The sequence below is a fragment of the Lysobacter sp. yr284 genome, from assembly GCF_900107375.1.
Classification (GTDB): domain Bacteria; phylum Pseudomonadota; class Gammaproteobacteria; order Xanthomonadales; family Xanthomonadaceae; genus Lysobacter.
Genome location: NZ_FNPT01000026.1, coordinates 1 through 57404, shown reverse-complemented (window position 1 = coordinate 57404; position 57404 = coordinate 1). Strand labels below are relative to the sequence as shown.

The 57404-nt window shown below is 71.2% G+C and carries 46 protein-coding genes and 1 pseudogene (1 of these 47 running past the window's edge); 37 read left to right on the top strand and 10 right to left on the bottom strand.

Annotated features, from left to right (window positions below; all coding sequences use genetic code 11):
- From BLV01_RS22890 to BLV01_RS22885, 3 genes are all read left to right on the top strand, one after another.
- Window positions 1-4758, top strand: the 3' end of a protein-coding gene (locus BLV01_RS22890; RefSeq protein WP_217633576.1) for a LysM peptidoglycan-binding domain-containing protein. It extends 9876 nt beyond the left edge of the window; only the last 4758 of its 14634 coding nucleotides appear in the window; its start codon lies off the left edge, out of view; its stop codon occupies window positions 4756-4758.
- A 101-nt stretch (window positions 4759-4859) separates the two neighbouring features.
- Window positions 4860-5156, top strand: a complete 297-nt coding sequence (locus BLV01_RS25930; RefSeq protein WP_139179111.1) for a hypothetical protein — start codon at window positions 4860-4862, stop codon at window positions 5154-5156.
- Between the two features lie 575 nt (window positions 5157-5731).
- Window positions 5732-6130, top strand: coding sequence for a hypothetical protein (locus BLV01_RS22885; protein ID WP_091805657.1), 399 nt, complete (start codon window positions 5732-5734; stop codon window positions 6128-6130).
- Between the two features lie 34 nt (window positions 6131-6164).
- Here BLV01_RS22885 and BLV01_RS22880 read toward each other — a convergent pair whose 3' ends face one another.
- Complete coding sequence (locus BLV01_RS22880) at window positions 6165-6962, bottom strand: SDR family NAD(P)-dependent oxidoreductase (protein WP_091805654.1); 798 nt, start codon at window positions 6960-6962, stop codon at window positions 6165-6167.
- Between the two features lie 396 nt (window positions 6963-7358).
- Between BLV01_RS22880 and BLV01_RS22875 the strand changes: the two genes are divergently transcribed.
- From BLV01_RS22875 to BLV01_RS22845, 7 genes are all read left to right on the top strand, one after another.
- On the top strand, window positions 7359-7955 hold the full coding sequence (locus BLV01_RS22875; RefSeq protein WP_091805651.1) for a hypothetical protein: 597 nt from the start codon (window positions 7359-7361) through the stop codon (window positions 7953-7955).
- Window positions 7956-9848, top strand: a complete 1893-nt coding sequence (locus BLV01_RS22870; RefSeq protein ID WP_091805646.1) for an XVIPCD domain-containing protein — start codon at window positions 7956-7958, stop codon at window positions 9846-9848. It begins immediately after the preceding gene.
- 88 nt (window positions 9849-9936) lie between these two features.
- Entirely contained in the window at window positions 9937-11004 is a 1068-nt protein-coding gene (locus tag BLV01_RS22865; RefSeq protein WP_091805643.1) for a two-component system sensor histidine kinase NtrB, read from the top strand.
- Complete coding sequence (gene ntrC / locus BLV01_RS22860) at window positions 11001-12404, top strand: nitrogen regulation protein NR(I) (protein WP_091805640.1); 1404 nt, start codon at window positions 11001-11003, stop codon at window positions 12402-12404. Before BLV01_RS22865 ends, ntrC begins: the two co-directional genes overlap by 4 nt.
- Window positions 12405-12877: 473 nt before the next feature.
- On the top strand, window positions 12878-13453 hold the full coding sequence (locus tag BLV01_RS22855; RefSeq protein WP_091805637.1) for a superoxide dismutase family protein: 576 nt from the start codon (window positions 12878-12880) through the stop codon (window positions 13451-13453).
- Between the two features lie 132 nt (window positions 13454-13585).
- Complete coding sequence (locus BLV01_RS22850; protein ID WP_091805634.1) at window positions 13586-14068, top strand: GNAT family N-acetyltransferase; 483 nt, start codon at window positions 13586-13588, stop codon at window positions 14066-14068.
- A 33-nt stretch (window positions 14069-14101) separates the two neighbouring features.
- A complete protein-coding gene (locus BLV01_RS22845; protein WP_091805631.1) occupies window positions 14102-15415 on the top strand; it encodes a DUF4034 domain-containing protein in 1314 nt (437 codons plus the stop codon).
- Window positions 15416-15466: 51 nt separating this feature from the next.
- Here the strand turns inward: BLV01_RS22845 and BLV01_RS22840 are convergent, their stop codons facing one another.
- Entirely contained in the window at window positions 15467-16384 is a 918-nt protein-coding gene (locus BLV01_RS22840; protein ID WP_091805628.1) for a hypothetical protein, read from the bottom strand.
- 127 nt (window positions 16385-16511) lie between these two features.
- On the opposite strand from BLV01_RS22840, the gene BLV01_RS22835 reads away from it, so the two are divergent.
- Window positions 16512-17789 (top strand): acetyl-CoA C-acetyltransferase, encoded by a 1278-nt coding sequence (locus tag BLV01_RS22835; protein ID WP_091805668.1) that lies wholly within the window; start codon window positions 16512-16514, stop codon window positions 17787-17789.
- A gap of 414 nt (window positions 17790-18203) precedes the next feature.
- Window positions 18204-18935 carry a hypothetical protein gene (locus BLV01_RS22830; protein ID WP_091805625.1) on the top strand — a complete coding sequence of 244 codons (732 nt, stop codon included), beginning with the start codon at window positions 18204-18206 and terminating at the stop codon, window positions 18933-18935.
- Between the two features lie 117 nt (window positions 18936-19052).
- Here the strand turns inward: BLV01_RS22830 and BLV01_RS22825 are convergent, their stop codons facing one another.
- The gene (locus BLV01_RS22825; protein ID WP_091805622.1) at window positions 19053-20321 is read right to left on the bottom strand and encodes an XVIPCD domain-containing protein; all 1269 of its coding nucleotides are present in this window, start codon (window positions 20319-20321) and stop codon (window positions 19053-19055) included.
- A 24-nt stretch (window positions 20322-20345) separates the two neighbouring features.
- Window positions 20346-21089: a hypothetical protein gene (locus tag BLV01_RS22820; protein WP_139179108.1), complete on the bottom strand. Its 744-nt coding sequence runs from the start codon at window positions 21087-21089 to the stop codon at window positions 20346-20348.
- A 478-nt stretch (window positions 21090-21567) separates the two neighbouring features.
- Here BLV01_RS22820 and BLV01_RS22815 point away from each other — a divergent pair, with 478 nt between their 5' ends.
- Both BLV01_RS22815 and BLV01_RS22810 read left to right on the top strand, forming a co-directional pair.
- Window positions 21568-23151: a CocE/NonD family hydrolase gene (locus BLV01_RS22815; protein ID WP_091805616.1), complete on the top strand. Its 1584-nt coding sequence runs from the start codon at window positions 21568-21570 to the stop codon at window positions 23149-23151.
- A 245-nt stretch (window positions 23152-23396) separates the two neighbouring features.
- Window positions 23397-23957, top strand: coding sequence for a hypothetical protein (locus BLV01_RS22810; RefSeq protein ID WP_091805613.1), 561 nt, complete (start codon window positions 23397-23399; stop codon window positions 23955-23957).
- A gap of 99 nt (window positions 23958-24056) precedes the next feature.
- Here the strand turns inward: BLV01_RS22810 and BLV01_RS22805 are convergent, their stop codons facing one another.
- The 3 genes from BLV01_RS22805 to BLV01_RS22795 form a co-directional block, all read right to left on the bottom strand.
- Window positions 24057-25307, bottom strand: coding sequence for a heme biosynthesis HemY N-terminal domain-containing protein (locus tag BLV01_RS22805; RefSeq protein WP_091805610.1), 1251 nt, complete (start codon window positions 25305-25307; stop codon window positions 24057-24059).
- 43 nt (window positions 25308-25350) lie between these two features.
- A complete protein-coding gene (locus BLV01_RS22800) occupies window positions 25351-26352 on the bottom strand; it encodes a uroporphyrinogen-III C-methyltransferase (RefSeq protein ID WP_091805607.1) in 1002 nt (333 codons plus the stop codon).
- 91 nt (window positions 26353-26443) lie between these two features.
- Window positions 26444-27145 carry a uroporphyrinogen-III synthase gene (locus BLV01_RS22795; RefSeq protein WP_254782740.1) on the bottom strand — a complete coding sequence of 234 codons (702 nt, stop codon included), beginning with the start codon at window positions 27143-27145 and terminating at the stop codon, window positions 26444-26446.
- Between the two features lie 277 nt (window positions 27146-27422).
- On the opposite strand from BLV01_RS22795, the gene BLV01_RS22790 reads away from it, so the two are divergent.
- From BLV01_RS22790 to BLV01_RS22770, 5 genes are all read left to right on the top strand, one after another.
- Complete coding sequence (locus BLV01_RS22790) at window positions 27423-27881, top strand: YiiD C-terminal domain-containing protein (protein ID WP_091805601.1); 459 nt, start codon at window positions 27423-27425, stop codon at window positions 27879-27881.
- Between the two features lie 75 nt (window positions 27882-27956).
- Window positions 27957-28379, top strand: a complete 423-nt coding sequence (locus tag BLV01_RS22785; protein ID WP_254782739.1) for a hypothetical protein — start codon at window positions 27957-27959, stop codon at window positions 28377-28379.
- 187 nt (window positions 28380-28566) lie between these two features.
- A complete protein-coding gene (locus BLV01_RS22780) occupies window positions 28567-29004 on the top strand; it encodes a rhodanese-like domain-containing protein (protein WP_078998131.1) in 438 nt (145 codons plus the stop codon).
- 414 nt (window positions 29005-29418) lie between these two features.
- Complete coding sequence (gene secB, locus BLV01_RS22775) at window positions 29419-29928, top strand: protein-export chaperone SecB (protein WP_091805598.1); 510 nt, start codon at window positions 29419-29421, stop codon at window positions 29926-29928.
- Window positions 29929-29959: 31 nt separating this feature from the next.
- Window positions 29960-30997 (top strand): NAD(P)H-dependent glycerol-3-phosphate dehydrogenase, encoded by a 1038-nt coding sequence (locus BLV01_RS22770; protein WP_091805595.1) that lies wholly within the window; start codon window positions 29960-29962, stop codon window positions 30995-30997.
- A gap of 198 nt (window positions 30998-31195) precedes the next feature.
- On the opposite strand, the gene BLV01_RS22765 is transcribed toward BLV01_RS22770, so the two are convergent.
- Window positions 31196-31846, bottom strand: coding sequence for a porin (locus BLV01_RS22765; RefSeq protein ID WP_091805592.1), 651 nt, complete (start codon window positions 31844-31846; stop codon window positions 31196-31198).
- Between the two features lie 349 nt (window positions 31847-32195).
- On the opposite strand from BLV01_RS22765, the gene BLV01_RS22760 reads away from it, so the two are divergent.
- The 12 genes from BLV01_RS22760 (at window position 32196) to BLV01_RS22705 (ending at window position 47637) form a co-directional block, all read left to right on the top strand.
- Complete coding sequence (locus tag BLV01_RS22760; protein ID WP_091805589.1) at window positions 32196-32951, top strand: 2OG-Fe(II) oxygenase; 756 nt, start codon at window positions 32196-32198, stop codon at window positions 32949-32951.
- Between the two features lie 331 nt (window positions 32952-33282).
- Window positions 33283-34068 carry a peptidoglycan-binding domain-containing protein gene (locus BLV01_RS22755; protein WP_091805586.1) on the top strand — a complete coding sequence of 262 codons (786 nt, stop codon included), beginning with the start codon at window positions 33283-33285 and terminating at the stop codon, window positions 34066-34068.
- 190 nt (window positions 34069-34258) lie between these two features.
- Window positions 34259-36553 carry a TonB-dependent receptor gene (locus tag BLV01_RS22750; protein WP_175486218.1) on the top strand — a complete coding sequence of 765 codons (2295 nt, stop codon included), beginning with the start codon at window positions 34259-34261 and terminating at the stop codon, window positions 36551-36553.
- Complete coding sequence (locus BLV01_RS22745; RefSeq protein WP_091805579.1) at window positions 36550-37308, top strand: ABC transporter ATP-binding protein; 759 nt, start codon at window positions 36550-36552, stop codon at window positions 37306-37308. Before BLV01_RS22750 ends, BLV01_RS22745 begins: the two co-directional genes overlap by 4 nt.
- Complete coding sequence (locus BLV01_RS22740; protein WP_091805576.1) at window positions 37305-38708, top strand: DUF3526 domain-containing protein; 1404 nt, start codon at window positions 37305-37307, stop codon at window positions 38706-38708. The genes BLV01_RS22745 and BLV01_RS22740 overlap by 4 nt, the downstream gene beginning before the upstream one ends.
- Window positions 38705-40237 carry a DUF3526 domain-containing protein gene (locus tag BLV01_RS22735; protein WP_091805573.1) on the top strand — a complete coding sequence of 511 codons (1533 nt, stop codon included), beginning with the start codon at window positions 38705-38707 and terminating at the stop codon, window positions 40235-40237. The genes BLV01_RS22740 and BLV01_RS22735 overlap by 4 nt, the downstream gene beginning before the upstream one ends.
- Before the next feature lie 2 nt (window positions 40238-40239).
- The gene (locus BLV01_RS22730; protein ID WP_139179102.1) at window positions 40240-42186 is read left to right on the top strand and encodes a TonB-dependent siderophore receptor; all 1947 of its coding nucleotides are present in this window, start codon (window positions 40240-40242) and stop codon (window positions 42184-42186) included.
- 22 nt (window positions 42187-42208) lie between these two features.
- Complete coding sequence (locus tag BLV01_RS22725; RefSeq protein WP_175486217.1) at window positions 42209-43153, top strand: GHMP family kinase ATP-binding protein; 945 nt, start codon at window positions 42209-42211, stop codon at window positions 43151-43153.
- Entirely contained in the window at window positions 43150-44217 is a 1068-nt protein-coding gene (locus BLV01_RS22720) for a pyridoxal-phosphate dependent enzyme (RefSeq protein WP_217633575.1), read from the top strand. The genes BLV01_RS22725 and BLV01_RS22720 overlap by 4 nt, the downstream gene beginning before the upstream one ends.
- A gap of 26 nt (window positions 44218-44243) precedes the next feature.
- Window positions 44244-45521 (top strand): ATP-grasp domain-containing protein, encoded by a 1278-nt coding sequence (locus BLV01_RS22715; RefSeq protein ID WP_091805563.1) that lies wholly within the window; start codon window positions 44244-44246, stop codon window positions 45519-45521.
- Window positions 45522-45562: 41 nt separating this feature from the next.
- Window positions 45563-46402, top strand: a complete 840-nt coding sequence (locus tag BLV01_RS22710) for a Rossmann-like domain-containing protein (protein ID WP_091805561.1) — start codon at window positions 45563-45565, stop codon at window positions 46400-46402.
- A gap of 8 nt (window positions 46403-46410) precedes the next feature.
- Window positions 46411-47637 (top strand): MFS transporter, encoded by a 1227-nt coding sequence (locus tag BLV01_RS22705; RefSeq protein ID WP_091805559.1) that lies wholly within the window; start codon window positions 46411-46413, stop codon window positions 47635-47637.
- A 167-nt stretch (window positions 47638-47804) separates the two neighbouring features.
- On the opposite strand, the gene BLV01_RS22700 is transcribed toward BLV01_RS22705, so the two are convergent.
- On the bottom strand, window positions 47805-48713 hold the full coding sequence (locus BLV01_RS22700) for a LysR family transcriptional regulator (protein WP_091805556.1): 909 nt from the start codon (window positions 48711-48713) through the stop codon (window positions 47805-47807).
- A gap of 95 nt (window positions 48714-48808) precedes the next feature.
- Here BLV01_RS22700 and BLV01_RS22695 point away from each other — a divergent pair, with 95 nt between their 5' ends.
- The 3 genes from BLV01_RS22695 (at window position 48809) to BLV01_RS22685 (ending at window position 51544) form a co-directional block, all read left to right on the top strand.
- Window positions 48809-49258 (top strand): VOC family protein, encoded by a 450-nt coding sequence (locus tag BLV01_RS22695; RefSeq protein ID WP_091805553.1) that lies wholly within the window; start codon window positions 48809-48811, stop codon window positions 49256-49258.
- An 83-nt stretch (window positions 49259-49341) separates the two neighbouring features.
- The gene (locus BLV01_RS22690; RefSeq protein WP_091805548.1) at window positions 49342-50403 is read left to right on the top strand and encodes an L-dopachrome tautomerase-related protein; all 1062 of its coding nucleotides are present in this window, start codon (window positions 49342-49344) and stop codon (window positions 50401-50403) included.
- A 49-nt stretch (window positions 50404-50452) separates the two neighbouring features.
- Window positions 50453-51544, top strand: a complete 1092-nt coding sequence (locus BLV01_RS22685; RefSeq protein ID WP_091805545.1) for an alkene reductase — start codon at window positions 50453-50455, stop codon at window positions 51542-51544.
- 24 nt (window positions 51545-51568) lie between these two features.
- On the opposite strand, the gene BLV01_RS22680 is transcribed toward BLV01_RS22685, so the two are convergent.
- The gene (locus BLV01_RS22680; RefSeq protein WP_091805542.1) at window positions 51569-52048 is read right to left on the bottom strand and encodes a tRNA (cytidine(34)-2'-O)-methyltransferase; all 480 of its coding nucleotides are present in this window, start codon (window positions 52046-52048) and stop codon (window positions 51569-51571) included.
- A gap of 139 nt (window positions 52049-52187) precedes the next feature.
- Between BLV01_RS22680 and BLV01_RS22675 the strand changes: the two genes are divergently transcribed.
- The 3 genes and pseudogenes from BLV01_RS22675 (at window position 52188) to BLV01_RS22665 (ending at window position 56833) form a co-directional block, all read left to right on the top strand.
- On the top strand, window positions 52188-55049 hold the full coding sequence (locus tag BLV01_RS22675; RefSeq protein WP_091805539.1) for a M16 family metallopeptidase: 2862 nt from the start codon (window positions 52188-52190) through the stop codon (window positions 55047-55049).
- Between the two features lie 188 nt (window positions 55050-55237).
- A pseudogene (locus tag BLV01_RS22670) lies at window positions 55238-55540 on the top strand (DUF4156 domain-containing protein); the annotation flags it as partial.
- Between the two features lie 270 nt (window positions 55541-55810).
- Entirely contained in the window at window positions 55811-56833 is a 1023-nt protein-coding gene (locus tag BLV01_RS22665) for a 3-oxoacyl-ACP synthase III (RefSeq protein ID WP_091805535.1), read from the top strand.
- Window positions 56834-57404 lie beyond the last annotated feature (571 nt).

Below are 57404 nucleotides of genomic sequence, written 5' to 3'. Positions count from 1 at the left end.
AACTTTCAGGAAGTGGTGGTGCTGCGCGGCGCGGACGGCAAGTTCCACTGGGACAGCGTGAGCCTCGACAAGGGCATCACCTACGAGTACTTCTACGACGCGTTCCGCACCCTCGCCGACGCGCGCAACCCCGGCGCCGGCCTGAGCCTGGTGCGCAACACCGGCTATTTCTGGCCCGATCTCGACCGCCCGGCCAACGAAGTGCGCTGGGAGTTCGGCACCATCCAGCCCTCGGCCAACCTGATCCACCGCTACCAGAGCTACAACGCCTTCGGCGAGATCGCCAGCGAGACCGACGGCAACGGCAACACCACCGACCTGCGCTACAACACCCTCGGCAAGATGGTGAAGAAGCTCGATCCGCTGGCGGAGATCACCTACGCCAACGGCTTCAAGACCTCGGTGCGCAACTCGGTGGAGTACGTCTACGACCGGGTCGGCAACATCGTCGCCTACTACGACGCCAACCGGAACCTGACCACCCAGGCCTGGAACTACGGCAGCGCCAAGCCGACCCTGGTCGGCGAATGGCATGCCGACGGCGGCGCCAAGCGCTACGGCTACGACGTGCACGGCAACCAGCGCGCGGTCACCGACGAGATCGGCCGCACCACCACCTACGCGTACGACGCCGGCAACCGCCTGATCTCGGTGAAGCGTCCGAAGGCCGCGAACGAGGCCCAGGCGCTGGAGGAAACCTACCAGTACGACGAACTCGACCGGCGCATCCTGCACAGCGTCTCCAACCTGGGCCAGAACACCACCGACTTCGACATCGAAGGCGAAGTCAGCCGCGTGGTCAGCGCGGAAGGGCGCACCACCCGCTACTCGGCCACCTGGGACGCGCAGGCCAACGGCGGCAAGGGCGCCTGGCGCAAGGTGACGGTGCTGGCCAACGCCAAGAGCGCGACCGACCTGGTCGACGCCAGCGGCCGCAGGCTGTCGCACGTGGACTTCGGCAACAACGCCTTCGTCTACGACTACAACCTCGCCGGCCTGCTCGCCAAGTCCGGCAACACGGTGTACGAGTACTACGGCAACGGCCTGATCAAGAGCCAGACCGACCTGGTCAGCGGCATCCGCGGCTATTACGAGTACGACAAAAACGGCAACCGCACCTTCGAGGGCTTCACCACCCGCGGCGGCACCTGGGCGTTCCAGCAGTCCGAGGCCAAGTACGACTCGCTCAACCGCCTGACGAAGATCATCGACCCGCGCTACGTCATCGAGTACGAGTACGACGCGCAGGGCAACCGCATCCACATGCTGTCCACGTACAACGACCCGGTGTCGGGCGTGCGGTCCAAGCAGGACTACTGGTACCGCTACGACAACATGAACCGGTTCGTCGTGACCATGGGCACGCTGGGCGAGAAGAACGAAGTCCGCGGGGCCAACGAGTACGACACCAGCGTGCAGGTCAACGAAGGCGTCGGCGACGGCGTGCTGCTAGCCTACGACCAGGCCAACCAGCGCGTGATGGCCCACTACGGCCGCGACGGCCATACCGAGCGCTACGCCTACGACGTTCGCGGCTACCTCACCGACACCACCATCGACGGCACGCTGCGCGCGCGCCGCGTCAACGACCTGGCCGGCCGCGTCGGCGATTACTACGAGTACGACGCCAGCGGCGCGCTCAAGAGCAGCACCACCCGCTACTGGGACAACGACAGCCTGCTGATGCAGGAGCACGACAACCAGGCCAACAAGGGCACGATCACCTACCGCGACGGCGACGGCACGGTCACCTCGACCGAGACCTACGGCGAAGCCACCACCGTCACCACCACCTACACCTACCGCTGGTTCGACAGCGCAAAGCAGAGCGAGATCAGGGTCCAGGCCAGCAACGGCAGCGTGCAGGGCCCCTGGGCGCCGGGCTTCTCGGTGTTCGAGTACGACGACCTGGGCCGGATCAAGACCGCGCGCGACGTCAAGGGCGGACGCGCGTTCTCCTACGAGACCGACGGCGAAGGCCGCATCCTGCAGCGCGACGAACTGCTGGGCGTGCGCGACAACGGCGACGGCACGTTCTCCTCGGGCACCCAGAACCGCTTCCACAGCTATTACTTCTTCGACGACCGCCAGGTCGGCAATGCCGGCAACGACGGCATCGACCGCATCGACTACGCCAAGGAACTGGCCCAGAACCAGGTCAAGCCCGGCGCCCAGAACGACGATCGCCACAAGCGCTACGCCCCGGTCTCCGGCGCCGACTTCGACCAGAACTACCTGCCGATCAACAGCCTCTACCCGACCGCCGCGCCGGGCAGCTACATCGTCAAGGCCGGCGACACCCTGCAGACCATCGCCGCCGCCCTGTGGGGCGACTCGGCGATGTGGTACCTGCTGGCCGACGCCAACAACCTCGCCCCGACCCAGGCCCTGATTCCGAACACCGTGCTCACGGTGCCGAACAAGGTCGCCAACATCCACAACAACGCCAGCACGTTCAAGCCGTACGACGCCGGCTCGGCGATGGGCAACACCAGCCCGACGGTGCCGGAACCTCCGCCGCCGCCGGCGGCTAAGAAGGGGTGTGGTGGGTTCGTCAAGATATTGGCGGTGGTGGTGGCGGTGGTGGTTTCCATCTACACCGCCGGCGTGGCCTCCGGTGCGGGTTGGGGCTTCGTGGGGGCGATGTCGCAAGGTGCGGCGGTCATGGCGGGCGGCGCCAGCCTGAGTCTGACTGCGGGGACCATCATTGGTTCGGCTGCTTTAGGCGGTGCGGTTGGGTCGATCGCCAGCCAGGCTGTGTTGATCGCGGGCGGCATGCAGGACGGTTTCAACTGGAAACAGGTGGGACTGGGCGCAGCGGGCGCGGCGATCACCGCCGGCATCGGCAACCTCGATGTGATCTCGAAGATCAGCAACGGCTTGGGCAAGGCCGTCGTTACCGCCGGTGCCAACAACGTCGCCAACCAAGCGTTGAACATCCTGACCGGCGAACAGAATGGCTTCGATTGGAAGGGCCTGGCGATTTCTGCGGTAGCGGCCGGTGTGTCGTACGGCGTGGGTGAAGGTATCGGACGTGGTCAGTACGGTGGCAAGGATGCCTGGAAGGACGCCCTGGCCACAGGCGCGTTCCGTCAGGACGTGGGGCTGTCGGCGATTCGCGGGTTCGCTCAGAACATGGCGGGAGGCATCGTCAGCGCGGCGGCTCGCGGCAATTTGAACAGTACGACGTTGAGCGAGCTCGGCGCCAATGCGATTGGCTCCACCATCGGCAATGCGATCGTGGATGGAGCCGTCAATCGTGTCGTGGGGCCGGTGCAGCCCGAAAGTCTGCAACTGGAGCCGATGCCCCTGACGGTGGATATCGGCGATGGCCGCGGAGCCGAGAACGTGCGTATGGACCGGCCGCCGGCGGAGTCCCAGTCCGAGCAGTTCCTGCGATGGGCGGCGGCGCGCGGAGCTCCGGGCATGGATCCGGGCCAGAGCTTTTCGTCCTACTACCACACTTACAAGACCCTGACCGACAGATACAAAAGCATGTGGGAACCTCGGATCGAGGTTCGTGCCAATAATGAGTGGGGCAACCGGTACTTCGTGGAGCAATGGTTCTCGGCGCGCGAAACCGGGCGCGAAGCACCTACGTCGGCGATCGTGTCCGATCTGAACGCCTATCGGTCGCAGCATGCGCTGCAGGCGCAGAACGCCTACGGACAGTGGTTGAATTCGACTTACACCGGTCCACGCGTATCTAGCGTCGGCGAGCGGTATCTGCATATCACTGACGAGGAGTGGCGTGAGTTCCGCTGGGAGAACTCCAAGCAGTTCCTGAAGTACATGGGGGCGACCTGGGCGGCCGGCGCCCTCGGCGCAGCGGGAACTATCGTTCCGGCGTTCGGAGCCTTCATGGGCGGAGTCGGCATAGGCTCGGGGGCGCGAGACATCTACAACGGAAATTATATTTCCGGAGGGTTGCAGATTCTCGGCGGGGTGCTCGGTGTGGGAGCGGCGGCAATCGAGATTCGCGGCGCCGCTTCCATGAAGGATTTGTTCTGGGCGCCGTTGGGTCCGCGCGGGCAGGCGGGCTCTTCGGGATTGATGGCTGGTGACGATCTGTCCAACGTCACTCAAGTCGGTGCAACAACGCGCGCCGAAGCATTTGCGGTGCCGGGGCTGGACGCTGCCGCTCGCTTGCGGGATACGGCCGGAAAAGCGATCAGTCTTGAAACGCCCGACGAGATAAACATGCTGCTGTACGGCGTGCTCCCCGGGGAGGGATTGCCGGGTGCGGCAGGGGTCGCGATCGCGCGGCGTCCTACGTTCTCGGAAATCATCGATGTTTCAAAAAAGCACGGCGTGGAATTTGCGGTGACGTATACCCTTGGGCCTGGGAAGAATGGCGGCGGCGGCTTCTATACACTCTATTCGGGTACGGCCAAGTCCGTATCGGTCGGGCCTCGATCGAAAGATGTGATGCTGATCATGCACACTCATCCAGGCGGGGCGCGGATGGCGAGCGGCCGGAACTGGCGCAGCATTTACGATCGGAAAGAGGTCGGCAATCCGACTCCCCAGGACATCGCCATGGGGCGGGTGTACAGATCCGGCGACCAGTTCTCGCTCGATGGATTCATCGCAGCTGGGTCTCCACAGCGTTCTTCGATCATTGTGCCTGCCAACGCCCCGCCGTTCCGCTTTAATCAGACGTCGACCAATATGGACTACGGTGCTGTCAATAACAGCAGGATTGTATACAAGCCCGGTCGAAGCTATATGTTCACGGATGGCAGCGGCGCGCGTTGACGGGTTTTTCTATCTTGAGGGTTTTGGCGATGTCGGCACACGATGAGTTCTCTACTTTTTCTCAGTTCGAAGTCTGGGGGCTGGTAGATCAGGATCGGACAATGTCCGCTGCGAAGTGGATGGTGGAAAAGCTGGAAGTGCCGATTACTGTTCCACAGGCCTTTCGCGAAATGGCGCAGGACATTTCGCAAGGGCGATACGTCAAGGTATTCGCGCCGGTGGGATGGGGGGCGTTGCCGGAGCTGCTTGAAGATTTGCCCGATTTCGTGGTGCCTGGGTCGGCCGTTTTTGTGGAGTGGGACTGCAATCCTAATTCCGGCACCGAGTATTGCGAGAAGCACCGCCTCTATCATCGGCCGGGGGCCTGTCCGCTCGATACGGATGAGTTTATTCGATGAGGTTTGGGTGTCGAGCTTGTCGAGTTAAGGGTGGTCTGCTTTGACTGCGGTATCGCTTGCGCTTCTTGTGGGTGCTTTGTTGGCGTCATCGCGTTTCTGAGCCCGCATTGGAGTTTCCGTAGTTGTGTTTCAGCGCCGATCCCAGCATCGTCGCGGCGGCGCAGGCGGTCGGGCGCGATTCCTCCATCGATTTCGACCGCTACGCGAACGACACTGAAGCGGTCTGTGTGTGGCCAACAACTCGGTGAATCCGGTCGAGCAGCTCCGAGCCGTTGGCCAGCTCGGCCTTTCCGGGGCGCGGCCGCGATGGCGGAGGCGGACCGGCGGCAGCGTCGGTTCCAGCGAAACCGGGTCGGCGAGTGCCTGTGGCCAGCCAGTGTTCGCAGCATCGAGATTGCGGGCCGTGGGATCGTTACGCATGCCGGGGCAAGCCGGCCGCGACGTCCGACACGATCCGTCTGCGACCGCCGGCGCGCCCCGCGATTCGCGTGGGTCATCGCGATAGTCGCCGTCGCCGGCGCGTGTTCCAGTGCCCGTGCCCCTTCATCCCGAAGGGCTTTCAGGGAGGAACTACGATGAAACTCGCGATTTCCGTCGCGCTGGCCACAAGCTTGGCGCTGGCCGCGACCGCTCACGCCGGCGAAAAAACCAATGTGCCGGTGACCTTCAAGACCAACGCCCAGGGCCACACGATCGGCGCGTTCGGCATGGCCGGCACCGCGCGCAACAGCGCCGACACCAAGCAGTCGATCGGTTGCTTCGTGAGCGCGCTCGGCACCAATCTGCAGGCCGGGTGCGAAGCGCAGAACGCCGCAGGCGGCTACGTGAGCTGCACGACGACCGGCGCGGCGCTGGTCACGGCGGCGGGCGCGGTCGGGCCGGATTCCTACATCGATTTCAGCCACGACGGCGCCGGCAACTGCAACAGCATCTATGTCGCCAACGGCTCGTCGAACGCGGTCAAGCAACCCTGATCCGCGCGCCGCTGCGGCCAATGCCGCAGCGGCGTCAATCCACCAACGCCCCGCCGGTCAGATTGAGAATCGCCCCGGTCATCGCCCCCGCCCGCGGTGAGGCCGCATACACCGCGGCGGCGGCGATATCGTCGAGCGTCGGCAACCGCCGCAGCGGCGTGCTCTCGGCCGCGGCGCGCATCATCTCGTCCAAACTCATGCCCGCCGCATCGGCCTGCGGTTGAAACACTTCGCGCGCATGCGAGCCATGCTGCAGTGTTTCCGGAATCACATGCGAGCGCAGGCACACGCTGCGGATGCCGCGCGCGCCGAGTTCGCCGGCGAGGTGCCGCGACAGCGCTTCCACGCCGGCGCAGGCGACGCAGTGGCCGAGGTAGCCCGGGCCGGTCATGCGCGATACCGGGGTGATCAGCGAGAGGATCGCGCCGCCGTCGCGCATGTGCCGCGCCGCGGCCTGGGCGATGGCGTACTGGCTGCGGATGTAGCGATGCACCGGCAGTTCGAAGTCGGGCAGGCTCAGTTCGGCGAAGGGCACGCCTTGCACGTGGACGAAGCCGACGGCGTTGAACACGATGTCGATGCCGCCGGCGCGCGCGGCGACGCGGTCGGCGTGGGCCGCGACCGCGTCGGGGTCGAGCGCGTCGACGCAATCGGCTTGCGCGCTGCCGCCCGTTGCGGCGATGGCGGCCGCGGCCGCGTCGAGCCGTTCGCGTCCGCGCGCGGCCAGGAACACCCGCGCGCCTTCGCGCGCGAACGCCCGGGCCACCGCGCCGCCGATGGCGCCGCTGCCGCCGTGGACCACCGCCACCTTGCCTGCGAGTTCGCCGTGCATACGTCCTCCGTGTTCGGGTCGGGCCGGTCGGGGGCCAGGGACGACAGCTGACACCCTGCCCAGACCTGTTGTCAACCACATGGTTAAATACGCTGGGCGGCGGGCGCGTCCGCTTGCCGGCCGGGCGCCCCGGCGTAGACTGGGCCGCAGCCGCGCAGCCGCGCAGCCGCGCAGCCGCGCAGCCGCGCAGCGCGACGGCCCGGAGCCCGCCCGTCCACGACGGCGCGGCCCGGATTCGACTAGCCAAGGAGCAGGCCGACCATGCCCGGAATTCGCATCGCCGCTTTCGCGCGCACCGCGTTGTTGTTGGCGCCCGCGTTGGCCTGCACCGCGTGCCTGGCGACCCAGCGCGCGCCCGCCGCACCGACCCCGGACCATTCAAGGAAGGAGGTTCACATGCACGACGCGACGACGCCTGCGCCGTCCACCGCCATTGCGGCGCAGACGATGGCGAAGCGATGGCTGGCATTCGCCGATCAAGCCCGCGCCTCGCGCGATTTCGAGCGCGCCCGCTTCTGGAAGGCGATGGAGCTTCCGCCGCAGCAACTCAGCGACAGCCAGTACTTCGAGGAAGAACCCGGCTACCAGGCCTTCACCCAGGAATTCGCCGGCGGAAAATGGGCTGGCATCGCCAGCTTCGGCGACGGCGACGGGCAGCCCGGCGCGCGCTTCGCGCGGCTGGCGTTCGAGCATCCGGACGATCGCCTGGACAATGCCGCGCTCGATCTGGCCCCGGTCTGCGGCCTCGATCTCGACGGCTTCCGCAAGGCGCTGCTGGACGCGGGTTATCTGGAAGGGCCGACCGCGCCGAGCGACGCCGGATACGCGAGCAAGGGCACGGCCACCGTGGTGTTCAGCCGCGGCCCGCTGCAGGTGTCGCTGGTGACCCAGCGCGAGGCGGCGCAACCGCAGGCGCGGCGCGAGCGCGCCTGCGTCGTCAGCGCCGAAGCGCGCGACTTCTCCGAATCGCCGTCCGATGCGGGGAGCCGGTAAATGCCTGCGCCGATCAATCCGCAGCTCAAGACCGCGCTCGACAACTTCGCCGCCGAACCCGGCGTCACCGCGCAGCAGGTCGCGCAGCTCAAATCCGCGATCCAGGCCACCCCGAGCTTGCTGCGCGCGTTCAACCAGGACGCGGCCAGCGGCCATCTGCAGGGCTTCGTGCTGGCGCCGGCTGGGCCGGAGTCGATCGGCCGCTACGACGCGGCCAGCAACAAGATCGCGATCCCCGCGCAGGTGCTCAGCGGCAACCCTCCGGTCGATCCGGACCTGCGCGCGGTGCTGAAACTGCAGGACATGAGCCTGCGCTTCGCGCACATGCCGGGTGTCACCGCCGACATGCACGAGAACCTGCAGCGCACGATCAACGGTTCGCCGGTGCTGGTGGACCGGTTCAAGGATGCGGTGCGCGACGAGGGCAGCCGGCACCTGACCAGCTTCCAGTTCAATTCCGAGCCCGGCGCGGGCGGCAGCTACGACCCGGCCAAGCGCAGCATGAACCTGACCACGGATTCGCTGGCGCCGGCCACCTACAACCAATACAACATGACCTTCGTGCTCGGGCACGAGCTGGAACACGGCTTCAACCGGCTGGATCTGGAGCGGTCCCGGCAGACCTACATCGGCGCGTTGCGCACGATCGCCGGCGACGCCAATCCGGTCAACGACTACACCCCGGCCCTGGACACGCGCATGCAGGCCCATCGCCGCGACGAGGCCGAGTCGCACATCGCCGGCTGGAACGCGATGTTGAGCTACGAGCAGCAGCGCAGCGGCAACGCCAACGTCAGCCTGCAGGACATGTGGGACAAGGCCGAGCGCTGGCGCGTCGCCGATTTCGTCGAGCTCGACGCGAGCGGAAAAGCGGCCGCCAAGGCCGGGCTGACGTTCAACGCCGACAACAGCCTGACCGCGACTGCCGGGCCGAACGGTAACGTCGAAGCGATGGGCAAGCACTACTTCGACCAGCCGCCGGCGGGCACGCCGGGCGTCGCCGCGATCGATTCGATGGACCTGGGGCTGTACAAACATTCCGACTACAAGAACCACTACGGGGCGGGCAACATCAGCCTGGCGATCTGGGCCGAACGCGAGATCGCGGTGCCCAAGCACGGCAACGCCTCGCAGATGCGCGTGAACATGCACAGCCTGGGGTTCACGGAGGCCTTGCTGGAAGAGAAGGGGATCCAGATCGTCGCCGGCTCGACCGTGTCGCAGCGCTACCGCGACACCAGCACGTCGCCGGCGACGGTGGGCCGCTTCGACAACACCTACGACGGCCCCAACAAGAACCAGCATGTTTCGACCGGGACGGCGCCGCCCGCGCCGGCCGCTCCGACCATCCCGGCTGGCCCGGCCACCCCGACGCCTCCCGCGCCGTCCACGCCTCCGACGCCTCCGGCTCCTCCGACCGCCCCGGCCTCTCCCACCACCTCGCCTGTGCAGCAGACGCGCGGCGGGCAGGAGCCGACGTTGCCGCAGCCCGGACACCTGGGGCACGCGATGTACCGGCAGGCGCTGGACGCGTTCGATCGCTCGCCCAACATTCCCGCCGGCGCCTTCACCCAGGAGCAGAAACAGGCGCTGGGCGCGGCCGTCGTCGCCCAGGCGTTGGGTCAGCGGGACGCGTTCCCGCAGGCCAAGATCGATCACATGGTGCTCAACACGGACCGCTCCATGGTGATCGGCGTGCTCGGCAGCATGAACGGCCCGGTCAACCATCTGGCGGCCGTGGACATCCAGCGCGGGTTGGCGACGCCGATCGAGCAGTCCTCGCAGTCCAGCCAAGTGGCGCTGGAAGCGGCGCAGCACAAGCAGGCCCAGGCCCAAACCCCGGCGGCGGCCGTGCAGGCGGAGACGCCGGCCGCGCCGCGGCACGGGCTGTAGCTTTCGGGCCAGGTCCGGGCGATCCGATCTGGTGCGGCGGTCGCGAAAGGCCGCCGCGGCGCGCGATTCTTTGCACTAACATGGTGCAATGCCGCCCGATCCCGCACCGTCCGCCGACCTCGGCCTCGACGCCCTGACCACTCCGGTGGCCTGGAGCGACGCGGCCGGCACCCTGACCGGCTGCAACCTGGCGTTCTCGCGCTGGTTCGGCATCGGCGTGCGGCGGTTGCTGGGCTGGCCGCTGGCCGGGCTCGACGCCGACGGCCGGCTGGCGCTGGCGGTCGCGCGCGCGGGCGGCGACGAGGCGCCGCTGCGCATGCGCCGCATGCGCCTGCGCTACGCCGACGGCGATGAGCGTTTCGCCGACCTGTGGCTGAGCCGGCGCGAGGACGGCGGCTGGCTGCTGGAAGCGCATCCGGTCGACGAGTTTCCCGGCGACGATCCGGCGCTGTTGCTGCCGTCGGCGCTGTCGGCTTCGCTCAAGGGGCTCGCGCACGAACTGCGCAATCCGCTGGCCGGCCTGAAGGGCGCGTCGCAACTGCTCGCGCGCCGCATCGACGACCGCGATGCGCGCGAACTGATCGAGTTGATCGACAGCGAAGTCGAGCGCCTCACCGGCCTGGTCGACCGCTTGCTGACCCCGGCGCCGCCGCGCCCGCACGCGCCGCTCAACATCCACGCCGTACTCGAACGGGTGCTGCGCCTGGCCGAAGCCGACGCCGGCTGGGCGGTGCGGCTGGTGCGCGACTACGATCCCAGCCTGCCCGAATTCGCCGGCGACGCCGACCGCCTGATGCAGGCGGTGTGGAACCTCGCGCGCAACGCGATCGAGGCCGGCGCCAACCACGTCCACCTGCGCACCCGGGTCGAGCACGGCGCGCGCATCGGCGACAGCGCGCATCCGATCGCGCTGCGCCTGGACATCATCGACGACGGCCGCGGCGTGCCCGACGAACTCGCCGAGCAGCTGTTCCTGCCGTTGGTGTCGGGCCGCGCCGAAGGCAGCGGGCTCGGCCTGGCGCTGGCGCAGCAGGTCGCGCGCGAGCACCGCGGTTCGCTGACCTATCGCTCGCGCCCGGGCCACACCGTGTTCACCCTGCTGCTGCCGATGCATATCGAAGACCCCGCCAACCCCGCCACGGAGACTGGCGCATGAGCGCGGCGCGCATCTGGGTCGTCGACGACGACCGCTCGGTCCGCTTCGTGCTCGCCACCGCGCTGCGCGAAGCCGGCTATAGCGTGGACGGTTTCGAGAACGCCGCCGATGCGCTGGACGCGCTGGAACAACGCGGCGCGCCGGACCTGCTGTTCACCGATGTGCGCATGCCCGGCGACGGCGGGCTGGCGCTGCTGGAGAAACTCAAGGCGCGCGCGCCGTCGCTGCCGGTGGTGGTGATGAGCGCCTACACCGACGTGGCCAGCACCGCCGGCGCGTTCCGCGGCGGCGCGCAGGAATTCCTGTCCAAGCCGTTCGACCTCGACGACGCGGTGGCGCTGGCCGCGCGCACGCTGTCGGTCAGCGCGCCGGCGCCGCCGCCGCCCGTGGCCGACGCCGCGCCCGCCGATGCCCTGGTCGGCGATACGCCGGCGATGCTGACCCTGTTCCGCGCCATCGGCCGGCTCGCGCAGGCGCCGCTGTCGGTGCTGATCACCGGCGAGACCGGCACCGGCAAGGAACTGGTCGCGCGCGCGCTGCATCGCGAGTCGCCGCGCGCGCAGCGGCCGTTCGTCGCGCTCAACACCGCGGCGATCCCGGCTGAGCTGCTGGAAAGCGAATTGTTCGGCCACGAGGCCGGCGCCTTCACCGGCGCCCAGCGCCGCCACGTCGGCCGCTTCGAGCAGGCCGACGGCGGCAGCCTGTTCCTCGACGAAATCGGCGACATGCCGCTGCCGTTGCAGACCCGGCTGTTGCGCGTGCTGGCCGAGGGCGAGTTCTTCCGCGTCGGCGGGCGCGAACTGATCCGGGTCGACGTGCGGGTGATCGCCGCGACCCACCAGGACCTGGAAGGCCTGGTCGCGCAAGGCCGCTTCCGCGCCGACCTGCTGCACCGGTTGGACGTGGTGCGCCTGCGCCTGCCGCCGCTGCGCGAGCGTCGCGGCGACGTACCGCAACTGGCCGAGCGTTTCCTCGCCGCCGCCGCGCAGCGCTTCGGCGCACCGCTCAAGCGCCTGTCCAAGCCCGCGCTGGAACGGCTGATGGCGCACGACTGGCCCGGCAACGTGCGCGAGCTGGAGAACGTGTGCTGGCGGTTGGCCGCGCTGGCGCCGGGCGACGCGATCGCCCGCGAGGACCTCGACGAGGCGCTCGGCGCCGAGCCCGCGCGCGGCGACGGCGCAGGCGAAGAATGGGAAGCGCTGTTGTCGGCGTGGGCGCGCGCGCAACTGGCCGACGGCCGCGCCAACCTGCACGCCGACGCGCGCGAGCGCTTCGACCGCGCGTTGCTCGAGGCCGCGCTGGCGCACACCGGCGGACGCCGCACCGAAGCGGCCGCGCGCCTGGGGCTGGGCCGCAACACGCTTACGCGCAAGCTCGGGCCGGGGCGCAAGCGCAGTTGAGGCGGGGCGCGGTCGCAGCGCCCGCCGCCGCTGTTGTGGGAGGGCCTTCAGGCCCGATGCTTTTGTCTCGGCCGGGACGATGTTCGATGCGAAATGAGCCGCGCCGGGGCGAACGGCGTCGGGCCTGAAGGCCCTCCCACAACGGCAAGGCCCTCCACGGCAGCAAGGTTCTTCCACGACAGCAAGGCTCTCCTGCAACAGCAGGGCCCTGCCATGATGGCGCCGGCGCCGAAGACGCCTGCACCGCCGCGCCCGCCGCCGAAACGCCTTCGCAACCGCGACGGTGCGCGTCTTGGCCGATCGCCGCGCCGATGGCGCGCGCGCCCGCATCGCCGCCATAATCGCGCGGCAAGGCCACCCCTCATGCCGCGCCGCCACGCCATCGCGCTTCACCCGCGCTGAACCCAGGCCCAGCTAGCGTCGGTTCCACGACCCGGCGTCGCCGCGCGACGCCGCCGACCAGGAGCACCGCAATGAACGCGACTCTTCGCATCGCCCTTCTCGCCGCCGCCACCGCCGCGCTCGCCGCGTGCGGCGGCCAGGCCGTCAAGCCCACGCCGCCGCCGGCCGCGACCGCCAAGCCGGTGTCCACCGCCAGTTCGGCCAGCGTGGTGCTGGCCTCGGCCTCGGGCAGCCTGGTCAGCGGCAAGCTCAGCGTGCGTCCGATGGGCGACGGCGTGCACATCACCGGCGAGATCGGCGGCCTGACCCCGAACAGCACCCACGCCATCCACATCCACGAGAAGGGCGATTGCAGCGCCGCCGACGCCAGCAGCGCGGGCGGCCACTTCAATCCGGCCGCGCAGCCGCACGGCCAGGTCGACCACGGCGCGCACCACGCCGGCGACATGGACAACCTGGTCGCCAACGCAGACGGCGTGGCCAAGGTCGATGCGCACGCCAGCGGCGTGACCCTCGGCGGCGGCGCGCCCAACGACGTCGCCGGCCGCGCGGTGATCGTCCACGCCTCCGCGGACGACTACAAGAGCCAGCCGGCCGGCAACGCCGGCGCGCGCCTGGCCTGCGGCATCATCAAGACCGGCCGCTGAGGCCCGCACAGCGCGACGCGCTTCCGGCGCGTCGCGCCGGCTGCATCGCCCTCCCGCGCGTTGCGCTGGGAGGGCCTTCCGGCCCGACGCCGTTCGCTGCGACACTGCGACCTTTCGCCAACCCCCGACGCCATGACCCACCTGCGCATCCGCGACGCCGCCCCCGCCGACTGCGACCTCATCGCGCAATGGATGTCGGCGATGGCCTGGGAAACCGAACACAAGCGCCTGGACCCGGCCACCGTCCACGCCGGCGTCGCCGCCGGCCTGGCTGATCCGGCCAAGGCGCGCTACTTCGTCGCCATGCGCGAGGCGCAGACCGCCGGCCAGGAGACCATCGCCGTTCCCGCCGGCACCTTGATGCTCACCCGCGAGTGGAGCGACTGGCGCAACGGCGAGTGGTGGTGGATCCAGAGCGTCTTTGTCGCCGCCGAGCACCGCCGGCAGGGCGTGTACGACGCGTTGCACCGTCATGTCGCCGCGCTGGCGCAGGCGAGCGCCGGCGTGATCGGCTTGCGTCTGTATGTCGAGCGCGAGAACATCGCCGCGCAGAACACCTACCGCTCGCAGGGGATGGACGAGAGCGTTTACCGGATCTACGAATCCGAGCTCTGATCGTCCCGCTCCGGCCACTTCAGGAAGCCCGCCATGGATGGAAAGCGCCCGGCCGCCGCCGGCCTGCTCGCGTTGTCGTTGCTGCTGGGCACGACGCCCTCGCGCGCCGAGCCGCCATCGGCCGCCGAGCCGCCGGAAGTCTCATCGGCAACCGTCCCGCCGCCGGCGCCCGCGCCCTCGCCCTCGATGCAGCCGATGCAGCCGATGCCGAGCGGACTCACCCGCGAGCAGCAGATCGCGTGGCAACAGGCGCGCATCGCCGAACGCAAGGCGCGCGCGCAGGCGCAGACCGCGGAACTGCTCCGGCAACTGCAGCAGCGGCGCAACCCTTCGTCGGAAGAAATCGCCCGGCGACTCGCCGAGTACCAACGTAGCGCGCCGGAGCGCGAAGCCCAGCGCCGCCGCCAGATCGAGGCGGCCTTCGACGACGGTCCCGAGCTCGACATGCGCCAGGCGCTGGCCATGCGCGCGCAGCAGTTGTTCCAGGCGCGCGATTTCGCCCAGCTCGACCGCTACTACGACGACTACGCCCTGCGCGGCGCGCGCACGCCCAGCGGCGTGTGGAAGAGCGGCTATTGGTATTCCGCCCTGTCGGTCAGGGCCGACAGCGACCAGGCCTACCGCGAGCGCGACGAAGTGCTGCAGCAATGGCTGCGCGAGCGTCCGCAGTCGGCGCTGGCGCGCCTGCTGCGGGCCAGGTTGATGGTCCGGCGCGGCTGGGCGTTCCGCGGCGGCGGCTACGCGGCCACGGTCGAGGAAAAAAACTGGCGGCCGTTCTTCGACTGGCTGGCCAAGGCGCAGGACTATCTGGATGCCGAGAAGGCCATCGTTTCGACCCGGCCGGAGTACTACGAACTGGCGGTCGATCTCCAGCGCGACCGGCAGAAATCCCCGTTCGCGGCGTTCGACGAAGGCCTGGAGAAATTCCCTGGCTACTACCCGATGTACTTCGCGATGATGGAGTACCTGTTGCCCAAGTGGCACGGCGGCCTGGACCAGCTCGAGCACTTCGCCGCCGAAGCGGTCGCGCGCACCCAGCGCGAGGAAGGCCGCGCGATGTACGCGCGGCTGTACTGGTCCGCGGCGCAGGGCCAGTTCCGCGACAACCTGTTCGCGCAGTCCAAGGCGAGCTGGCCGCGCATGCGCGAGGGCTTCGAGGACGTGATCGCGCGCTATCCGGACCAGTGGAACCTGCAGAACTACGCCAGTTTCGCCTGCGACGCGGGCGACGAGGACACCTTGGCGAAACTGTTCGAACGCATCCGCGAACCCAGCCTCGACGTGGCCTGGCGCTCGCACGCGCGCTATGTCGCCTGCGGCCGCCGCGTAGGCAAGTTCCAGGACTGAGCCGGCGCGCGTCGCGACGTCGCCGGCGCAGCGCGGCCGGGCGGGTCGCGGTTACAGGCTGTCGGGCTGGTACGGCCCGTCGCAATGCACGAACGTCACCGGCACCGCGTGCGCGCCGAGCACCGCCGCGATCTGCCGCAGCCGCGCCTCGAAGTGCTGGTAGCGGCGGTTGAGCTTGTCGCGGCATTCGGCGGTGTCGCACGGCGCCTCGGGCGCGTAGCGCGCATGCCAGGCGGCCGGCGAGAACAGCGCCACGCGGGCCTCGCCGTCGGCGTAGTGCACCAGCGGCTCGGGCAGGGCGTCGAGCCATTGCTCGCCCTCGGGCTGCAGCAGTGCGGTTTCCAGCAGCGGCCACAGCGGGCCCAGGCCGGCGTGGTCGTACTGCATGGCCATCATCGCGGCGAGGTCGTGCACGGTCAGGTAGCGGGCGTGCTCGACCTTGAGCCCGAACGCGGCCTGCGCGGCCAGGGCGGTGTCGGCGCCGGCCATGCCGCGTTCGAGCAGGCTGGATTCGAGAATCTCGCCGACCCGGGCGACCAGCTCGGGCGAGCCGCTGAGCGCGAACGGCACCAGCCGCAACGGGCCGCCGGCGAAGTCGGGCGAGGGCGTCAGCGCGCCGGGCAGTTGGTCGTCGTGGGCGCCGAAGGCGATGACCCGGCCGGCCTGTTCGGCGCCGCGCTCGCGCGGGGCGCGCGCGGCGAGGTCGTCCAGTTCGCGGTGCAGGGGCCAGCCCGGGCGCAGCAGTTCGACCGGGTCGTAGTGGGCGCCGACCGTGACCAGGTCCAGCGCCGCGGTATCGGCGGCGAAGCCGGCCAGGTCGCGGGCGATCTTCTCCGACAGCGTGCCGGCGTCCTGGCGGGCGAGGGCGCTGCGCTGCACAGCGGCGTCGCCCTTGAGCTCCAGGGCGAGCGCGCCGAGGACGTGCAGGGGCGCGGCCGGGCCGCGTGCGGAGGGGGATTCGGAGGTCATGGTCACCGAGGATACGCTGGCGTTTGGTAGAGCGCGCTGGCGGCGCTACACTGGGCTCCATTATGCCCGCTCTGCCCCGCGGGCCCGCGCGAAGTTCCCCGAAACCGCTTCTTCAGAGGTGCTGCCGATGCGTCAAAACCGTCCCGTCGCCGTGCTCGGCGGCGTGCGAATCCCGTTCTGCCGGCAGAACACCGCCTATGCGGACGTCGGCAACCTGGGCATGTCGGTGCGCACGCTGGGCGCGTTGGTCGAGAAGTTCGGCCTGCACGGCCAGCAGCTCGGCGAAGTGGCGATGGGCGCGGTGATCAAGCACAGCAGCGACTGGAACCTCGGCCGCGAGGCCGCGCTGTCCTCCGGGCTGTCGCCGCTGACCCCGGGCATCACCCTGCAGCGCGCCTGCGGCACCTCGCTGGATTCGATCATCACCATCGCCAACAAGATCGCCACCGGCCAGATCGAGGCCGGCATCGGCGGCGGTTCGGACACCACCTCCGACGTGCCGATCGTCTACGGCAAGAGCCTGCGCCGGCGCTTGCTGACCGCGGCGCGGGCCAAGACCACCAAGGACAAGATCGCCGCGTTCAAGGGCTTCCACCTGCGCGAGCTCAAGCCCGAGTTCCCCGGCGTGGCCGAGCCGCGCACCGGCAAGAGCATGGGCGATCACTGCGAGGACATGGCCAAGCAGTGGAACATCTCGCGCGACTCGCAGGACGAGTGGGCGCTGTCCTCGCACCAGAAGCTCGCCGCGGCCTACGAGCGCGGCTTCTTCGACGACCTGGTGGTGAGCTTCCGCGGCGTCTCGCGCGACAACATCCTGCGCGCCGATTCCTCGCTGGAAAAGCTGGCCACGCTGAAGCCGGCGTTCGACAAGACCTCCGGCCGCGGCACGCTCACCGCCGCCAACTCGACCCCGCTGACCGACGGCGCCGCGGCCTGCCTGCTGGCGTCGGACGAATGGGCGCAGGCGCACAACCAGGAAGTGCTGTGCTACCTGCGCGACGCGCAGGTGGCCGCGGTCGACTTCGTCCACGGCGAGGGCCTGCTGATGGCGCCGACCGTGGCGGTGCCGGAGATGCTCAAGCGCAACGGCCTGACCCTGCAGGATTTCGACCTCTACGAAATCCACGAGGCGTTCGCCGCACAGGTGCTGTGCACGCTGCGCGCGTGGGAGAGCGAGGACTACTGCAGGAACCGGCTCGGCCTGGACGCGCCGTTGGGCCGGATCGACCCGGCCAAGATCAACCCGAACGGGTCCTCGCTCGCCGCCGGCCATCCGTTCGCGGCGACCGGCGCGCGCATCGTCGCCACCGCCGCCAAGGAGCTCAAGCAGCGCGGCGGCGGCCGCTGCCTGATCTCGATCTGCACCGCCGGCGGCATGGGCGTGGTGGCGATCCTGGAGCGCTGAGCGCAACGCGCAAATCCGGGGCCGGCGATCCGCCGGCGCCCGGATCGAAGCGAAGGGCGATGCGGGAGGGGCTTGAGCGCCGATGCTTTTCTCCCGGCCGGGATCGGGCCGTCATCGCAGCGGATCGAAAGGCGTCGGGCCTGAAGGCCCTCCCACCACCGCGCAGGCCTCGGCAAGACTGCAAGCGCCGCAGCTGCGAGCTTGGGGACGGCAAGGCGATAGGCCGGCAAGACGGCAAGACGGCAAGACAGCGACACAACCACAAGCCGCTGCAACAGCGATCGTGTGGGAGGGGCTTCAGTCCCGGCGCTCCGGTTTCCGCCGCGGCGTCTCCACCGTCCGCCGCCGCGATCCCCAGCATCGGCCCGCGCGCGGTGAGGCACAATGCCCGCCCCGCCGCGACAAGGACCTGTCATGCGCCCGCACGCCGTATTGCTGTTCGCCCTCGCCTCGCTGCCGCACGGCGCCGCGGCGATGACCTTCATGGACGCGTCCTTCGTCTGTCCCATCGACGGCCAGCCGTTCCAGGCCCGGGTCGCGGCTTCGGGCACCTCGTTCGGGCGCTACTTCGACGGCCAGCACTACGGCCCGATCGCCTCGCCCTGGCCGCTGCCGGTGTGCCCGGGCAACGGCTTCGTCGTGTTCGACCCGCAACGCCGCTACGATGCCGCCGAACTGGCGCGGTTGCGCGCGTTCGTCGCCAGCCCCGAGTACCGCGGCTGGGTCGCCGACGACACGCCGTACTACCGGCTGGCCCGGCAACAGGCCTGGCTCGGCGAATCCGAGGACGCGATCGCGCAGATCCTGCTGGCCGCCACCTGGGAGGCCGGCCCGCGCCGCTACCCGCGCTATGCCGAAGAGGCGCTGGCGGCGTGGCAGCGGCGCGCCGAGCGCGAGGCCGGCAGCGACGCCGGCTACGACGCGCGCATGCTCGTCGGCGAACTGCAGCGCCGGCTCGGCCGCTTCGAGGACGCGCGCGCGAGCTTCGAGGCGCTGCGCGCCGACCGCGGCTTTCCCGGCAAGCGCGACGACGCCGACGCGGCCGAACAGCGGCGCAAGATCGTCGATGCCCAGCTCGCCCTGATCCGCGACCGCAGCGTGGCGCACGCGCGCCTGGACGAGAACGGCGAGATCGTCGATTTCTGAGGCTGCGCGCGCTTCGACGCGCGCGTCTGCCGATGTGGTGCGCCGCCGGCGCTCGCGCCGAGGCCGCGCGCGGCCCCGGCTCTGCCGACGATCCGACGAGCCCGGCCGCGCCGGGCCTCAGGCCATCGCCCGCGCCGCCGTGCGCTGCTGCTCTTGCTGCGGCGCCGGCTCCTCGCGCGGCTGCGCGCCTTGCGCAGCCATCGCCTGCAGCGAGTGCTGCGCCGGCGTTTCCAGCCCCTCGCGCAGGCCGACGTGGGCGTTGCGGTTGGCCGGGTCGGCGGGATTGCCCTCGACGATGAACGCGTTGCCGCCGCCGGTCACCACCGCATCGACCTGACGGAAGCCCTGGTCGCCGGCGAGCCGGGCCAGGCGCGCGCTGAGGTTGGCTTCCGCCTCGGGGCCGTAGCCGGCGGCGAGGCGCTGCACGCCGTCTCGGCACTGGTCGTGGATCGCGCACTGCGCGGGAGTGAGCTCGGGCCGCGATGCGGCGGCCAGCGCGACCGCGGTGGTGCCCGGCCGGTCCGGATTGCCGGCATCGGCCACCACCCACGGGCTGGCCATGATCGGGCGATTGCGGTTGGGATCGGCGGGATGGAAGTCGTCGCGCAGGTCCTGGCGGTGCAGGCGGGTGGTGCGCGCGTCGTTGAGCTCGGCCAGCAGGCGCGGATTCGTCACTTCGCTGACGTGCGGCATCATTCCGCCGCTGCTGATCTGGCTCCAGCTGTTGTCGCGCTGGTTGTAGCTGTAGGTCAGCGGCGGGCCGCCGATGGTGTTCGGATCGGTGTTGGGGTGGGCGCCGGCGGCGACCGCCGCGCGCACGCCGGTGAGCCGGGCGGTGTAGCCGGCGGCGTCGTCGACCGGCATGTTGCGGCGGATGTCGTTGAGCGTGTTGAGCATGCGCTCGCTGCCGCGCCAGTCGTTGTCGAGCATGTGCGACCAGATCCGCTCGACCTCGGCCTCGCCGCGGCCGTTGCGCGCGGCTTCGAGCAGCACGCGCGGCGTCCAGGCGTTGGGATCGATGCGCGCGTTCGCGAACGAGATGTCGTGGGCGCGCTGCACGTCGCGCGCCGGCAGGTTCAGCGCCAGGTCGGGCCGGTCGCTGCGCAGCTGTTGCCGGCGCAGCTCCAGGTCCTGGCGGATCAGGTCGACCCCGAAGCCCTCCCAGTCGCTTTCGCGCATGTTGCGGCCGCCGTCGCGCGCGCGGATGTCGGCGTACAGGTTGGCGACCTGCCCCGGCGCGTTGTCGTTGCGCACCACGCCCAGCGCGAGCAGGCCGTAGCCGTCCGAACCCGGATGCTGGGCCAGGTAGTTCCAGTACAGCTCGCGATTGCCGGTGCGGGCGTAGTGGCCGAGCACGTCCAGGTCGCGTTGGTCGAGTCCGCTCATGTCTTCCTCCTTGAAAAGCGGCGGTCAGCGCCGCGGCGCATCGCCGATGTGGCCGTCGTCGAAGATAGCGCGGATGCGCTGTTCGATGCGTTGCCAGTCGCGCATGAACAGGCGCAGGTAGCTCACCTGCACGTAGGTGCCGTACTTGGGCAGGAGGAAGGCGTGGCTGCAGCTCGGCAGCCGCGGCGCGTCCAGCAGCTCCAGGCGGCCGTCGACGATGCGCGCGCCGTCGGGCTCCTCGCGCGCGGTGCACTTGATGATCGTGGTCAGCGTCCCGTCCGCGTCGCGGGCGACGAACCAGTCGTTGTTGAACAGCGAGTGGCGGTCGGTCGCGGGCAGGTCCTGCTTGCCGTAGCGCTTGAGGTAGTAGGCGTCGACCTTGGCGAAGTCGGTGTAGTACGGGGTCAGCCCGTCCACCGGCGCGGCCTTGATCCGCAGTTCGGGATTGAGGGTCGGGTTCTCGCGCAGCTCCTGCTCGGAGTCGACGTTGGAGATCCATTCGCGATCCAGGCGGGTCTGCGGCGGCACCCGGTCGAGGTAGGTGGGGCTGATGTCGATGTTGCGTATCCGCTCGGACTCGCCGCCGCTGAGGTAGTGCACGCCCGGCGGCAGCGGCGCCAACTCAGGCCAGCGCAGGATCAGGCGCATGAAGCCCTGCGCGTCCTGGCCGCGCTCGATGTCGAAGTAGTTGGAGGCGATGCGGAAGCGGTGCGGGCCGAGGTCGACCTCGACCGGGCGCGCCTGGGCGGGCGCGTCGGCTGCGTTCATGGGGCGGGTGTCCTGGCTGCTGCGCGGCGGCGCCGCGCCCGAGGTGCACGCCGCCGTCGCCAGGCAGGCGAAAGCGAGCAGTGCGCTGAACGACGCGTGCGGCGTCATCGGCATCCTCCGTCGATGCGGTCGGGTGAAGCGGCTCGCGGCGATGGCGCAGCCGCGCGGGCCGAGTCTAGAGGCCCCGCCGGGGGCGGTAAACCGCGGCGGCGGGCGCCGTTTCAGGATCGCGGCCCGGGCGCTGCCGGCGCGACCGGGCGCGGCGGCCCGGAACGGTGCGCTGCCGCACGGCGGGCGTGCCGGATGGCGCGGTCGCCGGACGGATCGCGATTCCGTGACCCAGGTTGCCACGGTTCACCTAGCTGCTCCGGGATCACGATTGTTGTGCATCCATTCGCGGTGGTACGGTCCTGGGGCGGTAAACCATACGCAAACGTATCCACAAGTGCGGGACCGGTCCTTGGGAGGGGACGAGCTCATGCGCAGGATTCATTCGTTGTGGCTGTCGTGTCTGTTGTTGTGCCTGTCCATCCTCGCCCCCGCCTACGCCGGCGGTTTCGCCGGCCGCTACGAGCGCATCCCGGGCTGGGACGGCGCCGACATGGGCGCCTTCGTGATGGTGCCCAAGGACCAGGGCCCCGGCCCGTTCCCGCTGCTGGTGATGCCGGCCAGCTGGGCGGTGCCGAACCTGGAGTACGTCGGCCGCGGCGGCCAGCTGGCGGCGCAGGGCTACGTGGTGGTCAGCTACACCTCGCGCGGGTTCTGGGATTCGGCCGGCAAGATCGACATCGCCGGGCCGGGCACGGTCGAGGACGTCAGCGCGGTGATCGACTGGGCGCTGGCGAACACGCCGTCCGACCCGGCCCGGATCGGCGCCAGCGGCATTTCCTACGGCGCCGGCATCAGCCTGCTCGCCGCCGAGCGCGACCCGCGCATCAAGGCGGTGGCCGCGCTCAGCGGCTGGGCCGACCTGGAGGCGTCGCTGTACGCCAACCGCACCGTCAGCCAGCAGGGCGCGGCGCTGCTGGTGGTGGCCGGCGCGGTCACCGGCCGGCCCGGGCCGGAACTGGCCCAGGCCACCGCGCGCATCGCGCTGGGCGATTTCGACGGCGCCGTCGCCGGCCTGCTGCCGATCGTGCCGCAGCGCAGCCCGATGACCGAGGTCGCCGCGCTCAACCGCAACGGCACCGCGGTGCTGCTGGCCAACGCGTTCAACGACAGCCTGTTTCCGCCGGGCCAGTACGTGGATTTCTACAACGCGCTCACCGGCCCCAAGCAACTGCTGTTCGCCCACGGCGACCACGCCACCATCGAAGCGCCCGGCGCGCTGGGCCTGCCGAACGAGACCTACACCGCGGTGCAGCGCTGGTTCGACCATCACCTCAAGGGCGCCGACAACGGCGTGCCGCGCGAACCGGCGGTGCGGTTGAAGTCGCAGGACGGCGACTGGCGCGGCTACGCCGACTGGAACGCGGTGCAAGCCGGGGCGACCGTGTTCGCGCTGAGCAAGCCCAGCGGCCTGATCGCGCCCACCGGCGAGCTGCGCAGCGCGCCGAGCGTGGGCTGGAGCCACTCGATCCTCACCGGCCTGCCGACCGTGGCCGGCTCCGGCGTCGCCATGGTCAGCGGCTTCCTGCAATCGCTGCAGGTGGCGCCGACCGCGTCGATCCCGCTGGTCGCGCGCGCCGGCGCGGCGGTGTGGCAGACGCCGGTGTACTGGAGCGGGGCGCAGCTGAGCGGCATGCCGCAACTGCGCATCACCGCGACGCCGAGCCAGAGCGAGGTGAGCCTGTTCGCCTACCTCTACAGCGTCGACCTGCTCGGCACCGGCCAGCTGCTCAGCCACAAGCCGGTGTCGCTGCGCGGCGCCCGTCCGGGCGTGGCGCAGACCCTGGACCTGCGCCTGGAAGCGACCAGCTGGGACATCGCACCGGGCCGCCGCCTGGTGCTGGTGATCGACACCGTCGACGCGCGCTACACCGGCGCCAGCCGCATCGGCGGCACGGTGAGCTTCAGTTCGCCGGCCTCGAACCCGGCGACGTTGACCGTGCCGCTGCGCTGAGCCGGCGCGCGGGCGGCGAACGGCGGCGCCGCGAGGCGCCGTCGTCGCTTGCGCCGCGGCCGCGGGCCATCGGGCTCGCCGCGTTCGCCGCAGCGCTTGCGCCGGGACGGCGCGCCGCTAGGATGGCCGCGGGGATCGCCGTGGACCGCGCGCCGCGCACGCGGCCCGCCGCCGCATGCGCGACCGCGACGGACGCCGCGCCGGGCAGGGGGCCTGGGGCCGGACGCGCGGACACCGGGGGCCGGATGCAAACCTTCAATCCATACGAAGCGCCGCAGAGCGCGTTCGCCGACACGTCCAGCGAATCCGACCAGCGCCTCGGGCCGTGGCGCGCGGGTGCGGACTTGGTGACCTTGTGCGATTCGCGCCTGCCGGGCCGTTGCGTCAAGTGCAACGCGCCGGGCCACGCGCGGTTGAACAAAACCTATTACTGGCACAGCGGCGGCTGGTACCTGCTGATCCTGTTCAATCTGGTGATCTACGCCATCGTGGCGATGATCGTGCGCAAGAAGTGCCGGCTGGACGCCAGCTTGTGCGAGCGCCACGCCCGGCGCCGCTCGCGCCTGGTCGCGAGCGCGTTCGCCAGCCTGGGCGGGTTCGCGCTGGCGCTGTTCTTCGGCCTCGCCAACGACTCGGGGCCGTTGCTCGCATTCGCGGGCGTGTGTCTTCTGGCCTGCGTGGTGATCGCCATCGTGGCCGGGCGCACGCTGTATCCCAAGCGGATCGGCGAACGCTATGCGCGCTTCGGCGGCAGCGGCAAAGAATTCCTGGCCGGGCTGCCGGCGTTTCGCGATCCCGGGTTCTGAGCGTTGGGTAATCGCGAACGGCCGCATCGCTGCGGCCGTTCGTGGGTTCTGCGCCAGCGCGCGGCCCGGCCTGCGCGTCGCCCGCTTGCGCAGGCGGCCTCAGCCGCGCAAGCGCGGCATGCCGAACTCGTCGCGTTCCTCGACCACCGCCTCGTCGAACAATTTCTGCCGCAGGTCGCGCCCGGGCAGTTCGCTCGGCGCCTCGCCGCGCGCTGCGCGCAGGGCGTTGAGGTAGCTCAGCCGCGCCCGGTTCTCGTCGCCGGCCTGGGCGAAACCGTGGCCGAGTTCTTCCCAGGCTTCGCTGCCGGCGCCTTGCGCGAGCGCGCGATGCAGGTAGGCCTCGGCCTGCGGCCACTGGCCCTGCATGCGCGCCAGCCGGGCCAGGCTCAGCAGCAGGCCGGGGCTGCCGGGATGCCCGGCCAGCCAGCGTTCGGCCTGGGCGCGGCGCGCGTCCAGGCGGCCGATCGGCAGGCGGCCGTACAGCGCCGCCAGCGATTCGTCCCAGCGCGCGTCGAGCGCTTGTTCCAGGCTCTTGGCCGCGGCCTCTTCCCAGCGCATCTCGGCCGCGCGTTCGGCATAGGCGGCGACCGCCGCCGGTTCGTTCTTGAGCGGCTTGGGCAGGCTTTCCCACAGGTCGGCCAGCACGTTCGCGTCGGCGGCTTCGCGCAGCGCGGCTTCGGCCCACTGCGCTTCCAGCCGGCCCAGGCGCGCGGCCGGCCAGGCGTTGTTCTGGCGCAGCGCGCCGAGCAGGCCGTAAGCCTCGCCGGCGCGGCCCAGCGCGGCCAGCGCCTGCGCGCGCAGGGCCAGCCCGCGTGGCGGCAGCGGCTGCGCGGCCGCCGCGTCGAGCGCGGCCAGCGCGTCGTCGGCGCGTTCCTCGGCCAGCGCCTGCTCGGCCGCGGCCAGCGCGCGCGCGACCGGATGCTCGGCGGCGATGGCGTCCAGGTGTTGCGCCTGCGCCGCGGCATCGCCGCGCGCGGCGGCCGCGCGCGCGGCGCCGACCGCGGCGATCGCAGTCACGTCGCGGCTGCGCGCCGCCTGCGCCAGCGATTTCTCGGCGCGGCTCCAATGGCCCTGGTGCAGCGCATCCAGGCCGTCGATCAGGCGCGCCCGCGCCTGCTTCTTGCGGTGCCGGCGCATCGCCACGAACGGCAGGCTCAGCGCCTTCCACACCAGCCACAGCGCGATCAGCCCGCCGACCAGCATCAACAGCGCCTTGGGCACGTTGGTCAGGTAGTCGTAGCCGCCGTAGGTGATCACCACCCGGCCCGGGTCCTGCAGCAGCAGTTGCGCGACCAGCGCGCCGAGCAGCGCCAGCACGATCCAGAACAGAAGATTGCGGAACAGGTTCATCGCGGCGCTTCCTTCCTCGGGGCCCAGGCGGTGCGGGCGGCCTTCAATGCACGGCCGTGCGCAGCTGGCGCAACTGCTGCAGTGTGGTGCCCAGGGTCGGAACCGTCAGTGAAAGCGGCATCGCCGCCAGTTCGCGCAGGCGGGCGAGCTGCTGGTCCTGCGCAGGCGAGGGCGGCGACAGGCGCTGCACCCAATGTTCGGCGCGCTTGAGCGCGACTGTGTAGCCGGCCGCGTCGCGGCGCTCGGCGGCTGCGCGCGCGAGCGAGATTTCCAGTTGCAGCCCGGCCAGCGCGGCGGCGCGGTCGGCCGGATGCGAGGCGACGGTGCGGTTGACCGGCTGGGTCTCGATCAAGGTGCCGAACGCGCGCCGCCACCACGGCGCCGGCTCGGCGGCGACCGGCCGGGCGGCGTCTTCGGGCAGGCTCAGGCCCTGCGTCAGCGCATCGAGCTTGGCCATCGCCTGCATGCGCGGTTCGATGCCCAGTTCCTTGAGCGCCGCGGTTTCCTGCAGCAGGGTCTGGCGCAGACTCAGGTAGGCCGGATCGTCGATGCCGTCGAGCACGCCGCCGGCGAGGAAGTAGGCGCGGCGCGCGCCTTCCAGGTCGCCGGCGATCTGCAGGCGCTGCTGGCCCAGGGTCAGCAGCAGCTCGGTCTCGTCCAGGCGCATGGCCTGGGCGCCGTGGCGGTTGGGGTCGGCCAGCTTGGACACGCTGTCCTCGATCAGCGCCGCGCGCTGGCCGATGCCGTGCAGTTCGTCGCGCAGCACCCGGTTGGTGCTGTCGGCCTGGACGATGCGGCGGTTCTGCGCGTCCTGGTTGGTGCGCAGGGTGTCCACGCGCTGTTCCAGCGCCTCCAGGCGCTGCGCGCCGTCGGCGGCCTGTTCGCGCTCGCGCACCTCGCGCTGCTGCCACTCGCGCCAGCCGAACCAGCCGCCGCCGGCGGCGACCAGCAGCGCCAGCAGCAGCCACAGCCAGGCGGAAGAACCGCGGCGCGGCGCGGCAGCGGTGGAGGGAGAGGTGGACACGGGATCGATGGGGTCGTTCATGACCCGGCCATGCTACCGGATGAACGGATCAAGACAGTCTTGACGCGGCCGCGCAGCGCCGCGGCCGGGCGGTTGGCCGGGATGGGCGGCTTCAGCCGCGATCGCCCTGCGCCAGCGGCGCCAGCAACTCGCGCGCGCCGGGTCCGGCGGCGATGCCGACGTCGCCGAAGCCGGCCTCGCGCGCCCACTGCGCCAGCCGCCCGCTGGCCGCGCTGACCCGGGCCTCGCGCAGCCGCGCCGCGGCCTGCGGCGGCAACTGCGCGAGCACGCGTTGCAGGGCCTCGCCGCTGGACAGCGCCAGCAGCAGCGGCGCGCGCGCCTGGCTCAGGCGCGCGAGCATGGAACGGTCCAGCGATGCCGGCTCGCGCCGGTAGATGTCGGCGCGCCGCACCTGCGCGCCGCGCGCGGCCAGCGTCGGCGCGATCACCCCGCGGCCGCCGGGCGCGGTCAACAGGCCCACCGCTTCGCCGGCGTCGAAACGCTGCAGGCCGGGCAGGGCGAGCAGGCCCTCGCTGTCCATGCGCTCGGGCCAACGCACGCCGGCGATGCCGAATTCAGCCAGCGCCTGCGCGGTGCCGGAGCCGACCGCGTACCACGCCTGGCCGTCGCGTTGCGGCGGCTGCGGCAACGACGGCGCGGCCGTGCGCGCATCGGCCGCGCACAGATCGCGCAATGCGCGCGCCGCGTTCGGACTGGTGACCAGCACGTGCGCCGACTGCAGCGCCGAGGCCAGCGCCGCGCGCGCAACGGCGGTGTTCTCGCTGCGGATCGACCACGGCGACAACTCGATCAATGCGCTGCCGTATTGCGCTGCGATACAGCGTATCGCCTCGTTATCGTCACTAGGACGTAACGAGATCACGTACCATCGCGGCGGTGTCAGCGGCTCGCGGCTCATGCGATCAGCTTCGCACAGCGCCGCGCGCAACGGCACACGCCGGACGTCGCAGCGCCATTCGCCCGCGTTTGTTCGCCAGGCGCGGTCGGCCTGGTCCGTAGTCCGTCCGGCCGTCGTTCGCCGGGCGTGTCGTTCCGCTCCTCACATCCTTCGTACCGCGCTACCGACGCTGATGACTTTCGACGCCGCACTGCAACGCCTGCACACCCACTACCAATCCATGCCGCCGGTGGCGGCGATGAACGTCGGCATCTCCGGCTACGACGGCAAGCGCCTGCGCTTGCGCGCGCCGCTGAGCCACCACGTCAACGACAAGGGCTGCGCGTTCGGCGGCAGCCTGGCTTCGGTGATGACCCTGGCCTCGTGGGGCCTGGTCTCGCTCGGCCTGGAACTGGCCGACCTGCGCGCGGAAGTGTTCGTCGCCGACAGCCAGATCCGCTACCTGGCGCCGCTGTTCGGCGACCTGGAAGTGCAGGCCGAACTTGCCGACGGCGCCGACTGGGACCTGTTCGTGCAGACCCTGCGCGGCCGCGGCCGCGCCCGCACCGGCCTGGTCGCGCGCGCGCTGCTGCCCGAGGGCGGGGTCGCGACCGAGTTCACCGCGCGCTACGTCGCCATCGCCAAGGCCTGAGGCCGGCGCGGGCCTGACGCGGCGCGGGCGTGCGGGTAGGATGCACGCCACACCGCCTTCGAGCCGGAGCCCGCGATGCGCCTCGTGAAGTACCTGCTGCTGTCCTGCCTGTTCGCGTTCGCCCTGGCCGGTTGCCAGACCACCGGCACCCAGAACAACCGCCTGACCGAAATGCAGTACGCCTACTCGGCGGCGGTGCGCTGGGGCGACTTCGAAGGCGCGGCCAACCTGATCAAGCCCGACCTGCGCAAGCGGCTGGCGCCCACGCCGATGCAGCTGGAGCGCTACAAGCAGATCCAGGTCTCCGGCTACAACGACGTCGGCAGCGAAGTCGACAAGAAGAAGGGCACCGCGGTGCGCATCGTCAACATCGGCGTGATCAACCGCCACACCATGGCCGAGCGCAGCGTGCGCTACATCGAGGCCTGGGAATGGGATCCGGTGGGCAAGACCTGGTGGCTGATCGGCGGCCTGCCGGACTTCTGGCAGGGCGAGTAAGGCCCGCGACGCCCCGGCCAGGCCGCGGGCGCCAACGAAAACCGCGTTCTCCGGCGCCCGGGTCCGATCCGCGTCGCGTTCGCTGCAGGGGCCCCGTCGGGGCCCTTTTTGCGCCCGGGCCCCGGCCTGGGCGACAATCGCCGCCCGCGAGGGCCGTGCCGGCCCCGCCCGTGCATGAGTTGACCCCGTGAGTTTCGATGAATTGCTGGCGTTCGCCGGCCGCCACCTGTACCTGTCGCTGGGCCTGGTCGGCTTGACCCTGGCGCTGATCTACACCGAGACCGCGCGCCTGTTCCGCGGCTACAAGGCCCTGCGCCCGGCCGAGCTGACCCAGATGATCAACCGCGACAACGCCCTGGTCATCGACCTGTCGGCGATCGGCGAGTACGAAAAGGGCCACATCCCGGGCAGCCGCTCGGTCCAGCCGAGCCAGTTCGATCCGGAAAGCAAGCTGCTGGCCAACGCCAAGCAGCTGCCGGTGGTGGCGGTGTGCCGCAACGGCCAGGCCTCGGCCGACGCGGCCAAGCGCCTGAAGAAGGCCGGTTTCGAGAAGGTCTACTGGCTCGACGGCGGCATCGCCGCCTGGCAGCAGGCCGAGCTGCCGCTGGTCAAGGGCCGCAACTGAGGCCGCGGCGGCCGCGTCGGGCCGCCGGCCGGCTGTCGCGGCGCGCGGACCTGGCGCGCGCGATGTCCCCGGTCAGGCCGCGCGCCGGCCGCGATCCCGCGCGCCGGTCGCCTGAATCCGGATCTGCGCGCCCCGCGCGGCTGTCGCACCGCCGCCACGCGCGCCGCTTAGGCTGGGCGCTGCGTCTCGCCGCCGGCGACCGCGCCGGGCCATTGTGTGAGGCGCGCCGGGGTTCCGGCGCGGCGACCGGGCCCGCCCGCGTCGCGGGGGCTTGATCGCGCCGCAATCGCCTCAATCCACCTTGTTCCGCGGCCGATCGCGCGCCGCCGCGTCGGGCCGTTTGGTCCCGGCGCAGGCGAGCGGGCATAATCGGCCTCTTTTCCGAATTTCATCTTGCTGGGGGAGTCACCACCGATGTCCGAAGAAAACGTCAACGGCGCCGCCGCGCCGGCCGAAGCCGCAACCGGCCCCGCGTTCACCGTCGAAAAGATCTACGTCAAGGACGTCTCCTTCGAAGTCCCCGGCGCGCCGGCGGTGTTCGCCGAGACCCAGCAGCCGCAGCTGCAGCTGAACCTGTCGCAGAACGTGCAGCGCGTCGGCGACAACGCCTTCGAGGTCGTGCTCGGCGTGACCCTGACCTGCACCGCCGGCGACAAGCCGATGTACCTGGCCGAAGTGAAGCAGGCCGGCGTGTTCGGCCTGATCGGCTTCGACGAGCAGACCCTGGACGCGATGCTCGGCACCCACTGCCCGAACGTGCTCTACCCGTACGCGCGCCAGCTGGTCAGCGACCTGATCCAGGCCGGCGGCTTCCCGCCGTTCTTCCTGCAGCCGATCAACTTCGACGCGCTCTACGCCGAAGGCCTGCGCCAGCGCGCGTCCCAGGGCAGCCTGGCCGACGCGGAAACCGCCGGCAACGCCTGATCCCGGACACGCACCGGGACCCGCCGCGCGCATGACTTCGCAGACCACGACTCCCAAGCCGCGCGTGGCGGTGCTCGGTGCCGGTTCCTGGGGCACCGCGCTGGCGGCGCTGATCGCCCGGCACGGTCACCCGACCGTGCTGTGGGGCCGCGACGGCGACGTCGCCGCGGCCATCGACGGCCGCCACGAGAATCCGCGCTACCTGCCGGGCATCGCCCTGCCGGACGCGCTGCGCGCCACCACCGACCTGGCGGCCGCGCTCGCCGGCGCCGATCTGGTGCTGGTGGTGACGCCCTCGCACGCCTTCGCCGAAACCCTGCGCGCGCTGGCCCCGCACCGGCCCGCGCACGCCGGCGTGGCCTGGGCGACCAAGGGCTTCGAGCCCGGCAGCGGCCGCTTCCTGCACGAAGTCGCCGAGGAAACGCTCGGCGCCGGCGTGCCGCTCGCGGTCGTCACCGGCCCCTCGTTCGCCAAGGAAGTCGCGCAGGGCCTGCCGACCGCGCTGACCGTGCACTCCGAAGACGCGGACTTCGCCCAGTCGGTGGCCGATGCGCTGCACGGCCCGGCGTTCCGCGCCTACACCGGCGACGACATGCTCGGCGCCGAACTCGGCGGCGCGATGAAGAACGTGCTCGCGGTGGCCACCGGCGTGGCCGACGGCATGCAGCTGGGCCTCAATGCCCGCGCCGGCCTGATCACCCGCGGCCTCAACGAAATGCTGCGCCTCAACCAGGCCATCGGCGGCCAGCCCGAGACCCTGATGGGCCTGGCCGGCCTCGGCGACCTGGTGCTGACCTGCACCGGCGACCTGTCGCGCAACCGCCGCCTGGGCCTGGCCCTGGGCCGCGGCCAGTCGATCGAGGACGCGGTGCGCGAGATCGGCCAGGTGGTCGAGTCGGTGCAGACCGCCGACGAAGTCATGCGCCAGGCCGAACGCCACGGCATCGAACTGCCGATCTCCAGCGCCGTGCGCGAGGTGCTGCACGGCCGCATCACCCCCTCCGACGGCCTGCGCCAGCTGCTCGCGCGCGAACAGAAGCCCGAGTACCCGAACGACCTGTTCGGCTGAGGCGCGCGCCCGGCGCACGCGAAAAAGCCCGGCAGCGCCGGGCTTTTTCGTATCCGCGCCGCGCGCACGGCCGGCGAAGCGCCGCGCGCGATACGGACAAAAAAAAAGCCCGGCTTTGCGGCCGGGCTCCATCGCGACGATTCGGGGGAGAGAGAGAAAGGTTCGCGATTGTTGCCGGAGTCTTTCCGGAGCGCTTTCTTAGAAGCTGAAGCGCGGACCGATGAAGAACTCCTTGTGGCCGCCGTCGACGAACTTGGCGTCGGCGGTGATGCCCCAGCTCTGGTTGAACTTCACCTGGGTGCCGACGCGGCCGTAGAACTTGCCGTCGTACTGCTTGGCCAGGTCGCCGAAGTTGCGGGTGTTGTCGAAGTCCTGGTAACCAGCGAAGGCATAGCCTTCCCAGTTCGGCGCCAGCGAACCGCGCACGCCGGCTTCGACGAAGCCGCCCTTGAACTTCTGCGAACCGCCGCCCAGGGCGTTGTCGAAGTCGTACTTGTTCTGCTCGTAGGCGATGCGGGTGACCAGGTCGACCCGGCTGCTCAGCTCGTGGTTGTAGCCCACGCCGACGTTGAAGCGATCGACATCGGTGCTCGGGATGCGGAACACGTTGCCGCCGATGTTGAGGTTGTTCGAGTCGGTCTCCTGCTTGCTGTAGCTGCCGAAGACGTGGAAGTTCGGGTGGAACGCGTACGAGCCGGCGATGGTCCAGCCATCGGAGTCGGCGAACTTGTTCTTGGCGTCGAACTTGGCGTAGCCGGCTTCGACGTAGTTGTAGGAAACGCCTTCGGCGGCCGAAGCGGCGAACGGCAGCGCGGCGGCGAGGGTGAGGGCAAGCAATGCACGCTTCATAAAGGTCTAGCCTCTTTATTGGTCTTATCCGTCTCCACGCGCCTCGGGGTAAGGCGTCCGTGTGGATCGGTGTGCGCAGTATCGTCACCGCGCTTCAATAGCGCCTGAATTTTTCTCATATTTTTATGGGAACTAAACGTTCTGTTTACGGTACTTCGGTTTTCGCCTAGGCCTGAAGTCATGGTTTTCAAGGGGTTTTTGGCGTTTTTCGCAGCGCAGCCTTGCTCGCGGCTGAACATCGCCGCGCACGATCGGCAAACCGTCCGGGCGCAAGAATCGGATGGCGCGGCGATGCGCGCATCGCCAGCATGACGTCCGTCATCCGTATACGTTTGAGGGCATCGAACCGATGCGAACCGATACCGACGCCTTGGCGGACGCCGCGCGGGATCCGCGCCTGCGCCTGCGCCGCCGCATCGCCGGCTACGACTGGGATGCGGCGGCCGCCGCGCTCGACGCGGACGGCTGGACGGTGTTGCCGAGGCTGCTCGGCGCGCGCCAATGCGCGGCCCTGGCCGGGGGTTACGACGAAGACGCGCGTTATCGCAGCCGGGTGACGATGCAGCGCCACGGCTTCGGCCGCGGCGAGTATCGCTATTTCCGCTATCCGCTGCCGCCGTTGCTGCAGACCCTGCGCGAAAGCCTGTATCCGCGGCTGGCGCCGACCGCGACGCGTTGGAATGCGATGCTCGGAATCGACGGTGCGTATCCGCTCGCGCTCGAGGACTTCCTCGCGCGCTGCCACGCGGCCGGACAGGCGCGGCCGACGCCGTTGCTGCTGCGCTATGGCGAGGGCGACTACAACTGCCTGCACCAGGACGTCTACGGCGAGCACGTGTTTCCGCTGCAGGTGGCGGTGCTGCTGTCGCAGCCCGGGCGCGATTTCGACGGCGGCGAATTCGTGCTGACCGAGCAACGCCCGCGCATGCAGTCGCGCGCGCAGGTGGTGCCGTTGCAGCAGGGCGATGCGGTAGCGTTCGCGGTGCGCCATCGCCCGCAGCGCGGCGCGCGCGGGTTCTACCGGGTCAACCTGCGCCATGGCGTGAGCGCGCTGCGCGCGGGGACGCGGCATACGCTCGGGGTGATCTTCCACGACGCGCAATGAGCGGCGGTGGCTTTGGAAGGCCTTAAGGCCCGACGCTTCTCGCCCGGGTCGCTGCGATCGGGAACAAGAGCGTCGGGACCGAAGTTCCTCCCACAAGCGCGCTCGCAGGCGAAGGCCTGCGCAAACGGCCCTTCGAAGGCTCGCGAAAAACGCGGTTTCGTCGCGACGACGGCCGCTGCGACGTTGCATTCGCGTATCGCCGCGGATTGACCGCGCCGCCGCAGCCGCGGCGTTGGCTAGAACGTCGCGCGCACCGGGTTGCGCGCGCACCGGCCGCGCCGCATGCCGCGCGGCCGCCCTCATGGACGCGTCGGCCTCAAGGAGCAAGACCATGCCGCTGCAGGATCAATCGTTCGTCCGTCGCGAACTCGACTTCCCCGGCGCGTTGCGCCAAGGCGCCAGCGGCGCGGCGGTGAAGCGGGTGCAGGAATGGCTGGGCTTCCACGGCAACGGCACCCCGGTCGACGGCAAGTTCGGTCCGGGCAGCGACCGCGCGCTGCAGGGCTTCGCAGCGCGCAAGCGCATCGCCTATGCCGGCGAAGTCGGGCCGGCGCTGTGGGCGGCGCTGACCGAACCGATGGCGCGGGTGCTCGGCGCCGGCGCCGCCGCGCCGGCCAACAAGCCGTATCCGCAGTTGGTGCGCTGGTTCGCCGAACAGCATCTGGCCGCGCATCCGATCGAAATCGGCGGCGCCAACCGCGGGCCGTGGGTGCGGCTGTACATGAAGGGCAGCGAAGGCGATTCGATGCTGTGGTGCGCCGGCTTCGTCAGCACGGTGCTGCGCCAGGCGGCCGAGCACGCGCAGCGGGCGATGCCGGTCGCCGGCAGTTTCGGTTGCGACGAACTGGCCGCGCAGGCCAAGGCGGGCGGACGCTTCCTCGCCGGGCGCACGGTCGCCGGCGGCAGCCCGGGCTTCGCCGCGCTCGGCGCCTGCGGCGTGTTTCTGGTGCGCAAGAGCGCCAGCGACTGGATCCATACCGGGTTCGCCTTCGACGGCAATGCCGAGAGCTTCCTCAGCATCGAGGGCAACACCGACCACAAAGGCTCGGCCAACGGCTTCGAGGTCGCCCAGCGCGCGCGCAAGACCGCGGCCTGCGACTTCATCCGCCTGGGCTGAGCGGCGCTCCACCCCGCGCGGCGCGGCCCGGCCCGCGCCGCCGCGTTTGCGCCGGCGTTGATGGCGCACACAGATTCCGGACGGAATCCCTTCACCCCGTATTGACGGCCCCGCTTGCCGCGCTTACCTTGTGCCGATAATGAAATGATATATCGTTTCATTTCACACTTTGAGCGTAGCAGGGGTCGCAGTGAGTACAGGCAGGCGGGGAGGCCGCGCGGCAGCGGCGGATATCGAGGCACAGCAGCGCGGCGGCAACGGCGCGCGGACGCGCACCGGCGCGGCGCGGCAGATCGCGGGCGCCGCGCTGGCCGCGTTGGCGCTGCCGGGCTTGTTCGGCCACGGCGCGCTGGCCCAGACCGCGCCGGCCCAGGCCGGCGGCGGCGCCACCCCCAAGCTGCTCGACAAGGTCACCGTCGAAAGCGCCGCGACCGCGCCCTGGGATCGGCCGGCGCCGACCGCCTCGCGCCTGGGCCTGAGCGCGCGCGAGACCCCGGCGACGGTCGAGACCCTGACCCAGGAGCAGATCCAGGCGCGCGGCCTGCGCGGCAGCGTCGAGGCGCTCAACGCGGCGCCGGGCGTGCTCGCCGGGCAACTGCCGTCCTCGCCCGGCATGGCCTCGATGCGCGGCTTCAGCGGCGGCGCGATCGCGCTGCTGTACGACGGCGTGCGTCAGAGCGCGGCGCCGCTGGTGACCCGCGACTTCGACAGTTGGAGCTTCGAGCGCATCGAAGTGCTCAAAGGCCCGGCCTCGGTGCTGTACGGCGAGGGCGCGCTGGCCGGTGCGATCAACCTGGTGCCCAAGCGTCCCGACTTCGACGCGCGCGCGTTCGCGGGCCTGGTCGGTTTCGGCAGCTTCGGCGGCCGGCGCTACGCGGTGGATTTCAACGAGCCGGTCGGCGAAAACCTGGCGCTGCGCGCGATCGCCAGCCACCGGCGCGGCGACGGCTACGTCGACGGCACCGCGAGCGAAGCGACCTCGGCGACCGTGGCCGCGCGCTGGCGGCCGAGCGAGGCGGTCGAAGTCGATGTCGCGCTGGATCACTTCGAGGACGACTACGACACCGCTTACTGGGGCACGCCGCTGGTCCCGGCGGCGCTGGCGCGCGATCCGGCATCGCTGGTGCGCAGCGCCGACGGCCGCGTGCTGGACCGCGCGCTGCGCCGGCGCAACTACAACGTCGACAACGGCCTGCAGGATTCGCGCGGCGACTGGCTGCGCACCCGGGTCGGCTGGCAGATCGGCGAGGGCCTGCGTTTCTCCAACGAGTTCAGCTATTACGACGCCAAGCGCCGCTGGTGGAACTCGGAAACCTATGCGTTCAACCCGCGCACGCGCCTGCTCGACCGCGGCACCACCCGGATCGAACACGATCACCGTTTCTGGGTCGAGCGCGCGACGCTGTCGCTGGACGGCGACTGGGGCGGCCGCCGCAACCGCGCGGCGATCGGCGCGGAGGTCAGCGATGGCGACTTCGCGGTCATGCGCCGGTTCGGCGCGACCACGGCGGTGGACCCGTTCGCGCCGCAGCGCGGCTCGGCCGGCTTCGCCGACACCGCGGCCAACTTCCCCGGCGCCGGCAACCGCGTCGACTTCGATTCGCGCACCCGGGTGTACTCGGTGTTCGCCGAGGATGCGCTGAACCTGAGCGAGCGTTGGCTGCTGCTGGCGGGACTGCGCTACGACCGGATCGAGCTGGAACGACACATCGCCGACCGCAACACCGGCGCGCGCTCGCGCTTCGAGCGCAGCTACGAGCCGCTGTCGTGGCGCGTGGGCACGGTCTACGATCTGGCGCCCAAGACCCAGCTGTATGCGCAGTACAGCACTTCGGTGGCGCCGGTCGGCAGCCTGCCGCTGCTGTCGCTGGCCAACTCGCGCTTCGAGCTGACCCAGGGCCGCTCGGCCGAGGCCGGGATCAAGAGCAGCGTGTGGGACGGCCGCGTCGACCTGGGCGCGAGCGCGTACTGGATCGAACAGGACGACATCGTCACCCGCGATCCGAACAACGCCAATTTGTCGGTGCAGGGCGGGACGCAGTCCTCGCGCGGCATCGAACTGACCGCGGCGGCGTCGCTGACCCGCGCGCTGCGCATCGACGCCAGCGTCGCCGCGCTGGATGCGCGCTTCGACACGTTGCGCGAAGCCGGCGGCGCCGACCGCGCCGGCAACGTGCCGCCGAACGTGCCCGAGCGCCTCGCCCAGCTGCACGCGAGCTATCGCTTCGATGCGCTGCCGTTGACCGTCGGCGCCGGCGCGCGCTACGTCGGCCCTTGGTACGCCGACAACGCCAACCGCCTGCGCGTCGCCGGCCGCACGGTGTGGGACGCGAGCGTCGCCTGGCAACTGCCGTTCGGCGAGGTCGCGCTGTACGGCCGCAACCTCGGCGATGCGCTGTACGCCGACTGGACCGGCGGCGCCGCCGACCAATTCGTGCTCGGCGCGCCGCGCAGCGTCGAACTGACCTTGAGGGTGAACCTATGAATTCGACGCACAACGGCGACGCGCTGCGGCTGGACGGCGTGCGCAAGGACTTCGGCGACCGCCATGCGCTGCAGGCGCTGTCGCTGGCGATCGCGCCGGGCGAGGTGTACGCCCTGCTCGGCCCCAACGGCGCCGGAAAGACCACCACGTTGAACCTGATCCTGGGCTTCCTCGACCCCGACGCCGGTCGCATCGAGGTCGCCGGCACCGACGTCGCCCGCGACCGTCTCGGCGCGCGCGCCAAGATCGCCTACCTGCCGGAAACGGTGATGCTGCATCCGCAGCTCGATGCGATCGAGAACCTGAGCTACTTCGCCTTGCTCGGCGGCCGCCGCATCGATGCGAACCAGGCGCGCGAGCTGCTGCGCCAGGCCGGGCTGCAGGAAGAGGCGCACGCGCGCCGCGCCGGCGGCTTCTCCAAGGGCATGCGGCAGAAGGTCGGACTCGCCATCGCCCTGGCCAAGGACGCGCAGTTGTTGTTGCTCGACGAGCCGACCTCCGGCCTGGACGCCAGCGCCGCCAACGATCTGTCGCACGGCGTGCGCGCGGCTTCGCGCCGCGGCGTGGCGGTGCTGATGGCGACGCACGATCTGTACCGGGTCAAGGACGTGGCCCATCGCCTCGGCATCCTGCGCGCGGGCCGGCTGTTGACCGAGCGGCGCACCAGCGAACTGTCGGCCTCGCAGATCGAGGCGCTGTACCTGCAGGAGCTCGACGCCGCAGGCCCGGCGCCGGCGGGAGCGGCCGCGGCATGAGCGCGTCGCTGACCGGCTACGAATGGACCCTGCTGCGCCGCGACCGGCGCGCGTGGTGGGCGTTGCTGGCGCTGGCCGCCCTGGTGCTGCTCGCGTTCGCGTTCGATCTGGCCGGCGTCGCCGCGGGCAACGCCGCCAAGAACGAGGCCGCGCGCGCCGAGCGCGCGCGCTGGCTGGGGCAGGGCGAGAAAGACCCGCATTCGGCCGCGCACTACAGCATCTTCGCGTTCAAGCCGACCCCGGCGCTGGCGGCGCTGGATCCCGGCGCCGAACCCTTCGTCGGCCAGACCGTGTGGCTGGAAGCGCACGTGCAGAACGACATGCTGTACCGGCCGCAGGGCGACGCCTCGCCGCTGCAGCGCGCCGGCCTGGCCAGCCCGGCCAGCCTGCTGATCGCGTTCGCGCCGCTGGTCGCGTTCCTGTTGGCGTTCACCGCGGTGGCGATGGACCGCGAGCGCGGCACTCTGCGGCTGGCGCTGGGCGCGGCGTTGCGGCCGCGCGCGATCGTCGCGGCCAAGGCGTGGGCGATCTGGTCGGCGCTGTCGCTGGCGTTGCTGGCGCCGGTGGTCGCGGCTTCGGCCGTCGCCAGCGCCGCGTTGGGCGCGTTGAACGCGGACCTGGCCTTGCGCTTGGCGCTGTGGGCCGCGGCGATGGCGCTGTACCTGGGCGTGCTGACCGCGCTGGGCGTGTCGGTGTCGCTGCTGGCGCGCAGCGTGCGCGGGGCGCTGGCGCTGTTGTTCGGCTTGTGGATCGCGCTGGCGCTGGCGCTGCCGCGCTGGGCCAGCAGCGCGGTGGAGGCGGCGCATCCGCTGCCGTCGAGCCAACAGGTCAAGCAGCAACTGCAGGACCAGGCGCCGTCGTTCTGGACCGCCGAGGAGGCGAAAAAACATCGCCAGGCATTGCTCGCGCAGTACGGCGCCAAGGACGTGGGCGACATGCGGGTGGACGCGCGCGGTGCCGAGCTGGACCTGAGCGAACGCCATTCGCACCAGGTGTTCGACCGCGTGCTCGGCGGCTTCTACGACCGCGTCGCCGCGCAGGACCGCGCGTTCGCCGCCTGGGGCTGGCTGAGCCCGGCGGCGGCGATGCAGAGCCTGTCGCCGATGCTGGCCGGCAGCGACTTCGGCCACCACCGGCGTTTCATCGACGCCGCCGAGCAGTACCGGCGCGCGCTGGTCAACCGCATGAACGAGGACGTGATGGCGCATCCGCTCAACGGCGCGCAACCGCGCCATACCAACGACGAAGCGCTGTGGGCGCAGGTGCCGCAGTTCCAGGCGCCGCAGCCGGGGCTGACGGCGAATTGGCGCAACGCGGCGCCGGCGCTGGCCGGCTTGTTCGGCTGGGCGGCGCTGGCCGCGGGACTGCTGGCGCTGGCAGCGCGCAGGTTGCGGCCATGAGCGCGCAAAGCGGGCATCTCGGCGCCCTCGAACTGCCGGCCGCGCGCACCGCCGGCTTCGCCGAGCTGCTGCGCTGGGAGCTCGGCCACGTCGGCCGCAGCCGCCTGCTGTGGGCGGTGCTGGGCTTGTTGTTCGTGGCGATGCTGTGGGGCGCGCACAGCGGCGCCGCGCTGCACCGCGAACAGAACCGCGCGATCGAGCGCAGCCGCGCCGCCGACCTGGCCTGGACCCAGCAGATCCTCGAACGCGCGCGCCGCTACGCCGAGCCCGCGCAGGAGCCGGTGCCGTACTGGCAGGACCCGACCGACGTCGCCGGCTTCAGCCGCTACTTCCTGCGCGCCCACGCCTACAAGCCCAACCTGCCGCTGTCGCCGCTGGCGGTGGGCGGCAGCGACCTGATGCCGACGCGCCTGCCGGTGAAGCTGGAAACGCCGTTCGGGGTGGAGCCGGCCTACGACTTCGAAAATCCGCGCGCGCTCGGCCTGGGCCGTTTCGACCTGGGCTATGTGCTGGTGTACCTGCTGCCGGTGGCGGCGATCGTGCTGATCGGCCTGCTCGCGACCTTCGAGCGCGACCACGGCATGTTGCGGCTGATCGCCGCGCAGCGGGTCGGCCCGCGCGCGTGGCTGGGCGCGCGCATCGCCGCGATCTTCGCCTGGCTGGCGCCGGCGGTGTTGCTGGGCGTGGCGGTGTCGTTGTTCTCGGCCGGCGCCGATCTCGCCGCGGCCGTTCCCGAGTTGATCGCGTCGGCGGCACTGGTGGTGGCCTACCTGGGGTTCTGGGCCGCGCTGGGTTTCGTCGTGGTGTCCGCGTGGCCCGGCGCCGCCGGCGCGATCAGCCTGATGAGCGCGGTGTGGGCGGTGCTGGCGATCGGCCTGCCGCTGCTGGGCAGCGGCGCGGCCGCGCGGCTGGGCGATGCGCCGGCGCCGATCGCCTATGTCGACGCGCAGCGCCGCGCCAACGACGCCATCGCCGCCGAACGCGATGCGCTGCTGGCGCGCGACTTCCGCGCCCGCGCCGACTTGGCCGGTTCGCTCGACAAGCTCGGCGGCCTCGACTACGCGACGCGCATGACCTTCCTCGCGCCGAAGCTGGAACGGCGCCTGCAGCCGCTGCGCGACCGCCAGGAGAGCGCGCGCAGCGCGCGCGAGCGGCTGTCGCAATGGGCCGGCTATCTGGCGCCGCCGCTGGGCATGGAGCAGGCGCTGGCGCAGTTGGCCGGCACCGACGCGCAGCGCCATCGCCGCTTCGAGCGGCAGGCGGCGGGCTACCAGCGGCAATTGCGCGAATGGTTCTATCCGCGCATCCAGCGCCAGATCGCCGCGCCGACGCCGAAACCGCGCGCGGACAGCTACGGGCGGATGAACTTCCTCGAATTCGACGCGATTCCGGCCTATGCCTGGAACGACGCGCCGGCGTGGTCGCGCGTGGCCGGCGCGCTGCCGACCGCGCTGTGGCTGGCGCTGTTGGCCGCCGCATTGAGCGGCTGGGCGCTGCGGCGGTTGCGGCAATGGCCGGCGGAGCTGTGAACGTGGAGACGCGAATCCCCAAGCGATGGCTGTGGACGGTCGGCGCCGCGCTCGCCGCCTGCGCGGGCGCCGCCCAGGCCCAGCGCGCCGGCGACAACGCGGTGACCGCGGCCGAGGACGCGTTCGGCGCGACCCTGGGCAACGAGAGCATCGGCCTGTACAGCGCCAAGCAGGTGCGCGGCTTCTCGCCGGTGGATGCCGGCAACGTGCGCATGGACGGCATCTACTTCGACCGCCAGGGCACGGTGCCGCCGGCGCTGGTGGAAGGCTCGACCATCCGGGTCGGCCCATCGGCGCTGAACTATCCGTTCCCGGCGCCGACCGGGATCGTCGACTATCGCTTGAAGAAGGCCGGCGACGAGCGCGTGCTCAGCGTGCTGGCCGCGCTCAACGCCTACGGCGCGCCGGCGCTGGAATTCGACGCGCGGCTGCCGCTGGTCGAGGGCCGCTTCGGCATCGCCGCCAACCTGGCGCTGTCGCGCGAGGAGTACTACGACGGCGCCGATGCGCGCTACGTGCGCGCCGGCGTGGTGCCGCGCTGGCGGCCCAACGAGCACGTCGAGATCCTGCCGTTCTGGAGCATCTCGCGCGGCCGCGACGAGGAAGTCGCGCCGACCGTGCTCACCGCCGGTCCCTACCGGCCGCCGAAGATCGAGCGCCGCCGCCACTTCGGCCAGAGCTGGAGCGACAACGAATACGACAGCCGCAACTTCGGCGTGCTGGCCAAGGCGCGCATCGGCGCCGACTGGGCCTTCGCCGGCGGGGTGGTGCGTTCGATCAACGACCAGCCGCAGGGCTTCGCCGAACTGTTCGCCGACACCACCCGCGAGGGCCTGACCCGCGAGCGCGTGGTCGCCGATCCGCGCCAGCGCTACGCTTCCACCAGCGGCGAGCTGCGGCTGAGCCGCAGTTTCCGCGAAGGCCCGCGCCTGCACGTGCTGCACGCGGCGGTGCGCGGGCGCGGCGTGGACAACGAGTACGGCGGATCGGCGCCGGCGATCGACTACGGTTGGCGGCCGCTCGGCGAGCCGCGACCGCAGCCGCGCCCGGACGCGTTCGAATTCGGCGAGCGCACCCAGGACCACGTCGAGCAATGGACCGCGGGACTGGCCTACGAAGGCCGCTGGCGCGAAGTCGGCGAGTGGAACCTCGGCATCCAGCGCAGCCGCTACCGCAAGCGCATCGTCCAGCCGGGACTGGCGCCAGCGCTGAGCCGCGACGATCCGTGGCTGCCCAGCGCCAGCGTGTCGCTGCAGCTGGGTCCGCGCCTGGCGGTGTACGCCGGGCATACCCGCGGCCTGGAGGAAAGCGGCATCGCCCCGGACGACGCGGCCAACCGCAACCAGGCGCTGCCGGCGATCCGCACCCGCCAGAGCGACGCCGGGCTGCGCTGGAAACTCGGCGACGACATGAAGCTGGTGGCCGGCGTGTTCGACGTGCGCAAGCCGTACTTCGCCACCGACGAAAACAACGTGTTCGCGCCGCTGGCCGAAGTGCGCCATCGCGGCATCGAGCTGAGCCTGAGCGGCAAGCCCGCCGACAACTGGAACCTGGTCGCCGGCGCGGTGCTGATGCGCCCGCGGGTCAGCGGCGAGGCGGTGCGGCTGGGCCGGGTCGGCGACCGGCCCATCGGCCAGGCCGAGCAGATGCTGCGCACCGACCTGGAGTACCGGCCGCCGTGGCTGCCGGGCTGGTCGTTCGACGCCTCGATGAGCCGCTACGGCGAACGCGTGGCCTCGCGCGACGGCCGCAACCGGGTGCCGGCCTATGCGCTGGTCGACCTGGGCGCGCGCTACCGCTTCCGCCTCGGCGAGGCGCCGGCGAGCCTGCGCCTGCTGGTGGCCAACGTCGGCGACACCTTCACCTGGAACATCTACGGCAACAACAGTTTCGGCCTCACCGACGGGCGCCGCTACGTGGCCCAGCTGACGGTGGATTTCGACGGTTGACCTTCGCGCTGGGGAGATGCGCATGTTGCAACGGACCGAATCGAGGGACAGGCCGGCGCTGGAGCCGGCGAGCGCGGCGGCCGTGCAGGCGCCGCAGGCGGCCTTGCGCGCGGCCTGCAGCGGCGTATGCCACGGCACCCTGGGCGAGTTGTGGCAGGGACCGTGCGAGCACGAGGGCGAGTTGCACATCGGCCTGATCTCGCTGCCGGTGCGGCGCTACAGCTGGATGCATTTCCTGCCGGGCGAGGACGGCGAGATCGCGCGCGATCTCGCCGGCAAGGACAAGTGCCGGCGCGCGATCGAGGGGTATCTGCAGTTGCACGGCGTCGCGTTGCCGCCGGGGCGTTTCGGCCACGACAGCGAGCTGCCGACCGGCAAGGGCATGGCCAGTTCCACCGCCGACCTGGTCGCGACCGTGCGCTGCCTGGACCGATTGTTCGGCCTGCGCACCTCACTGGAGCAGCTGACCGCGTTGCTGCGGCCGATCGAGCGCTCCGACAGCGTGTTCCTGGACCGCTATGCGCTCTACCTCAGCGGCCGCCAGCGGGTGCTGCGCGAGTTCGCGCACGCGCCGCGGCTGCACGCGTGCTACATCGACGAGGGCGGCACGGTGGAAACCGAGAAGCTGGCCGAGCCGCTGCTGCGCCACTATCGGCGCCATCGCGCCTCTTATCGCAGCCACCTGGACCTCGCGTTGGACGCGTTCGAACGCGGCGACGCGGTCGCGGTGTGCGAAGTGGCCACCCGCAGCGCGCAGCTGGCGCAGTGGGTGACGCCGAAGGCGCACCTGGACATCCTGCTGCGCCACCGCCGCGAACTGCGCGCCGACGGCCTGGTGATCGCGCACACCGGCAGCCTGCTCGGCTACCTGTTCGCGCAGCAGCCCGACAGCGCGCAACTGGGCGAGGTCTCGGCGTTCTTCGCCGGACTCGGCCGGCCCTGCCGCCTGATCGAGACCGGGCCATGAGCGCGGTCGCGGTGCACGCCCACATCAGCGATGCGATCAAGGCGCCGGACCTGGTGCGGCTGGGGCCGAACCTGTACGTGGCGCGGTTCGAGACGATGAAGGTGTACTCGACCCTGGTCGCGGTCGAGCGCCTGCTCGCCAGCGGCCGGATCCGCCCCGGCGCCACGCTGATGGACAGCTCCAGCGGCATCTACGCGTATGCGCTGGCGCTGGCCTGCCACAAGTTCGGGCTCAAGTGCCGCATCGTCGGCTCCAAGACCGTGGACAAGACGCTGATGGTGCAGTTGCGCATCCTCGGCGCCACGGTCGAGCAGGTCGAACCGCAGGCCACGCTCAAGCTCGACCAGAGCCTGCGGGTGGCGCGCATCCGCGAGCTGATGGCGGCCGATCCGGACCTGCACTGGATGCAGCAGTACCACGACGACATCCACTACTGCGGCTACGAGCCGGTGGCGGAGCTGATCGCCGCGGGCGTGCGCGGCGCGCCGCTGACCCTGGTCGGCGGGGTCGGCTCGGGCTGTTCCACCGGCGGGCTGGCCTGCGCCCTGCGCGAACGCGCCGGCGAGACCGAGCTGATCGGCGTGCAGCCCTTCGGCAGCATGACCTTCGGCTGCGAGCACATCGAAGACCCCGGCATCATCATCGCCGGGATCGGCAGCTCGATCCCGTTCCGCAACGTGCGCCACGCGCTGTACGACCAGGTGCACTGGGTCTCGTTCGACTACGGCCTGTCCGGCGCGGTCGCGCTGCTGCGCGAGCACGCGCTGTTCGCCGGGCTGTCCAGCGGCTGCGGCTACCTGGTGGCGCGGCGCGAGGCGCTGCTCAATCCGCAGCGCAACGTGGTGTTCCTCGCCGCCGACACCGGCCATCGCTATGTCGAGGGCGTGTTCGCGCAGCACGCGGACGCGCTGGCGCTCGACGCATTGCAGCCCACGCCGGTGGAGCGGCTGGACCAGCTGCGGCTGCCGTGGTCGGCGATGCGCTGGAACCGCGCCGCGTTCGATCCGGCGTCCGCCGTTTCCCCTGTTTCCATGGCCGCGGCGCAGCCCGCGGCCGCGCACTGAATCCCTTTCCCACGGAGCTTCGCGCCATGGCGCATCTGTTGATGATCGAAAGCTGGGTCGGCGGCACCGGTCGGATCTTCCCGCCGGCGATCGCCCGGCTCGGCCACCGCTACACCTTCGTCACCCGCAACCGCGGCCACTACCAGGACCCGCGCTCGCGCGAGATCCACCCGGTGATCGAGCACGCCGACAACGTGCTGAGCTTCGACACCAACGACGTGCCGGCGCTGGTCGAGTTCCTGCGCGCCCAGCATCAGGCGCTGGAGTTCGACGGCGTGGTCACCATCTGCGACTACTACATCGGCACCGTGGCCGAAGTGGCGCAGGCGCTGAACCTGCCGCAGGCGTTCTCCGACAACGTGGTGATGGAGCGGCGCAAGGATCTGGTGCGCGAGGCGATCGAGCGCGCGTTCCTGCCGAACCCGAAGTTCGCCGTTGTCGGCGAGTGGGACGCGGTGAGGCGCGAGGCGCAGCGCATCGGCTATCCGCTGATCGTCAAGCCGACCGACCTGGCCTCCAGCGCCTTCGTCAAGCTGGTGCGCGACGAGGACCAGCTGCGCGAGTCCTTCGATGCGCTGGCCGCGTTCCCGCGCAACTTCCGCGAGCAGGCGCGGGTGCCGCTGCTGTTGCTGGAGGAATACATGGACGGCGAAGAGGTCAGCGTCGAGGCCTGCACCTACCGCGGCCAGACCACGGTGATCGGCATCACCGACAAGAGCGTCACCGGCTTTCCGTACTTCATCGAAGACGGCCACATGTTCCCGGCGCGGCTGGAGCCGGCGCTGGCGCAGTCGGTCGAAGCGCTGGTGCGCGGCGCGCTGGCCGCGGTCGGCCACGACCACGGCCTGAGCCACACCGAGGTCAAGCTGACGTCGAAGGGGCCGCGCATCGTCGAGATCAACCCGCGCCCCGGCGGCAACTACATCGCCGAGTTGATCCAGCGCGTGACCGGCATCGACCTGCTCGACGCGCAGATCGAACTGGCGCTGGGCCGCGAGCCGGACCTGCGCCGGCGCGACACCGGCGTGGCCAGCGCCGCGATCAAGTTCCTGGTGCCGCCGCGCGCCGGCCGCGCGCTCGCGCTCGACGGCGCCGCCGCGCTCGACGCCGACCCGCGCGTGGCCCGCTACAGCCTGGCCGCGGTGGCCGGCACCGAGGTGTCCGCGCCGATCGACAACGCCTGCTACCTCGGCCACGTCGTCGCCACCGACCCCGACGGCCCGCACGCGCGCGTCCATGCCGAGCGCGCCGTCGCCGCCCTGGCGCTGCGTTACGCCGACGAAGCCGCCGCGCCCGCCGCCTGATCGGCGCGAGCCGAACTTCCGCAAACCTCATCGAGACCGCCATGCGCACTCCCGTTCCGAGCACCGTCGCCGACCTCACCGAAGCCGTCCTGCGCGGCGCCCATGGCCCCGACCCTGCCGCCCTGCACGCGGTCGGCGCGTTCTGGGTCCGCCAGAGCACCCAGTTTCCCGGCACCGACACCAAGTACCGCAACTACTACCTGGTGCTGCGCGCCGAGTCCGCGTTCGGCGGTTGCTGCCTGGAGCGCGACCAGCTCGACTCGGCGATCGCCGAGGAACTCTCCGGCCGCAGCCTGGCCGAGTTGCTGCGCGATCCGCGCACGCCGGTGCGGATCGCCGCGCTCGATGCCTACCTCGCGCTCGCCTACCCGCACCGCGAACAGGCGCAGGCGCACGCGCAGCTGCTGCCGCACGGCACGCCGCTGGAGCGGGCCAAGGCGCGCGACGCGGCGATCGCCGGATTGCTCGACATCCGCCCGGGCATGCGGGTGGGCTTGATCGGCGTGGTCAACCCGCTGGTCGAGGCGATCCGCGCGCGCGGCGGCACCTGCCTGCCGTGCGACTTCAATATGCAGCGCACCGCCGATGGCACCGAGGTCGTCGCCGACATGGAACTGGTGCTGGCGCAGGCCGACATGGTCATCGCCACCGGCATGACTTTGAGCAACGGCTCGTTCGACCGCATCGTCGAAGTCGCGCGCGAACGCGGCAACGGCCTGGTGGTGTACGCCCAGACCGGCAGCGCGATCGTGCCGCGCTTCCTCGGCCACGGCGTGTCCGCGGTGTCGGCCGAGCCGTTCCCGTTCTCGCAGTTCAGCGCCGACCCGACCCCGATCCACCTCTACCGCGCCGACGGCATCGGCGCGCGCGAAGCCGCCTGAGCGCTGGCATGAACGCCGCCGCATCCGCCGGTTCCGCCGCCGCGGGCCCGCTCCTGGACGAGGGCGCGCGCAAGCGCGCGCTCAACGGCCTGCTGGTCTACACCTTCTTCATGGTGGCCGGCTTCGCCATGCTGATGCCGCTGGTGGCCGTGCACTACGTCGACGGCCTGGGCATGGCGGCGGCCGCGGTCGGCCTGGCGCTGGCGCTGCGGCAGCTGTTGCAGCAAGGGCTGGCGCTGCTCGGCGGGATGCTGTCGGACCGCTACGGCGCGCGGCGCATGATCTGCCTGGGCGTGCTGCTGCGCGCGGCCGGCTTCGCCAGCCTGGCCTTCGCCGTCGACCTGCCGTTGCTGCTGCTGGCGATGGCGCTGTCGGCGCTGGGCGGGGCGATGTTCGAAGCGCCGTACCAGGCCAGCATCGCCGCGCTGACCGACGCGCAGTCGCGGCCGCGCTACTACGCGATCAGCAACTGGGTCAGCGGGGTGGCGACCACGCTCGGCCCGCTGCTCGGGGTGGCGCTGCTGCGCTTCGATTTCCGCATCGTCTGCCTGGCCGCGGCGGCGTGCTTCGCGCTGAACTTCGTCATCGCGCTGCGCTTGCTGCCGAAGTTCGAGATGCCGCCGCAATCGCCGCCGCTGCGCCACGGGCTCGGGCTGGTGCGCGCCAACCGCGGGTTCCTGACCCTGGTCGGGTGGTTGATGCTGTACTGGTTCCTGGCGGTGCAGATCAATCTGAGCTTCCCGCTGCTGGCGCAGAAGCTGGCCGGCAGCGCCGACGGCGTCGGCGCGATGTTCGCGCTCAGCGCCGGCATCACCGTGGCGCTGCAATACGGGCTGGTGCGCTGGCTGGAACGGCGGCTCAGCGCGGCGCAGGTGTTGGTGCTGGGCGTTGCGCTGATGGCGCTGTCCACCGGCGCCATCGCCTTCGCCGGCTCCTACGCCGGATTGCTCGCCTGCGTGGCCGGCTACGCGCTCGGCGCGGTGATGACCCGGCCGACCCAGCAGACCCTAATCGCCGGGCTGGCCGACGCGCGCGCGCTCGGCACCTTCCTCGGCGTGAGTTCGCTGAGCCTGGCGGTCGGCGGCGGCCTGGGCAACATCGCCGGCGGCTGGTTGATGGACGTGGCCGCGGCGACGCAGCGGCCGTGGTTGCCGTGGGCGGTGTTCTGCGCGGTCGGATTGTCCAGCGCGCTCGGCCTGCACCTGGCCCTGCGCGGGCGCGCGGCGCCGTCGTAACGCTCGGGTCGCGCTCTCTCCCTTCCCCGTAGCGATACTTGCCCCCTCCTCGACTCCGGCGAAAGGAGGGGGCTTTTTTTATGTCGAGTGGCTTCGGCGGAGGCCTTCGTCCAAGGCGCCGCGTCCGCAAAGCAAAGCGCCGGGCTTGCAGGCCCTCCCGCAGCGGTTCACTCCGGGATCGCGGGGATCGCCTCGAAGCGTTCGCGCAGGAACTCGCGCAGCCGCTGCACCAGCGGGCTCAGCAGGCGCCGGTCCGGGCACATCAGGTTGAGCGGCGCGGGCTCGCCGCGCCAGTCGCGGCACAGCACCCGCAGCTGTCCGGCCTGCACCTGCTGCGACACGTCCAGCCAGGACTTGAACGCGATGCCGTGCCCGGCCAGGGCCCAACGCTTGACCGCGTGGCCGTCGTCGCTGACCCGGTCGCCGCGCACGCGCAGGTCGCGCTCCTCGTCGCCGCGGGTCAGGCGCCAGCGGTCCTGGGTCTCGCCGCGGATCAGCATGCGCAGGCAGTTGCGTTCGGCCAGTTCGCGAGGATCGGCCGGTTCGCCATGGCGCTGCAGATAATCCGGCGACGCGCACAGCACGCGCCGGTTGTCGGCGCGCAGCGGCAGCGCGATCAGGCTCGAATCCGGCGGCGGTCCGTAGCGCAGGGCGACGTCGACCGGTTGGCGGTAGACGTCGGCGAAATGGTCGGAGAGGTTGGCGCGCAACTGCACCTGCGGATGCGCGGCGAGGAAGTCGTCCAGCCACGGCAGCACCAGGCAGCGGCCCAGGTCGGACGGCATCGACAGCTGCAGGCTGCCGCGCAACTGCGCGCGTTCGCCGCGCAGTGCTTGCTCGCCTTCCTCGATCGCCCGCAGCGCCTCGCGCGCGTGCTGCAGGAAACGTTCGCCCTCGGCGGTCAGGCGCAGGCTGCGGGTGGAGCGCACGAACAACTGCGCCTGCAGCTCCGCTTCCAGCCGCTTGAGCGTGGCGCTGGCCGCGGCCGGGCTGATGTCGAGCGCGCGTGCCGCCGCCGACAGGCTGCCGGCGTCGGCGGCGCGGACGAACAGGACGAGGTCGGCGAAGGCCTTCATTTTCAAGACACGGTTGAAACAGAACCGGCTTATGCCCGGTTTCTGCGGCGCCGGCAAGGCGTCAGCCTGTAGCCCTCGCCACGCCGGAGCCGGCCATGACCGCCACCGACCGCATCGCCGCCCCGCAGTGGCGCTTCGATCACCTCAACCTGCACGGCCGCGCCGACGGCGCCGCGCTGGCGAGGCTGTTCGGCCGGGTGATGGGGCTGCAGCCGGGCCATCGGCCGCCGTTCCCGTTCCCGGGCCAGTGGTGGTACCGCGGCGACGAGGCCTGGCTGCACCTGGTGCAGCCGGCCTCGGCGCGCGACGACAGCGTGCGCCTGGGGCACATCGCTTTCCGTACCGACGAACCCGCCGTGGCGCTGCTCGAACGCGTGCGCGCCGCCGGCCTCGAACATGAGGTCGCGGTGGTGCCGCAGCAGGGCGAGGTGCAGGTGTTCGTGCCCTTGCCCGGCGGGCTGGTGATCGAACTCGACGCGCCGGCCGATCCGGCGTTCGTCGGCGACGGTGGCTACCGCAGCGCGCTCGCACGGCGAAGCGTCTGAACCTGCGGCACGCGCCTCGCGCCGCTTCCACGTCCGCAGCCGCCGTGCGCGGCGCACTCCTGCACTGAAAGGACCTCGCTTCGATGAAGATACCCTCTCGTTCCCTGCTCGCCGCCGCGCTGCTGTGCGCGGGCGGCATCGGCCAGGCCGCCGGCGCGCCCAGGCAGGGCGCGCGCCTGCAGGTGGTCGCCGTTTCCGACGCGCGTCCCGGCAACGTCGCTGTCGCCGCCGACGGCCGCGTGTTCGCCACCTACCACCCGCTCGGCGATACGCGGCTGCAACTGGCCGAGGCGAAGGACGGCCGGCTCGCGCCGTATCCGGACATGAGCGTGCAGAAGAACGGCGCCGCGGCGTCGGACGCGACCCTGGACACGCCGCTCGGGATCAGCGTCGACCGCAAGGGACGCCTGTGGGTGATCGACATGGGCCTGAACCTCGGCAAGACCCGGTTGTGGTCGTTCGACCTGAACACCGGCCAGCTCGCGCGCAAGTACGAACTGCCGGCCTCGGTCGCGCCCGAGGGCAGCTTCGTGCAGGACTTCGCCATTGACGAAGCGCGCGGCTGGGCCTACCTGGCCGACATCGCCGATCCGGGCCTGATCGCGCTGAACCTGGACGACGGCCATGCGCACCGCTTCGGCGGGCACGCCTCGCTGCAGGCCGAGGACATCGACATGCGCATCGACGGCCGCGTGGTCGACTTCGGCGGCAAGCCGGCGCGCGTGGGCGTCAATCCGATCACCCTGTCGGCCGATCGCGAGACCTTGTTCTTCGGCGCGATGAACGGCACCACCTGGTATCGCCTGCCGGCGCGGTTGCTGCGCGACGGCGCCGACGATGCGGCCGTCGCCGCCGCGATCGCCCCGGCCGGCCCGAAACCGATCAGCGACGGCGTCGCCACCGACGCCGCAGGCACCCATTGGTTCACCGACCTGCAACGCCACGCCGTCGTTCGCCTCGGCCGCGACGGCCGGCTGCGCGACGCGCTGCGCGATCCGCGCCTGCAGTGGCCGGACAACCTCGCGCTGGGGCCGGACGGCTGGATCTACCTGTCGGTGAACCAGCTCGACCGCACGCCCGCGTTCACCGGCGGCGCCGACCGCGGCCGGCCGCCGTACTACCTCTACCGCTTCCGCGCGCGCTGAGCCGCGGCCGATGCGGATTCCCGCCCCCGCGATCGAAGGACGCACCACCATGAGCCATTCCCTGTTCGAGCCGCTGCGCCTGGGCGCGCTGGCCTTGCCCAATCGCATCGTCATGTCGCCGATGACCCGCGCGCGCAGCGCCCAGCCCGGCAACGTGCCGAGCGAGGCGATGGCGCGCTACTACGCCCAGCGCGCCGGCGCCGGCCTGATCGTCAGCGAGGCCACCCAGGTCTCGCCGCAGGGGCAGGGCTACAGCTTCACCCCCGGCATCCACAGCGACGCGCAGGTCGCCGGTTGGCGCCGGGTCGCCGACGCCGTGCGCGCCGCCGGCGGACGCATGTTCCTGCAGCTGTGGCACGTCGGGCGGATGTCGCACGAAAGCTTCCACGCCGGCGCGGCGCCGGTGGCGCCGTCGGCGCTGTCGCCGCAGGCGCAGGTGTGGATCGTGCGCGACGGCGTCGGCGCGATGGTCGACTGCCCGGTGCCGCGCGCGCTGCGCCGCGACGAGATCGCCGGCGTGGTCGAGCAGTTCCGCCGCGGCGCCGCCAACGCCATCGCGGCCGGCTTCGACGGCGTCGAGATCCACGCCGCCAACGGTTACCTGATCGACCAGTTCCTGCGCACCACCTCCAACCGGCGCGAGGACGACTACGGCGGCCCGATCGCCAACCGGGTGCGGTTCCTCGACGAGGTGACGCGCGCGGTGGCCGGCGAGGTCGGCGCGCAGCGCACCGGCGTGCGGCTCGCGCCGTACATCACCGCGCGCGACATGAACTGCCCGCAGATCGTGCCGGCGATCCTGGAAGCGGCGCGGCGGCTGCAGGCCATCGGCGTGGCCTACCTGCACCTGTCGGAAGCCGACTGGGACGACGCGCCGCACGTGCCCGATTCGTTCCGCCATGAGCTGCGCGAGCGCTACCGCGGCGCGCTGATCGTGGCCGGCCGCTACGACCGCGCGCGCGGCGAGCGGATCCTGGCCAGCGGCCTGGCCGATGCGGTCGCGTTCGGCCGGCCGTTCATCGCCAACCCGGACCTGCCCGCGCGCTACGCCCACGGCTGGCCGTTGGCGGCGTTCGACCCGGCGACCTTGTTCGGCGGCGACGAGCGCGGCTACACCAGCTATCCGGCCTACGCCGGCTGAGGCGGCGGAGTCGCCGCGGCCCGGCTATTCGCCGCCGGCGAACCCGAACTGCCGCCACGCCTCGAACACCACCACCGCGACCGAGTTGGACAGGTTCAGGCTGCGGTTGTCCGGCCGCATCGGCAGGCGCAGGCGCTGCGCCGGCGGCACCGCGTCGAGCACATCCTGCGGCAGGCCGCGGGTCTCCGGGCCGAACAGGAACGCATCGCCAGCGGCGTAGCGCGGCGCGTCGAAGCGCTCGCGCCCGCGCGTGCTCAGCGCGAACAGCCGCGGCGGCGCGCCCTGCGCGGCGGCGATCGAGGCCAGCGCGGCGTCGAGGTCGTCGTGCACCTGCAGGCGGGCGTACTCGTGGTAGTCCAGCCCGGCGCGCTTGAGCTGCCGGTCTTCCAGGGTGAAGCCCAGCGGCGCGATCAGGTGCAGGGACGCGCCGGTGTTCGCGCACAGGCGGATGACGTTGCCGGTGTTGGGCGGAATCTCCGGCTGGAACAGGATGACGTTGAACATCCACACATTATGCGCGGCGGGGCAACGCAGAAGCGCGCCGCCACCCCCTCGTGACCGCCGGCCCGTGCCGCGCGCGCCGCGGCCGGCCTAAGATGGCCGCCGGGCCGTTCGCGGCCGACCTTTCACGACCGGAGCCGCCATGTCCCTTCCCGCCTCGTCCTTCCCGCGCGCCGCCGCGCTCGCCCTGGCTTTGGCCGCCGCGCTGGCCGCGCCCGCCGCGGCGCTCGCGGCGCCGGCCCCGCCCGCCGCGGCGGTCAACATCGCGTACGAAGAGTTCACCCTGCCCAACGGCCTGCGCGTGATCGTGCACACCGACCGCAAGGCGCCGATCGTCGCGGTCAACGTCTGGTACCACGTCGGCAGCAAGAACGAGCAGCCCGGCCGCACCGGCTTCGCCCACCTGTTCGAGCACCTGATGTTCCAGGGCTCGGAGAACCACCGCGACGAGTTCTTCGGCCCGTTCGAACTGGTCGGCGCGACCGACCAGAACGGCACCACCAACCTGGACCGCACCAACTACTTCCAGAACGTGCCCACCACCGCGCTGGACATGGCGCTGTGGATGGAGTCCGACCGCATGGGCCACCTGCTCGGCGCGATCGACCAGAAAACCCTGGACGAGCAGCGCGGCGTGGTCCAGAACGAGAAGCGCCAGGGCGAGAACCAGCCCTACGGCCGCCGCATCAGCGCGCGCCTGTACGAGGCGCTGTTCCCGGCCGACCATCCCTACAGCTGGCAGACCATCGGCTCGATGGCCGACCTCGACGCGGCCTCGCTCGACGACGTCAAGACCTGGTTCCGCAGTTGGTACGGCCCCAACAACGCGGTGCTGGTGCTGGCCGGCGACATCGACGCGGCCACGGCCAAGGAAAAAGCGCTGCGCTACTTCGGCGACATCCCCGCCACCGCCACGCTCAAGGACCTGCCCGCGCGCATCCCCAAGCGCGCGCGCGATACCGAGGAGAGCATTCCCGACCGCGTGCCGCAGGCGCGCGTCTACCGCGCCTGGCCGGTCGCCGAGTTCGGCGCCGCCGACGGCACCGACCTGGAGCTGTTCGCGCAGGTGCTCGGCGGCAGCGCCGCCTCGCGCCTGGACGAGCGCCTGGTCCACCGCGACCGCATCGCCGACAGCGCCAGCGTGTCCTACAACGCCGCCGAGATCGCCGGCACCCTGGTGGTGGTGGCCAACGTCAAGCAGGGCGTGGAGCCGGCCAAGGTGCGCGCGGCCATCGACGAAGAGATCCAGCGCCTGATCGCGCAGGGCCCCAGCGCCGAAGAGCTGGAGCGCGCCAAGACCGCCAGCCGCGCCGAGTTCGTGCGCGGCGTCGAGCGCATCGGCGGCTTCGGCGGCAAGTCCGACGTGCTCGCGCGCTGCGCGGTGTTCGCCGGCAAGCCCGGTTGCTACCGCGACGACCTCGCCGCGCTCGACAAGGCCAGCGTCGCCAGCGTGCAGGCGGCCGGGCGCAAGTGGCTGGGCGTGGGCTCGCACACCATCGTCGTGGTGCCCGGCGACACCCCGGCCTCGGCGCTGCCGGAGACCGCGCGCGCCGCGCCGGCCAGCCGTCCGGCCGCGCTGCCGACGCCGGATCCGCGCTTCACGACGGTCAAGTCCGACGTCGACCGCAGCCAGGGCGTGCCGCAGACCAAGACGTTCCCGGCGCTGAAGTTCCCGCAGCGCCAGAGCGCGAGGCTCGCCAACGGCATCGAGGTGGTGCTGGTCGAGCGCCACGAAACCCCGGTGGTGCAGGTGCAGATGGAATTCCCCGGCGGCTTCAGCGCCGACCTGGGCCGCAAGACCGGCACCGCCAGTTTCGCCATGGCCATGCTCGACGAGGGCGCCGGCGACTACGGCGCGCTGCAGTTGTCGGCGCGCAAGGAAACCCTCGGCGCCGAACTCAGCAGCGGCGCCGCGCTGGATTCGGCCAGCGTCGCGCTGTCGGCGCTGAGCGACAAGCTCGAACCCTCGCTGGACCTGCTCGCCGACGTGGTCCGCCGCCCGCGCTTCGAGGCCGGCGAGATCGAGCGCGTGCGCGCGCAGTGGCTGGCCGGGATCAAGCAGGAGAAGGCGCGCCCGCAGACCGCGGCGCTGCGGGTGCTGCCGCCGCTGCTGTACGGCGAAGGCCACGCGTATGCGATCCCGTTCACCGGCTCGGGCACCGAGGCCTCGATCGCCGCGATCCAGCGCGAGGACCTGCTGCGCTTCCACGGCGATTGGCTGCAGCCGCGCCGGGCGCGCGTGATCGTGGTCGGCGACACCACCCTGGCGCAGATCGTGCCGCTGCTGGAGCGGCGCTTCGGCGACTGGAAGGGCGCCGCCGACGCCCCGGCCGCGCCGGCCCTGGCGACGGTGGCGCGGCCGAAGGCGCCGCGGGTGTTCCTGGTCGACCAGCCCGGCGCGATCCAGTCCAACGTCTACGTCGGCGAACTGACCGAGCCGACCGGCGACAAGGGCGCGATCGACTTCGACTTCGCCAACGGCGTGCTCGGCGGCGAGTTCAGCTCGCGCCTCAACATGAACCTGCGCGAGGACAAGCACTGGGCCTACGGCGCCTACAGCGGCTCGGGCAGCGCGCTGGGCCAGCGTCCGTGGATCGCCCGCGCGGCGGTGCAGTCGGACAAGACCGCCGAGTCGCTGGCCGAACTCAAGCGCGAGATCCAGGCCTTCAGCGACGGCAAGCGGCCGATCCTCGATGCCGAGGTGGCCAAGGTCCGCGCCGCCAACACCCTGAGCCTGCCGGGCGCGTACGAGACCAACGACGCGGTGCTCGACCAGATCGGCGCCGACCTGCGCTACGGCCGCCCGGCCGACTACATCCTGCAGTACAAGGCGCGCAACGAGGCGATGACCCCGGCGCTGGCGCAGGCCGCGGCCAAGACCCTGGACCCGGCCGCGCTGACCTGGGTGGTGGTCGGCGACCTGTCCAAGATCGAGCAGCCGGTGCGCGCGCTGGACCTGGGCGAGGTGAAGGTGATCGACAACGACGGCAAGCCGGTGCGCTGAGCGCGCCGGCCGCGAGGCCGCACCGCAAGCGGGCCGCCTGGGTGCAGGCGGCCCGCGTTCGTTTCCGCCAGCGGCGCCGGCGCAGCGGCAGCGCTCGGCTGTCGTCCGCGCCGCCCGGTGTTCCTATCGCACTCAGCCGATTCCGGCGACAATGCCGGCCGGCTTACCGCACTCCAACGAGGTTCCGCATGCGCGCACCGGCAATCGTGCTCCTGGCCCTGAGCGTCTCCGCCTGCACCTGGGTCGATATGGCCCCGGGCGCGCAGAGCGTGCGGGTGATCTCCCCCGGCGCGGCGCCCTCGTGCGAGAAGCGCGGCGAGGTGCAGGTCGCGGTGAAGCACAACGTCGCTTTCTACGAGCGCAACGAACTGCGCGTGCGCGAGGAACTGGAGACCCTGGCGCGCAACGAGGCCCCGAGCCTGCAGGCCGACACCATCCAGCCGCTGGCCGCCCCGGCCGAAGGCGCGCAGCGCTTCGCCGCCTACCGCTGCGGCGCCGGCGCCGTCCCGGCGGCCGCCCCGGCCGCGCAAAACCCGGCCTCGGGCAGCGTCCAGACCTATCCTGTCGGCGGTTGAGCGCAAATCCAGACGCCGGCGTACGGGTTTTTTGCGGTGCAAAAACCAGCATAAGCGGCTGAAAAACAACAGGAAAATTGCATTCGGCAGGGTCCGGGCCGAGGCCGGAGCGTGACTTTCGCTGGTGCACAGGGGGCGCGAAGGCGCTAACCTGTCGCACTTTTCGCCTGCCAAGGGTTCGCGCCCATGCTGTTCCAACACGTAGCCATCGCCGGCCTCGCCCATGTCGACGCGCCGCGAAAGCTGACCACCGAGGAAATCAACGCCCGGCTCAAGCCGACGTTGGACCGCCTCGGCATCAAGGTGGACGTGCTGCAGAACATCGCCGGCGTGCGCGAGCGTCGCCTGTGGGACGGCGAGGTCAAGCCGTCGGAAGCGGCGACCCTGGCCGGGGTCAAGGCCCTGGCCGACGCCGGCGTCGACGCCGACCGCATCGGCCTGCTGGTCAACACCTCGGTCAGCCGCGACTACCTGGAGCCGTCCACTGCCTCCATCGTCGCCGGCAACCTGCGCCTGGGCGAGAACTGCCAGAACTTCGACGTCGCCAACGCCTGCCTGGCCTTCATCAACGGCATGGATATCGCCGGCCGCATGATCGAGCGCGGCGAGATCGACTACGCCCTGGTCGTCGACGGCGAGACCGCCAACAAGGCCTACGAGAAAACCCTCGAGCGGCTCAGCGGCGCCGACGTCACCGAAGCGCAGCTGCGCGACGAGATGGCGACGCTGACGTTGGGTTCCGGCGCCGCGGCGATGGTCCTGGCCCGCGCCGAACTGGCCCCGGGCGCGCCGCGCTACCGCGGCGGCGTGACCCGCTCGGCGACCGAGTGGAACCACCTGTGCGTGGGCGACCTGCACCACGACCGCATGGTGGCCGACGGCCGCATGCTGATGATCGAGGGCCTCAAGCTCGGCCAGAAGACCTTCACCGCCGCGCGCGCCGCGTTGGGTTGGGCGGTGGAGGAGCTGGACGAATTCGTCATCCATCAGGTCAGCCGCGCCCACACCCAGGCCTTCCTGAAGGCCTTCGGCATCGACCCGAACAAGGTCATGACGATCTTCGGCGAGCACGGCAACATCGGCCCGGCCTCGGTGCCGATCGTGCTGAGCAAGCTGCGCGAGATGGGCCGCCTGAAGAAGGGCAACCGGGTCGCGCTGCTGGGCATCGGCTCGGGCCTGAACTGCTCGATGGCCGAAGTGGTGTGGTGATTGCGGGTTGAGCGCGGCGCCTGCGGGCGCGGCGGCATACGAACAAACGAACGGGTCCGTCGCCACAGCGCCGGGCCCGTTTTGTTTTGTGCGGTCGAGGGGCGTGGCGGCGGGCAAGCCGCTGCCGCGCCGCGGCGGCGACATCGAATCTGTCTGTCCATCGCGTGGGCGGGAGCCAGAATCGGTTTTGCCTTTGCCTTTGCCTTTGCCGTTTGCTCTGACGCAACTCCGCCCGAGGCCCATGTTCCGCAGACCCGGAGGGCGCGCGCATGGATGCGCGCGTGCGCCGTAGGGGCAGGATGCCCCTTACGGCGCATCCCGGCGCCCGGTGCTGGACTTGGTGGCTCGTGATTTTAGAAAAGCGTTTTTCTTTGGTTACTTTCTTTTGGCGCGCTGCCAAAAGAAAGTAACTCGGCCGCTTGCGGACGAAAGCTCTTGATTGTCGCTTGCCGTCACTCGTCAACGACGGCAGTGGAGTTGCGTATCCGACTGTAGGAGCGGCGCGAGCCGCGACCGCGACAACACAACTACGACGAAGCTTTCGCAATCGCCGCGATGGCGCGGTCGCGGC

Bases quoted from the DNA above. Each gene is read 5' to 3' on its own strand.
- BLV01_RS25930 (WP_139179111.1), top strand. From the start codon at position 4,860: ATGTCCGCTGCGAAGTGGATGGTGGAAAAGCTGGAAGTGCCGATTACT.
- BLV01_RS22885 (WP_091805657.1), top strand. From the start codon at position 5,732: ATGAAACTCGCGATTTCCGTCGCGCTGGCCACAAGCTTGGCGCTGGCC.
- BLV01_RS22880 (WP_091805654.1), bottom strand. From the start codon at position 6,962: ATGCACGGCGAACTCGCAGGCAAGGTGGCGGTGGTCCACGGCGGCAGC.
- BLV01_RS22875 (WP_091805651.1), top strand. From the start codon at position 7,359: ATGCACGACGCGACGACGCCTGCGCCGTCCACCGCCATTGCGGCGCAG.
- BLV01_RS22870 (WP_091805646.1), top strand. From the start codon at position 7,956: ATGCCTGCGCCGATCAATCCGCAGCTCAAGACCGCGCTCGACAACTTC.
- BLV01_RS22865 (WP_091805643.1), top strand. From the start codon at position 9,937: ATGCCGCCCGATCCCGCACCGTCCGCCGACCTCGGCCTCGACGCCCTG.
- ntrC (WP_091805640.1), top strand. From the start codon at position 11,001: ATGAGCGCGGCGCGCATCTGGGTCGTCGACGACGACCGCTCGGTCCGC.
- BLV01_RS22855 (WP_091805637.1), top strand. From the start codon at position 12,878: ATGAACGCGACTCTTCGCATCGCCCTTCTCGCCGCCGCCACCGCCGCG.
- BLV01_RS22850 (WP_091805634.1), top strand. From the start codon at position 13,586: ATGACCCACCTGCGCATCCGCGACGCCGCCCCCGCCGACTGCGACCTC.
- BLV01_RS22845 (WP_091805631.1), top strand. From the start codon at position 14,102: ATGGATGGAAAGCGCCCGGCCGCCGCCGGCCTGCTCGCGTTGTCGTTG.
- BLV01_RS22840 (WP_091805628.1), bottom strand. From the start codon at position 16,384: ATGACCTCCGAATCCCCCTCCGCACGCGGCCCGGCCGCGCCCCTGCAC.
- BLV01_RS22835 (WP_091805668.1), top strand. From the start codon at position 16,512: ATGCGTCAAAACCGTCCCGTCGCCGTGCTCGGCGGCGTGCGAATCCCG.
- BLV01_RS22830 (WP_091805625.1), top strand. From the start codon at position 18,204: ATGCGCCCGCACGCCGTATTGCTGTTCGCCCTCGCCTCGCTGCCGCAC.
- BLV01_RS22825 (WP_091805622.1), bottom strand. From the start codon at position 20,321: ATGAGCGGACTCGACCAACGCGACCTGGACGTGCTCGGCCACTACGCC.
- BLV01_RS22820 (WP_139179108.1), bottom strand. From the start codon at position 21,089: ATGAACGCAGCCGACGCGCCCGCCCAGGCGCGCCCGGTCGAGGTCGAC.
- BLV01_RS22815 (WP_091805616.1), top strand. From the start codon at position 21,568: ATGCGCAGGATTCATTCGTTGTGGCTGTCGTGTCTGTTGTTGTGCCTG.
- BLV01_RS22810 (WP_091805613.1), top strand. From the start codon at position 23,397: ATGCAAACCTTCAATCCATACGAAGCGCCGCAGAGCGCGTTCGCCGAC.
- BLV01_RS22805 (WP_091805610.1), bottom strand. From the start codon at position 25,307: ATGAACCTGTTCCGCAATCTTCTGTTCTGGATCGTGCTGGCGCTGCTC.
- BLV01_RS22800 (WP_091805607.1), bottom strand. From the start codon at position 26,352: ATGAACGACCCCATCGATCCCGTGTCCACCTCTCCCTCCACCGCTGCC.
- BLV01_RS22790 (WP_091805601.1), top strand. From the start codon at position 27,423: ATGACTTTCGACGCCGCACTGCAACGCCTGCACACCCACTACCAATCC.
- BLV01_RS22785 (WP_254782739.1), top strand. From the start codon at position 27,957: ATGCGCCTCGTGAAGTACCTGCTGCTGTCCTGCCTGTTCGCGTTCGCC.
- secB (WP_091805598.1), top strand. From the start codon at position 29,419: ATGTCCGAAGAAAACGTCAACGGCGCCGCCGCGCCGGCCGAAGCCGCA.
- BLV01_RS22770 (WP_091805595.1), top strand. From the start codon at position 29,960: ATGACTTCGCAGACCACGACTCCCAAGCCGCGCGTGGCGGTGCTCGGT.
- BLV01_RS22765 (WP_091805592.1), bottom strand. From the start codon at position 31,846: ATGAAGCGTGCATTGCTTGCCCTCACCCTCGCCGCCGCGCTGCCGTTC.
- BLV01_RS22760 (WP_091805589.1), top strand. From the start codon at position 32,196: ATGCGAACCGATACCGACGCCTTGGCGGACGCCGCGCGGGATCCGCGC.
- BLV01_RS22755 (WP_091805586.1), top strand. From the start codon at position 33,283: ATGCCGCTGCAGGATCAATCGTTCGTCCGTCGCGAACTCGACTTCCCC.
- BLV01_RS22745 (WP_091805579.1), top strand. From the start codon at position 36,550: ATGAATTCGACGCACAACGGCGACGCGCTGCGGCTGGACGGCGTGCGC.
- BLV01_RS22740 (WP_091805576.1), top strand. From the start codon at position 37,305: ATGAGCGCGTCGCTGACCGGCTACGAATGGACCCTGCTGCGCCGCGAC.
- BLV01_RS22735 (WP_091805573.1), top strand. From the start codon at position 38,705: ATGAGCGCGCAAAGCGGGCATCTCGGCGCCCTCGAACTGCCGGCCGCG.
- BLV01_RS22725 (WP_175486217.1), top strand. From the start codon at position 42,209: ATGTTGCAACGGACCGAATCGAGGGACAGGCCGGCGCTGGAGCCGGCG.
- BLV01_RS22720 (WP_217633575.1), top strand. From the start codon at position 43,150: ATGAGCGCGGTCGCGGTGCACGCCCACATCAGCGATGCGATCAAGGCG.
- BLV01_RS22715 (WP_091805563.1), top strand. From the start codon at position 44,244: ATGGCGCATCTGTTGATGATCGAAAGCTGGGTCGGCGGCACCGGTCGG.
- BLV01_RS22710 (WP_091805561.1), top strand. From the start codon at position 45,563: ATGCGCACTCCCGTTCCGAGCACCGTCGCCGACCTCACCGAAGCCGTC.
- BLV01_RS22705 (WP_091805559.1), top strand. From the start codon at position 46,411: ATGAACGCCGCCGCATCCGCCGGTTCCGCCGCCGCGGGCCCGCTCCTG.
- BLV01_RS22700 (WP_091805556.1), bottom strand. From the start codon at position 48,713: ATGAAGGCCTTCGCCGACCTCGTCCTGTTCGTCCGCGCCGCCGACGCC.
- BLV01_RS22695 (WP_091805553.1), top strand. From the start codon at position 48,809: ATGACCGCCACCGACCGCATCGCCGCCCCGCAGTGGCGCTTCGATCAC.
- BLV01_RS22690 (WP_091805548.1), top strand. From the start codon at position 49,342: ATGAAGATACCCTCTCGTTCCCTGCTCGCCGCCGCGCTGCTGTGCGCG.
- BLV01_RS22685 (WP_091805545.1), top strand. From the start codon at position 50,453: ATGAGCCATTCCCTGTTCGAGCCGCTGCGCCTGGGCGCGCTGGCCTTG.
- BLV01_RS22680 (WP_091805542.1), bottom strand. From the start codon at position 52,048: ATGTTCAACGTCATCCTGTTCCAGCCGGAGATTCCGCCCAACACCGGC.
- BLV01_RS22675 (WP_091805539.1), top strand. From the start codon at position 52,188: ATGTCCCTTCCCGCCTCGTCCTTCCCGCGCGCCGCCGCGCTCGCCCTG.
- BLV01_RS22665 (WP_091805535.1), top strand. From the start codon at position 55,811: ATGCTGTTCCAACACGTAGCCATCGCCGGCCTCGCCCATGTCGACGCG.